Origin of the sequence: Streptosporangium sp. NPDC023963 (assembly GCF_040639135.1) — a bacterium.
Classification (GTDB): Bacteria; Actinomycetota; Actinomycetes; order Streptosporangiales; family Streptosporangiaceae; genus Streptosporangium.
On record NZ_JBEZZK010000003.1, the window covers coordinates 300227 to 357897 of the forward strand.

43 protein-coding genes, 1 other RNA gene and 1 pseudogene (2 of these 45 running past the window's edge) are annotated in these 57671 nt (G+C 70.0%); 25 read left to right on the forward strand and 20 right to left on the reverse strand.

Annotated elements, in window-relative coordinates; genetic code table 11:
• The 4 genes from AB0F88_RS12595 to AB0F88_RS12610 form a co-directional block, all read right to left on the reverse strand.
• Positions 1-309, reverse strand: the 5' portion of a protein-coding gene (locus AB0F88_RS12595; protein WP_362681415.1) for an FMN reductase. Its footprint begins 303 nt before the window's first position; the window shows 309 of its 612 coding nt (coding positions 1-309); it begins with the start codon at positions 307-309; its stop codon lies beyond the left edge, outside the window.
• Positions 306-1388 carry a CE1758 family FMN-dependent luciferase-like monooxygenase gene (locus AB0F88_RS12600; protein WP_362681418.1) on the reverse strand — a complete coding sequence of 361 codons (1083 nt, stop codon included), beginning with the start codon at positions 1386-1388 and terminating at the stop codon, positions 306-308. Before AB0F88_RS12600 ends, AB0F88_RS12595 begins: the two co-directional genes overlap by 4 nt.
• 110 nt (positions 1389-1498) lie before the next feature.
• Entirely contained in the window at positions 1499-2059 is a 561-nt protein-coding gene (locus tag AB0F88_RS12605) for an NAD(P)H-dependent oxidoreductase (protein WP_362681421.1), read from the reverse strand.
• Positions 2060-2219: 160 nt separating this feature from the next.
• Positions 2220-4322: a BTAD domain-containing putative transcriptional regulator gene (locus AB0F88_RS12610; protein WP_362681424.1), complete on the reverse strand. Its 2103-nt coding sequence runs from the start codon at positions 4320-4322 to the stop codon at positions 2220-2222.
• Between the two features lie 439 nt (positions 4323-4761).
• On the opposite strand from AB0F88_RS12610, the pseudogene rnc reads away from it, so the two are divergent.
• From rnc to AB0F88_RS12625, 3 genes and pseudogenes are all read left to right on the forward strand, one after another.
• Positions 4762-5415: pseudogene (gene rnc, locus AB0F88_RS12615) on the forward strand (ribonuclease III); the annotation flags it as partial.
• Between the two features lie 685 nt (positions 5416-6100).
• On the forward strand, positions 6101-6235 hold the full coding sequence (locus tag AB0F88_RS12620; protein WP_362681427.1) for a hypothetical protein: 135 nt from the start codon (positions 6101-6103) through the stop codon (positions 6233-6235).
• 380 nt (positions 6236-6615) lie between these two features.
• Complete coding sequence (locus AB0F88_RS12625) at positions 6616-7662, forward strand: NBR1-Ig-like domain-containing protein (RefSeq protein ID WP_362682481.1); 1047 nt, start codon at positions 6616-6618, stop codon at positions 7660-7662.
• Between the two features lie 164 nt (positions 7663-7826).
• On the opposite strand, the gene AB0F88_RS12630 is transcribed toward AB0F88_RS12625, so the two are convergent.
• Both AB0F88_RS12630 and AB0F88_RS12635 read right to left on the reverse strand, forming a co-directional pair.
• Positions 7827-8735: a peptidase inhibitor family I36 protein gene (locus tag AB0F88_RS12630; protein WP_362681430.1), complete on the reverse strand. Its 909-nt coding sequence runs from the start codon at positions 8733-8735 to the stop codon at positions 7827-7829.
• Positions 8736-9312: 577 nt separating this feature from the next.
• The gene (locus tag AB0F88_RS12635; RefSeq protein ID WP_362681433.1) at positions 9313-10227 is read right to left on the reverse strand and encodes a LysR family transcriptional regulator; all 915 of its coding nucleotides are present in this window, start codon (positions 10225-10227) and stop codon (positions 9313-9315) included.
• Between the two features lie 152 nt (positions 10228-10379).
• Here AB0F88_RS12635 and AB0F88_RS12640 point away from each other — a divergent pair, with 152 nt between their 5' ends.
• The 9 genes from AB0F88_RS12640 (at position 10380) to AB0F88_RS12680 (ending at position 24186) form a co-directional block, all read left to right on the forward strand.
• Positions 10380-11618, forward strand: a complete 1239-nt coding sequence (locus AB0F88_RS12640) for an MFS transporter (RefSeq protein ID WP_362681436.1) — start codon at positions 10380-10382, stop codon at positions 11616-11618.
• 309 nt (positions 11619-11927) lie between these two features.
• Entirely contained in the window at positions 11928-12362 is a 435-nt protein-coding gene (locus AB0F88_RS12645) for a lamin tail domain-containing protein (RefSeq protein WP_362681439.1), read from the forward strand.
• A gap of 319 nt (positions 12363-12681) precedes the next feature.
• Positions 12682-13278 (forward strand): TetR/AcrR family transcriptional regulator, encoded by a 597-nt coding sequence (locus tag AB0F88_RS12650; RefSeq protein WP_362681442.1) that lies wholly within the window; start codon positions 12682-12684, stop codon positions 13276-13278.
• Between the two features lie 81 nt (positions 13279-13359).
• Positions 13360-14346, forward strand: coding sequence for a zinc-dependent alcohol dehydrogenase family protein (locus tag AB0F88_RS12655; RefSeq protein WP_362681445.1), 987 nt, complete (start codon positions 13360-13362; stop codon positions 14344-14346).
• 489 nt (positions 14347-14835) lie between these two features.
• On the forward strand, positions 14836-15210 hold the full coding sequence (locus AB0F88_RS12660) for a VOC family protein (RefSeq protein ID WP_362681448.1): 375 nt from the start codon (positions 14836-14838) through the stop codon (positions 15208-15210).
• 485 nt (positions 15211-15695) lie between these two features.
• Positions 15696-16667 (forward strand): helix-turn-helix domain-containing protein, encoded by a 972-nt coding sequence (locus AB0F88_RS12665; protein WP_362681451.1) that lies wholly within the window; start codon positions 15696-15698, stop codon positions 16665-16667.
• Between the two features lie 669 nt (positions 16668-17336).
• Positions 17337-22871 carry a DNRLRE domain-containing protein gene (locus tag AB0F88_RS12670; RefSeq protein WP_362681454.1) on the forward strand — a complete coding sequence of 1845 codons (5535 nt, stop codon included), beginning with the start codon at positions 17337-17339 and terminating at the stop codon, positions 22869-22871.
• Between the two features lie 223 nt (positions 22872-23094).
• Positions 23095-23577 carry a hypothetical protein gene (locus tag AB0F88_RS12675; protein ID WP_362681457.1) on the forward strand — a complete coding sequence of 161 codons (483 nt, stop codon included), beginning with the start codon at positions 23095-23097 and terminating at the stop codon, positions 23575-23577.
• Positions 23578-23802: 225 nt separating this feature from the next.
• On the forward strand, positions 23803-24186 hold the full coding sequence (locus AB0F88_RS12680; protein ID WP_362681460.1) for a tyrosine-type recombinase/integrase: 384 nt from the start codon (positions 23803-23805) through the stop codon (positions 24184-24186).
• Between the two features lie 77 nt (positions 24187-24263).
• On the opposite strand, the gene rnpB is transcribed toward AB0F88_RS12680, so the two are convergent.
• The 4 genes from rnpB to AB0F88_RS12700 form a co-directional block, all read right to left on the reverse strand.
• Positions 24264-24659: RNase P RNA component class A (rnpB, locus tag AB0F88_RS12685), an RNA gene on the reverse strand.
• A 275-nt stretch (positions 24660-24934) separates the two neighbouring features.
• Positions 24935-26410, reverse strand: a complete 1476-nt coding sequence (locus AB0F88_RS12690; protein ID WP_362681463.1) for a bifunctional RNase H/acid phosphatase — start codon at positions 26408-26410, stop codon at positions 24935-24937.
• Positions 26411-26424: 14 nt separating this feature from the next.
• Positions 26425-27165 (reverse strand): C4-type zinc ribbon domain-containing protein, encoded by a 741-nt coding sequence (locus tag AB0F88_RS12695; protein ID WP_362681466.1) that lies wholly within the window; start codon positions 27163-27165, stop codon positions 26425-26427.
• Positions 27162-27998, reverse strand: a complete 837-nt coding sequence (locus AB0F88_RS12700; RefSeq protein ID WP_362681469.1) for a Nif3-like dinuclear metal center hexameric protein — start codon at positions 27996-27998, stop codon at positions 27162-27164. The genes AB0F88_RS12695 and AB0F88_RS12700 overlap by 4 nt, the downstream gene beginning before the upstream one ends.
• Before the next feature lie 164 nt (positions 27999-28162).
• Between AB0F88_RS12700 and AB0F88_RS12705 the strand changes: the two genes are divergently transcribed.
• The 4 genes from AB0F88_RS12705 to AB0F88_RS12720 all read left to right on the forward strand — a co-directional run bounded on the left by AB0F88_RS12705 (position 28163) and on the right by AB0F88_RS12720 (position 32919).
• Positions 28163-29602 (forward strand): NAD(P)/FAD-dependent oxidoreductase, encoded by a 1440-nt coding sequence (locus tag AB0F88_RS12705; protein ID WP_362681472.1) that lies wholly within the window; start codon positions 28163-28165, stop codon positions 29600-29602.
• 218 nt (positions 29603-29820) lie between these two features.
• Positions 29821-30852 (forward strand): membrane dipeptidase, encoded by a 1032-nt coding sequence (locus AB0F88_RS12710; RefSeq protein ID WP_362681475.1) that lies wholly within the window; start codon positions 29821-29823, stop codon positions 30850-30852.
• Between the two features lie 255 nt (positions 30853-31107).
• Positions 31108-32208: an o-succinylbenzoate synthase gene (menC, locus tag AB0F88_RS12715; RefSeq protein WP_362681478.1), complete on the forward strand. Its 1101-nt coding sequence runs from the start codon at positions 31108-31110 to the stop codon at positions 32206-32208.
• A 108-nt stretch (positions 32209-32316) separates the two neighbouring features.
• A complete protein-coding gene (locus tag AB0F88_RS12720) occupies positions 32317-32919 on the forward strand; it encodes a TetR family transcriptional regulator C-terminal domain-containing protein (RefSeq protein WP_362681481.1) in 603 nt (200 codons plus the stop codon).
• Here AB0F88_RS12720 and AB0F88_RS12725 read toward each other — a convergent pair.
• The 3 genes from AB0F88_RS12725 to AB0F88_RS12735 all read right to left on the reverse strand — a co-directional run bounded on the left by AB0F88_RS12725 (position 32864) and on the right by AB0F88_RS12735 (position 36973).
• The gene (locus AB0F88_RS12725; RefSeq protein ID WP_362681483.1) at positions 32864-33793 is read right to left on the reverse strand and encodes a DMT family transporter; all 930 of its coding nucleotides are present in this window, start codon (positions 33791-33793) and stop codon (positions 32864-32866) included. The genes AB0F88_RS12720 and AB0F88_RS12725 overlap by 56 nt on opposite strands.
• Positions 33794-33960: 167 nt before the next feature.
• Entirely contained in the window at positions 33961-35232 is a 1272-nt protein-coding gene (locus tag AB0F88_RS12730; protein ID WP_362681485.1) for an MFS transporter, read from the reverse strand.
• 259 nt (positions 35233-35491) lie between these two features.
• Positions 35492-36973, reverse strand: a complete 1482-nt coding sequence (locus AB0F88_RS12735) for a condensation domain-containing protein (RefSeq protein ID WP_362681488.1) — start codon at positions 36971-36973, stop codon at positions 35492-35494.
• Positions 36974-37638: 665 nt separating this feature from the next.
• Between AB0F88_RS12735 and AB0F88_RS12740 the strand changes: the two genes are divergently transcribed.
• Positions 37639-38247 carry a copper resistance CopC family protein gene (locus AB0F88_RS12740; RefSeq protein WP_362681491.1) on the forward strand — a complete coding sequence of 203 codons (609 nt, stop codon included), beginning with the start codon at positions 37639-37641 and terminating at the stop codon, positions 38245-38247.
• Positions 38244-39275 carry a CopD family protein gene (locus tag AB0F88_RS12745; protein WP_362681494.1) on the forward strand — a complete coding sequence of 344 codons (1032 nt, stop codon included), beginning with the start codon at positions 38244-38246 and terminating at the stop codon, positions 39273-39275. The genes AB0F88_RS12740 and AB0F88_RS12745 overlap by 4 nt, the downstream gene beginning before the upstream one ends.
• Here the strand turns inward: AB0F88_RS12745 and AB0F88_RS12750 are convergent.
• A complete protein-coding gene (locus AB0F88_RS12750; protein ID WP_362681497.1) occupies positions 39233-40261 on the reverse strand; it encodes a hypothetical protein in 1029 nt (342 codons plus the stop codon). The genes AB0F88_RS12745 and AB0F88_RS12750 overlap by 43 nt on opposite strands.
• 349 nt (positions 40262-40610) lie before the next feature.
• Here AB0F88_RS12750 and AB0F88_RS12755 point away from each other — a divergent pair, with 349 nt between their 5' ends.
• The gene (locus AB0F88_RS12755) at positions 40611-43322 is read left to right on the forward strand and encodes an alpha/beta fold hydrolase (protein ID WP_362681500.1); all 2712 of its coding nucleotides are present in this window, start codon (positions 40611-40613) and stop codon (positions 43320-43322) included.
• The gene (locus AB0F88_RS12760; protein WP_362681503.1) at positions 43319-44284 is read left to right on the forward strand and encodes an ABC transporter permease subunit; all 966 of its coding nucleotides are present in this window, start codon (positions 43319-43321) and stop codon (positions 44282-44284) included. The genes AB0F88_RS12755 and AB0F88_RS12760 overlap by 4 nt, the downstream gene beginning before the upstream one ends.
• A 61-nt stretch (positions 44285-44345) precedes the next feature.
• Here AB0F88_RS12760 and AB0F88_RS12765 read toward each other — a convergent pair whose 3' ends face one another.
• Positions 44346-44513 (reverse strand): hypothetical protein, encoded by a 168-nt coding sequence (locus tag AB0F88_RS12765; protein WP_362682527.1) that lies wholly within the window; start codon positions 44511-44513, stop codon positions 44346-44348.
• A gap of 212 nt (positions 44514-44725) precedes the next feature.
• Between AB0F88_RS12765 and AB0F88_RS12770 the strand changes: the two genes are divergently transcribed.
• Entirely contained in the window at positions 44726-46840 is a 2115-nt protein-coding gene (locus AB0F88_RS12770) for an ATPase (RefSeq protein WP_362681506.1), read from the forward strand.
• A gap of 2 nt (positions 46841-46842) precedes the next feature.
• Here AB0F88_RS12770 and AB0F88_RS12775 read toward each other — a convergent pair whose 3' ends face one another.
• Positions 46843-47838 carry a 4-epi-cubebol synthase gene (locus AB0F88_RS12775; RefSeq protein ID WP_362681509.1) on the reverse strand — a complete coding sequence of 332 codons (996 nt, stop codon included), beginning with the start codon at positions 47836-47838 and terminating at the stop codon, positions 46843-46845.
• 71 nt (positions 47839-47909) lie between these two features.
• Positions 47910-48302 (reverse strand): ankyrin repeat domain-containing protein, encoded by a 393-nt coding sequence (locus AB0F88_RS12780; protein WP_362681512.1) that lies wholly within the window; start codon positions 48300-48302, stop codon positions 47910-47912.
• 102 nt (positions 48303-48404) lie between these two features.
• Here AB0F88_RS12780 and AB0F88_RS12785 point away from each other — a divergent pair, with 102 nt between their 5' ends.
• A complete protein-coding gene (locus AB0F88_RS12785) occupies positions 48405-49313 on the forward strand; it encodes a PAC2 family protein (RefSeq protein WP_362681515.1) in 909 nt (302 codons plus the stop codon).
• Between the two features lie 66 nt (positions 49314-49379).
• Positions 49380-50435, forward strand: a complete 1056-nt coding sequence (locus AB0F88_RS12790; RefSeq protein WP_362681518.1) for a Gfo/Idh/MocA family oxidoreductase — start codon at positions 49380-49382, stop codon at positions 50433-50435.
• 138 nt (positions 50436-50573) lie between these two features.
• Here AB0F88_RS12790 and AB0F88_RS12795 read toward each other — a convergent pair whose 3' ends face one another.
• Entirely contained in the window at positions 50574-51371 is a 798-nt protein-coding gene (locus tag AB0F88_RS12795) for a tyrosine-protein phosphatase (protein ID WP_362681521.1), read from the reverse strand.
• Positions 51372-51531: 160 nt separating this feature from the next.
• Between AB0F88_RS12795 and AB0F88_RS12800 the strand changes: the two genes are divergently transcribed.
• Positions 51532-52404, forward strand: a complete 873-nt coding sequence (locus AB0F88_RS12800; protein WP_362681524.1) for a hypothetical protein — start codon at positions 51532-51534, stop codon at positions 52402-52404.
• A 38-nt stretch (positions 52405-52442) separates the two neighbouring features.
• Here the strand turns inward: AB0F88_RS12800 and AB0F88_RS12805 are convergent, their stop codons facing one another.
• Together AB0F88_RS12805 and AB0F88_RS12810 are read right to left on the reverse strand one after the other, a co-directional pair.
• Positions 52443-54920, reverse strand: a complete 2478-nt coding sequence (locus tag AB0F88_RS12805) for an NB-ARC domain-containing protein (protein ID WP_362681527.1) — start codon at positions 54918-54920, stop codon at positions 52443-52445.
• A gap of 260 nt (positions 54921-55180) precedes the next feature.
• Entirely contained in the window at positions 55181-57280 is a 2100-nt protein-coding gene (locus AB0F88_RS12810) for a M6 family metalloprotease domain-containing protein (RefSeq protein WP_362681530.1), read from the reverse strand.
• Positions 57281-57422: 142 nt separating this feature from the next.
• On the opposite strand from AB0F88_RS12810, the gene AB0F88_RS12815 reads away from it, so the two are divergent.
• Positions 57423-57671, forward strand: partial view of a hypothetical protein gene (locus AB0F88_RS12815; RefSeq protein WP_362681533.1) — the 5' portion only. It continues 870 nt past the right edge of the window; 249 of the gene's 1119 nt are visible here — the first part of the coding sequence; its start codon is at positions 57423-57425; its stop codon lies beyond the right edge, outside the window.

Consider the following 57671-nt stretch of genomic DNA (forward strand, 5'->3'; position numbering starts at 1 on the left):
GTCGAGCACGTCGACGAACATCTTGAACAGCCCGTTGTACGACGTGGTGAAGGTCGGCGTCACCGCGATCAGCCCGTCGGCGCGGGCGACCTTCTCGAGCACCCGCTCCAGCTCTTCCGACGGGTATCCGACGATCAGGTTGTTGACCAGGTCGTGGCCGTGGTCGCGTACCTCGATCGTCTCGACGTCCACCTCCGCGCCGAGCCGTTCCAGCTCGCGTCGCGTCGCCTCGGCCAGCCGGTCGGCGAGCAACCGCGTGGACGAGGGTTGCCGCAGGCCGGCGGCCACCACCGCGATGGTGCGCCTCAACGTCCGGCCTCCTTCGCCGCCTTCAGGGAGGCGTGCGTGGGCGCGTCCGGCACGTGCGCGGGCCGGACGGCGGCGAACTCCTTCCGGAGCACCTGAGCGATCTCCCCGAGCTGTTCGATCTGCTCCAGCACGACCGCGCGCGGCACCCCCAGCGCGTCGACGTTGAAGAGTTGCCGCTGGTAGTCGCCGCCGGCGAACTCCCGGAACTCCATCGTCCGCTCGATCACCTGCTGCGGGCTGCCGACCAGCAGGGCGGTGTCCCGCGCCGTCTCCTCCAGCGACGGCCCGCCGCCGTAGACCGGCGAGGCGTCGTAGTACGGGCGGAACTCGCGGATCGCGTCCTGCGAGTTCTTCCGGACGTACAGCTGGGCGGCGAGACCGACGATCGCCTGGTCCGCCGGGCCGTGGCCGTAGTGCTCGAACCGCCGGCGGTACAGGCCTACCATCTGCCGGACGTGCCGCTTCGGCCAGAGCACGTTGTTGTGGAAGAACCCGTCACCGTAGTACGCGGCCTGCTCGGCGATCTCGGGGCTGCGGATCGAGCCGTGCCAGACGAACGGCGGTACGCCGTCCAGTGGCCGCGGCGTCGAGGTGAATCCCTGCAGCGGCGTACGGAACCGGCCCTCCCAGTCGACGACCTCCTCCTGCCAGAGCCTGCGCAGCAGCGCGTAGTTCTCGACGGCGAGGGCGATCCCGTCCCGGATGTCCTTGCCGAACCAGGGATAGACCGGCCCGGTGTTGCCCCTGCCCATCATCAGGTCGACCCGGCCGTCGGCCAGGTGCTGCAGCATCGCGTAGTCCTCGGCGATCTTCACCGGGTCGTTGGTGGTGATCAGCGTGGTCGAGGTCGACAGGATGATCCGGTTCGTCCGGGCGGCGACGTGGCCCAGGATCGTGGTCGGCGACGAGGGCATGAACGGCGGGTTGTGGTGCTCGCCGATCGCGAAGACGTCGAGCCCGACCTGCTCGGCCAGCTCGGCGTACTCCAGTACCGCCTTGATCCGCTCACGCTCCGTGACGGGGTGGCCGGTGACCGGGTCACCGACCACGTCCCCCACCCCGAAGATCCCGATTTGCATTTCATCCCCGTTTTTCAGCATTTGTTATTGATCGATCCCCGGTGCGGCCCCGCTCCCCAGGCGGTACCGGCCGGCCGGGAACACCGCGACTCCCGTCGAGGTGCCTCGGATCACGCCGCCCTGACCGTCGCGAGGGCGTTGCTCCAGGAGACGACCTGGTCGAGCATCGCGTCGACCGACGCGACGTGGTACTCGGCGGGGGCGAACTCGGTGTAGTTCCTGAAGTCCGTCATCAGCGACAGCGCGACCTGGGCGCGCACGGTGGCGACCTTCAGCTCGGCCATCACCAGGCGCAGGTGCTCGACGGCGCGGGCGCCGCCGACGGAGCCGTAGCTGACGAAGCCGGCCGCCTTGTCGTTCCACTCCGCGAACAGGAAGTCGATGGCGTTCTTCAGCGCGCCGGAGGTGGAGTGGTTGTACTCGGGCGTGACGAAGACGAAACCGTCGAACGACGCGATCTTCTCCGCCCAGGCCAGCGTGTGCGGCCTGCTGTAGCGACCGATCGACGGCGGGAGCTCCTCGTCCAGGTGCGGGAGCTTGAAGTCGGCGATGTCGACCAGCTCGAACTCGGCGTCACCGCGCCGTCCGGCGATGTCGAGCACCCACCTGGCCACGGACTCGCCGACACGGCCGGGACGGGTGCTTCCGATGATGATCGCGATCTTGGGCATGAGGTCCCCTCAGAGGTTTCGCGCGGACATCCCGCGCCGACGGCGGAGATTCCGCGCCGGCTCTGAGCCTGGTACCTCGGCGTGCATTTTTTGTTCACGTTTTGTGCAGGGGCGGCCGCTTGTGCAGGGGCGGCCGCCCCTCCCCGCAGGCGGAACGCGCCTACCCGGCTTGACGGCGGACGGGCTCTCCCCGGCCCGCCCGACCGATCATGTCGGCCAGCCACCGTGCCGGCGCCTCGCCGATCCCGGCGGCCTGCGCGGCGGTCTCCCGCAGGTTCTCCCACTCGTCCCGCATCCAGGCCCGGGCCGTCCCGGCACCGTCGAACTCCACCCCGGCCTCTCCCCCGGCCTCTCCGGGGACGAGACCGGGAACGAGGCCGGGAACGAGGCCGGGGTCGGTGGCCAGCAGGGCGTTGCGCAGCGTGGCCGCGTAGAACCGCGTCAGCCTGGCCAGCGCGGCGTGGCAGGCGGCCTCGCCCTCCTCGAGCAACGCCCGGGAGCGGGCGTACTTGCGAATCGGGTTGTGGAAACGGTAGCGCTCGCCGGCGGTCTCCACGAGGTGAACATCGGCGAGCGACTCCAGCAGGCTCTCGGTCTTGTGCTGCGCCAGATCGAGCACGGCCGCCGCCGCGCTCAGCGAGAAGTCGGCCGCCTGTGACACGGCCAGGAGCCGGAGCGCCCGGACCTGGTTCCTGGGCAGGGCGCGCACCGCGGACTCGTACCTGCCCTCGATCACCCCGCACTCCTCGAACCCCCACTCCGGGTGGTGACCGCGGGCACCCAGCCTTCTCACCGCGGTCGCCAGGCTCCAGTCCGGCCGCGACGCCAGGCGGGCCCCGACCATGTGGACCACCTGCGGCAGTCCCGCGGTGAACTCGTACAGGCGACGGGCCTCGCCGGGTTCCGCCCGGATCCGTGCCGCGCCCAGCATCCGCTCCAGCAACGCGCGTGCCTCCGGCTCCGAGAACGGGTCGAGCTTGGTCCAGCGCGCGTGGGACAGCCCGAACAGCCGCCGCTGGGCGGTGACGACGACCGCCGCCCCGCCGGCGCCGGGCAGGAGCGGCCGCACCTGGTCCGCGTCGCGCGCGTCGTCCAGCACCACCAGCGACCGGCGGCCGATGGTCAGCGACCGCCAGAGCGCGGCACGCTCACCGGAGGACTCCGGGGGTGCCTCGACCCCGGCCGCGCACAGCAGGACCGCGAGAGGGTCCCCCGGCGCGCCCAGGTCGACGAAGAACTGGCCGTCCGGGAACTCGCCGGCCAGCCTGTGCCCGAGGTGGACCGCCAAAGTGGTCTTGCCGATGCCGGGGAGCCCGGCGATACCGATCACCGGCACCTGCGTGTCGGAGGCCTCCAGCATCCCGGCCAGCCGGCGCACCTCGCCGGACCTTCCGGTGAACTCCGGCAGGTCCGGCGGCAGTGATCTGAGTGATCTGGGAGTCTCGATCGCCCCGGCCCCGGCGTGCCGTGGCCCCGCCACCGCCGGGCCGTCCCGCCCCGGTGTGTCCAGCGAGGGATCCGAGGCCAGGATCCGCCGCTGCATCTCCCGCAACTCCGGCCCCGGATCGAGGCCCAGCTCGTCGGCCAGCAACCGCTGCGTCTCCTGGAACAGCGCGAGCGCGTCCGCCTTCCGTCCCGACCGGTACAACGCCAGCATGAGCAGCTCGCGGGGCCGTTCCCGCAGAGGCTGTTCGATCACCATCGACGCCAGCGAGGGACCGGCCTCCGCGTGCCGGCCCAGCCGGAGGTCGGCGGCGGCCAGATCCTCGATCGCCGAGAACCGGAGCTCGATCAGCCGGGTGCGCTCGTTCTCGGGGTACCCGCCCGGCACGCCCGCCAGCGGGGTGCCCTTCCAGAGCCCGAGGGCGGCGCGCAGCTCGGCCGCCTCGGTCTCGTGGTCACCGATCCGCCGGGCGTCGTGAGCGGCCCTGATCCTCCGCTGGAAGTCGGCGAGATCGAGGGCCCCGGCCGTCACCGGCAACGCGTAGCCACCGGCCACGGACTCGATCACCACGGCCGCCGAACCGTCCTCCAGGACCCTGCGGAGCCGCGAGACGTAGGACCGGATCATCCCCGCCGCGGCGGACGGCGGCTCCTCACCCCAGATCGCCGAGATCAGCTGGTCCTGCGACGTCACCGCGCCCTCGCGCAGCAGCAGGACCCCGAGGATCGCACGCTGCTGGGGGGCGCCGAGGTCGATCTCGACCTCCCCGCGCCACGCCCGGACCGGTCCGAGCAGTTCCCACCGCAGACCCGCGGTCACCGCGCGCTCATCTCGCAGACCACCTGAGTGATGAACTCGGTACGTGGACACGCCGCCTCCCGTGAGTCCGCATGCGAATAGTGATGACACCGCCGCGCCCCGGCGGCACACGGCCCCCATAGAACGTCCTGGCCAGCGCTTATCATCCGCCCGTACGCCGGTGGACGTGAAACGCCGGAGCGGTCCGTGTTCGTCGTGGGTGGCAAACGACGCGCTCGCAAAAACGTATCGGGTGCGGACGATGGAACGCTCTCGCCGAAGCAGTCGCCCGACCGGGGACCGATACGGAGTTGTCCCCATCACCCCGTTCTACGATGTGATGCACAACACAGGTGGCTTCTTCCCCGTCCTAGGAGATCGCAACGTGGCAGACAGCGAGACGCGCCCCGCCCTCGGCGAAGACACTCCACCACCGGCCGTTGAATCGACCAGGAACGAGCTGGAGCGCCTCCTTCTGGTGCGCCTTGACGTCGCCATCCTGGAGCGGGCGCTGACGCACCGCTCCTACGCGTACGAGAACGGCGGACTGCCGACCAACGAGCGCCTGGAGTTCCTCGGCGACTCGGTGCTCGGCCTGGTCGTCACCGACACCCTCTACCGCAACCACCCGGACCTGCCCGAGGGGCAGCTGGCCAAGCTCAGGGCCGCGGTGGTCAACATGCGCGCCCTCGCCGACGTGGCCCGCTCGCTGGGCCTGGGCCGCTTCCTGCGGCTGGGCCGGGGTGAGGAGGGTACGGGGGGCCGCGACAAGTCCTCGATCCTCGCCGACACCCTCGAGGCGCTCATCGGCGCGGTCTACGTGAACAGGGGCCTGGACGAGGCTTTCCGCGTCGTTCACCTGCTCTTCGACCCGCTCATCACCCGATCCGCCTCGCTCGGCGCCGGGCTCGACTGGAAGACCTCCCTGCAGGAGCTCACCGCGTCCGAGTCGCTCGGCGTGCCCGAATACCATGTCGAGGAGAGCGGTCCCGACCACGCCAAGTCCTTCACCGCGGTCGTCCGCGTCGGCGGCGAGGCGTACGGCTCGGGGTCCGGATGGTCGAAGAAGGAAGCCGAGCAGCGGGCCGCCGAAGCCGCGTGGGCTTCCCTGCGAGAGCGCCGGACCGAGGACGACCACGTTTTGCGGCACTCGCCGCCGCTGCCGGCCGCGGAGCGGCAACGACCGGCGATGGAGGTCGCGCTGCGCGATGCGACCGGAAACCACGCGAAGTACGGCTTGGCGAGGAATCCGGAGCTCATGCCCGTAACGATCTATCTCGCGGATGAGTCCGGCAGCCTCGCGGTGGAGGATGCCGCAAGGGAACTCTTTCGCGCGTTCGGCCTTGACGAGGTCGGGCGCGAGCCGGCCGTCCGCGGTTCGTGGCTCCAGTCGATCTTCACTCGAGGTCGGGAGCTGGCCACTTCCGAGACCGGGAAAGAGATCGGCAGCGAACTGCGGCGAGCTGCGGAACTGCATGGGATACATGCGGTTCAGGCCGAGGTCGACGAGAAGAAGTGCGCCGCGGCCGCCGGGCTGATCACGGCTCTCGAGGGCCAGCCGCGAGCCGCCGTCATGATCGGATCGATCCTGATGCTCAAGGACGGTGAGATGCTCACCGTCCGAGAGCTCACCCAGCGGGAACTGATCCACCTAGAGCGCAATCCGTTGTTGCTTCGGGACCCGGGCGCCCTCCTCCTCGCCCTCCAAGGCATTCCCCATGAGGAGCCGCCCGGTATCGAGGGAGTGTCTTGACCAGGCGACAGGCGCCCACGGGGGCAAGGTCCGTGATGTTCCTCTCATGAGGAAGGTCGTCAAGGACGTGCGGGCGGCTCCCGGCAGTGCGGTGCGCCGTGTCATCCGGCGCCTTCGCGTCAACGGCGTAAACCTGGTCGAAAGTCTTCTCGTCGGCGTCGACCGTGCTGTCACCGGGTAGATCCCGGCGTTGTCGACCAGGATGTCGATGCCCCCGCCGAGAACCGGCATCGCCTCCCGCGCCAGGGCGTGCGAGGCCTCGGCGCTTCCGTCCAGATCCGCCTTCACGAAGTCGGCCCGGCCACCGCGCGCGGATACCGTCGACGACCTGTCCGCCCCGCTCGGCGCTGCGGCCGAACATGATCACGTGCGCACCCTCGGCGGAGAACGCCTCCGCGACCGCCCGGCCGATGTTGCTGGTCGATCACCGGGCCGGAAAAAGTGTCTGCACGAAGCCGTCGGCGCCCCGACCTTTCGGTGAACGTGTCAGACGAGTTGTGAGCCGACGTTTCAAGCTTGAGTAAACACCGCGGGCGCTGTTAGCTTCACCCGGTGGACGACATGGCTGCACAAACGAAGACGATCGAGGACTTCGCGGCGGCTCTGCGAGAACTTCGCAAATCAGTCGGTAACCCGCCTTTTAGGGAGATGTCTGGCCGGTCGGGGGCGATCTCGCACACGACGTTGCACGAAGCCACGAAGGGCAACCGGCTCCCGAGCTGGGAGACCACCGTCGAGTTCGTCAAGGCTTGCGGCGCGGACCCGTCGGCGTACCGGGAACGCTGGGAGAGCGCGAACCTGGCGGTCAGATCGGCCGGCGCCGGAGATCCATCGCTCCGCGCGGGTACCTCGGTGGCCCGTCCGCCCGGCGAACCGGCGGCCTCCGCCCCAGGCGCCGCGGAAGGCCGTACCATGCACGTCGCCATCGGGTCGCAGGCGCCACGGTCGGCTGGTGAGACCTCGGCATCTGTGGCCACGTCGCCGCCGCCCGACGAGATCGCGGGCGACGCCCGGCCGGTCCTCCCCGGGCCGGGGGGCCAGGGGCGATTCCGGCTGACCCACCTGGCGGCTGCCGCGCTCGTGGCGGCGGCCGTCGGCGTGGGGACGGCGGTCCTGATCACGGCCACCGTCAATCGCGGCTCCGGGACCGACGGGCGCGGCCCGAGCCCGTCCGGCAGCCCGTCGGAGGACTCGCTGTCGGCGGCCGACTGCCCGGTGAGCGCGACCAACCCGCCGTGGGGCCCTCCCGCGCACAAGGGTGATTCGGCGGTGTTCGTCGGGGACATCACGCTCCCCGACTGCACGCGCGTCGGCCCCGGCGAGACCGCGACCAAGGTGTGGCGGCTCAAGAACGCCGGGACCGTGCCGTGGAAGGGATATTCGCTGCATCGCCTCGACCCCCAGGGCCCCGATCAATGCCGGACCGTCTCCGACGTACCGATCAAGGACACGCGCCCCGGGAGGATGGTCGACATCCGGACCGACGTCACCACGCCGAAAAACGAGGGCTTCTGCTACGTGCGGTTCAAGATGATGGACGGTTCGGGACGGGTCGCGTTCCCCGGAGGCCGGCCGCTCAACTTCCAGGTCATCGTCGGCCGGCAGTGACACTGCCCGTGGTGACACTGCCCGTGGTGACGCTGCCCGTGGTGACGCTGCCCGTGGTGACGCCGCGGCGGGTCCGACCCGCCGACGGGCTCCGGTTTCCCGCCGTGCGCCGCACGGCGGGGAACCGGAGCCGGGCGATCCTCCCCCTCAAAGGTCGCGGCGCGTCATCGGATGTTGTAGCCCTGGGAGTTCCAGAACGAGTGCGGGTTCGGGTTGCTCAGCGTCGGGTCGCCGACGCTCTTGGACGCGCGCGTCTGCCGTCCGGGGCGCATCTCGACGTGGGTGTGCGCGGCCCCGCTGGACGACACCCCGCGCCACGCCTCGTCGGCGATGAGCTGGCCGCGCGAGATCTGCTGGCCCGCGCGCAGGGATGACTTCGGGGCGGAGTGCAGGTAGATGATCGTCTTGTTCAGCGAGGCGTTGTAGACGGCGATCGTGGAGAGCCCCGAGCGGCCGTTGCTCCCGCGCGCGAGGTTGATGATCTGACCGCTCACCAGGGCGTGGACATCCGAGCCCACCCCGCGGGCGAAGTCGATGCCCTCATGCCGGCCGGGCGTGTTCTTGTAGCCGTCGAAGCCGCTGCTGATGTGGCCGCCACCGGTCTTGTACAGCGCGTACGTCATGTTGACGCGCGTGGACGACGGCGGCGGTGTGGAGCCGCCCAGGAACCGGTGCGAGGCGTTCTGGTTCTTGAGGGTGGCCGTGAGGTTGCCCCTGGCGCCCGCCTTGAAGTCCTGGTAGGTGCCGGTGTGGCCGCTGTTGAAGTAGACGCGGACGGTCTTGCCGCTGCGGTTCCAGACGGAGGCGGCGGAGTTCTTGATGCACTTGCCCTTGCCGGCGCCGGGCCCCTTGAAGTCGTAGCAGGAGGGCTGCGTGGTGGCGTAGTCGCCGACGGATGCGGTGAAGTCGGAGACCGACCCCTGGTTGTTGCTGTTGAAGTAGTAGCAGAACTCGCCGCTCTCGCACACGCCGTCGCGACCGGCCGCCGAGGCGGGCGCCGCGGTGGCGAGTGTCGTCCCGCCGAGCGCCACCGCGGCGGCCGCCGCGGCGAGGATCTTGCCAAGCGTTCTCATGGGGTTCTCCTTGTGTCTGTGCGGCCCGGGTTTCGGATGGCCGGCGACGCCGGTACTCCGCCGGGTGCGGGACGCCGCCGACGGGCACCCGGGTGCCCGGGTCGATATGTGGGTGACCTCGAACCGGCCGGCTCCGGGCCCGGTGGGCGACGTCCTGCCCGGCAGGCCGTTACGCCCCGGTCAGGGAGGCGAGCAGGGCGGCACATGAGGGCGACGTCATCGTTACTCCTGGTTTCGGACACTGGGGGGTGATTCCTGCGGCGGAGCCCACGATTTCGGATCGCGCACGCCGCGCACAAGAAGATCGTGTTGTCAGCCTGTCCGAGAGGTTCCCCGTACGGGCGTACGCGCCGCCTGACAGGTGGTCCGACGGCGGGTGGGACGCATGGCCCGCAACCGCGCAAGGCGGTGTTCGGGCAGGTCGAGGCGGCCGTCCGGCAGCCGGTCGAGCCGAGCGGGTGAGCGGCCCGCGGCCACGATGTGTACCGGCGTGTCCAGCCGGGTCAGGGATGACGTCTCCAGCCGGGTCAGGGATCAGGGGCGGGCCGGCGTCACACGCGGGGGCTCGGCGGGTGAGTCAGACCGCGCGGCCGGTGACCTTCGACTGCGTGTAGGCGGCGAAGCGGCGGGCGGCCGGAGACGACGCCTGACCCGCGGGCAGGACGAGCGCGATCTCGCGCACCAGGGGTTCCGCCGCCAGGGGCAGGAGCGCCACGGGACCGCCGCCCGGCGAGTCCGTTCCCGCGACGCGCGCGCAACTGGGCGGGACCAGTGCCACGCCGAGGCCGGCACCCACGAGGTTCATGAGGAGAGTCCAGTCGGCCACCTCGCAGGTGATCCGCCGGCTCAGCCCGGCGGCGGCGAACGCCGAGTCGATCCGTGTCCGGGTGGTCCAGGACGGATCGGTCTCGATGAACGGTTCCCGGCTCAGGCGCTCCAGCGTGACGTCCCTCTCCGAGATGAGCGGATGGTCCGCGGGGCAGGCCACCATGAGTGTCTCGGTGGCCAGGGGGAGAACCCGCAGGCCCGGCACCTTTCCGGGCAGCGGATCGAGCAGGGAGCAGTCCAGCTCTCCCCCGGCCACCATGCGGGCCATGGTCAATCCTCCGGCCTGCTTGACCGTGATCTCCAGGCCCGGATGGGCGCGGGAGAAGTCGGCGAGCCAGACGGGAAGCGGCAGCAGTCGCATGTCGACCGGGTAGGTGCCGATCCGGAGCGATCCGGTCAGCAGCCCGCGCACGTCGTGTACCGCCTGCCGTGCCGCGGACGCCGCTTCGAGGGTGTGCCTGGCCGCGGGCAGCAGGGCCAGCCCTTCCGCCGTCAGGCGTACGGGGCGGATGCCGCGCACGAACAGTTGCGCGCCGACCTCACGCTCCAGCGCGCGCACGGAGGACGAGAGACCGGACTGGACGATCAGCTCCCGGGCGGCGGCCCTGGTGAAGTTCAGCTCCTCGGCGAGGGCGACGAAATGCCGCAGGTGACGCAGTTCCATGAGCGCTATTATCTCTTTTGGAGATGGTCACCATCTGATTCAGCTGTGCCGGAGTGGAAATGGCCGGAGCGGCTTCCGCGGTTGAGCCAAGGGCGCGGCCGTTCGCGAAGGCGGCCGCTTGGTTCAGTCCACCCGAGCGGAGATCCATGTCCATGACGCCCTCCACGGCCGTCCGAGAACGCCCGCGGGTCGTGGAACGTGCCACGCGAGCCGCGCACGCCCGGGGCTTCTGGTTCGTCGCGGTCGCGTTCACCGTGCTGATGGCCTTCGGCACCCTTCCGACCCCGCTGTGGCCGCTGTTCGCCGAGCGTGACGATTTCGGCTCCACCGTCGTCACCATCGCCTTCGCGGCGATGGTCGTGGGCGCGGCGGCGGGTTTCCTCCTCTTCGGGCATCTGTCGGACCGTCTGGGCCGCCGGCGCGTCGTCGTCCCGGCGTTGCTGACCCTGGTGACGGCATCGCTGGTCCTGGTGCTGTGGCCCTCGGTCTCGGGCCTGCTCGCCGGCCGGGTCCTGACCGGGCTGGCCGTGGGGCTCATGGCCTCGACCGCGACGGCCTACCTCGGTGATCTCCACCAGCAGGCCTATCCGGAACGGCCCGGGTCGGCGACGCCCGGACTCGTCGCGGCCGTGGCCAACCTGGGAGGACTGGCGCTCGGGCCGCTGGCCGCCGGCGTGCTCGCCCAATGGGCGCCGTCGCCGCTGGTCACCCCGTTCGCGCTGTTCGCCGCGGCGGCGCTGGTGCTCGTGATCCTGGTGCTCCGCAGCCCCGAGACCGTCGACCGCGGCGCCGCCTCCGAGGTCCCCGCCCGTTTCGCCCTGCGACCCGGCGGCGGCAGGCGATTCGCGGCGGCCGCGAGCACCGGCTTCTTCTCGTTCGCCGTGATGGGCTTCTTCTCCTCTCTGGGGGCCGTCGTCGTCCACGACGTCCTGGGCATCTCCTCGCCCCTGGTCGCCGGCCTCGCGCCGTTCTCGGTCTTCGCCGCCTCCGCCGTCGCGCAGATCGCCCTCAGGCACCTGTCGCCCGTGCGGATGCTGGTGAGTGGGGTGGTGCTCTTCCCCGCCGGGCTCACGCTGACGGCGGTGGCGCTCTTCCACCCCACTCTGTGGCTCTACCTCACCGCGGCCGCGATCGCGGGAGCGGGCGCGGGTCTGCTGTTCAAGGCGTCGGTCGGCCAGAGTGCCGGTGCCGCCCGGCCCACGTCCCGCGCGGGCGTGCTGGCCGTGTTCTTCGTCATCGCCTACCTGGGCATGGGCCTGCCCTCGATCGCCTTCAGCGTCGTCTCGAAGCACCTCGGGCTGCATCCCACGATGATCGGCTTCGCCGTCGCGCTCTCCGTGGGCGCCATCGCCGCGGTCGCCGCCTCCACGAGGTCGCCACGTTCGCAGTAATCGTCTTCAGATGTTCCAGACGGAGCACCTGTCCGAGAACGAACACCCGCGCCATTCGCCTGTCCCGTCCGGGGCACCTCGCGTCCCACCAAGGTGAAACCGGCACCCGCGTGAGGCCGTGAACATGACGGCGCCTCCGGCGGAGGACCGGCCCCCTACCCTCGTGGGGCGCCAAATACCCCCAACAAAACGGTGTTTACCGGCCAACCGCGCACCTGGGCCGGCCGTCTCATCACTGCCCGCTTCTTCCAGCTTGAGGATTCAATGGTGCGTTCCATTCCCTTGGCCCTGTCCGCTGCCGTTTTGGCCGTGGCGCTCGTCCCCGTCGCGCCGGCGCAGGCCGCCGCGCTGCCGACGATCCAGATCGTGAAGATCTACTACAACTCTCCGGGGTCGCCGGACTTCGGAGCGAACAGCAGCCTGAACGGCGAATGGGCGCAGATCAAGAACACCACCAGGAAAGCCGTCAACCTCAGCGGGTGGACGCTTCGCGACAAAACCAACCGAACGGATCACATCTACCGGTTCGGCGCGTTCACCCTCGGCGCCGGAAAGACCGTCACCGTGCGGACGGGCAAGGGGAAGGACGACGCCAGGAACCGTTACTGGGGGCGCGCCGGAGGGACGTTCGCGTACATCTGGAACCAGACCTCGGACACGGGATACGTCCACAACCCGTCCGGCAAGCTCGTCGACTCCTGCTCGTACAACAGCTCCCGGGTCGAATGGGTCAACTGCCTGTAGCCGTACAGCCTGTAGCCGTACAGCGCGACGACGCCCTCGTTCTTCGGAGCGGGGGCGTCGTCGTGTCCGCCCACGGACGATCAGCCCGGTCCGCGGGCACGACCGCCCTGGCCGGCCTCGACGCCGACGCCGCCCGGGAAGCCGTTCCCCTTTCACCTGGCTCTTCCCGGTGACGGGCCCCCGCTGCGGCGCGTCGCGGCGTGAGCGGGCCCGGACGGCGTCAGCGGCGAGGGACCGGACGCGGGAGCGCCGCAAGAAGGCCCCCCGGATTTGCCTCCTTAATCGAACGTACTAGTCTGTTTGATTAAGGAGGCAGGTCATGGTGACGAAGACGAGAAAGACGAACACGGCAGAGAAGATCCTCGCCACGGCGGCCGAGCTGTTCTACGCCCACGGGCTGCGAGGAGTCGGCATCGATCAGGTCATCGCCGAATCGGGTGTCGCGAAGTCCACGCTGTACGTGCACTTCCGCACGAAGGACGACCTCGTCGCGGCCTATCTGCGCAGGACCGACGACTCCTGGATGGCGCAGCTGCAAGCCGCCGCGGAGCGGGCCGGTGACGCGGCCGGCGACCAGCTCGCGGGACTCTTCGACGCGCTCCAGGACGCCTTCGACAGACACGGCTTCTTCGGCTGCCCGTTCGTCAGCGCCGGTGTCGAAGCCCCGCTGGACTCGGAAGCACGAGCGATCACCGTCCAGCACGTGCGACGCCGCCAGGACTGGCTGACCGAGCTCAGCTCGAAGGCCGGAGCCGACGACCCGCGGGCGCTCGCCCGCCACATCGGACTCCTCGTCGACGGCGCTCTCGCGTCCGGCCGGCTCCTCCAGGACCGCGCGGTCGTGGACGACGCGAAGGACATGGCCGTCCGGCTCGTCGCCGCCCACACCGGCCGCCACGCGGGCGCGGACCAATGACCTGCCTTCGGGCCTGAACGGCACCCACGGCCCGATCACACTCCATCAGCTCATCGAGAACACATGAAACGAGGCGGCACCATGCGCGCGGTGGTACTTGAGCAGTTCGACACCCCCCTGGTCCTGAGCGAGATCGACAAACCTGTCGCCGGCCCGGGCCAGGTGCTGGTGAAGGTCAAGGCGAGCGGGGTCAACCCGCTGGACACCAAGATCCGGGCCGGGAAGGCCGGCCACGCCAGGAGCCGCCTGCCGGCCGTGCTCGGCATGGACCTGGCCGGCGTGGTGGAGGAGGCCGGCGCGGAGGTCGTCGGCTTCACCCCCGGCGACGAGGTGTACGGGTTGACCGGCGGGGTGGGCGACCTCCAGGGCTCGCTCGCGGAGTATGTCGCCGTGGACGCCAGGCTGCTCGCGCACAAGCCGCGGTCCCTGAGCATGCGGCAGGCCGCGGCGCTGCCGCTCGTCGTCATCACCGCGTGGGAAGGCCTGGTGGACCGGGCGCGGGTGCGCGCGGGCCAGAAGGTACTGATCCACGGCGGTGCCGGCGGCGTCGGACACGTGGCCGTCCAGATCGCCCGCGCTCGCGGCGCCGAGGTCTACGCGACCGGATCGCCTCGAAGCCTGAAGAGCATCGAGGGCCTCGGCGCCACCGCGATCGACTACACCACCACCTCGGTGGACGAGTACGTCGCCCGGCACACCGACGGCGAGGGCTTCGACATCGTCTACGACACCGTCGGCGGAGCGACCCTCGACGCCTCGTTCGCCGCGGTACGCACCTACACCGGCCATGTTCTCAGCGCTCTGGGCTGGGGGAGCCACAGCCTCGCACCCCTGTCGTTCCGGGGCGCCACCTACTCCGGCGTCTTCACCCTGCTGCCGATGCTGACCGGCCGAGGACGAGAGCACCACGGGGAGATCCTTCGCGAAGCGGCTTCCCTGGCCGACTCGGGGGCGTTGAAGCCCCTGCTCGACCCCCGGCACTTCACCCTCGCCACCGTCCCCGACGCGCACGCCGCGGTGGAGAGCGGCACCGCCAGGGGCAAGGTGGTCGTCGACATCGAGGAGTGAGCCCGGCGCCGGTTTCCTTGAAAGTGGAGTTGCCCCAGTTCGGTAGACACATCAGGGAAATCCTTGCCCGCCGCCCCGAGCTCGTAATCCCTCATCATCGAGGACCGTCCGGGCGACGGCACGCGCGATAGCCTTACCGGACTCGGACAAGGCCCGATGATCCACATGTGGAGTCCGGCTTCACATGCGAAGCCACCCAGCGGTCCAGCCTGATCACGACAGAGAAGACATTCGGCGATTTGTCGGCGAACCGGCACGTGAAGTGGCAGTCGTCCCGGCCGGCGCCGGCGCGAGCGGCTCCTTACGTTCGTGACCAGGCGAGGCGATCTCAGCGGGCAGCGGCTCGGCGATGAGTTTTTCGGTCCGGCCGGCCTTCGGGGAGGACCAGACCGGGTTTTGGCGGTAGGGCTCAGCGGGCAACGACCTACAGCGTGCGGATCTGCTGATGAGCGGGAATGTTCGTCACCGGCGTGCTGGCATTCTCTATACATGATCGGACGTCTCGAAAAGACAGTGATCGACTGCCCGGACCCGCGCACGCTCGCGGAGTTCTACTGCCGGGTGCTCGGCATGAGGATCAACGAGGACATCGACGGCTGGGTGGTCATCGGCCTGGAACCTGGTCTTCGACAGCTGGCCTTTCAAAGGGCGACCCCATGGGTTCCGCCGCGCTGGCCCGACCCGGTGCATCCCCAGCAGATGCACCTCGATGTTCGCGTGAGTGATCCCGACCAGGCCGAGCGGGAACTCCTCGCTCTGGGTGCCACCCGTGTCCCAGGAGAACGGGAGACAGGCTTTCGCGTCTTCACCGATCCCGTCGGTCACCCGTTCTGCATCGTCTTCGGTGGTCACAGTACAAGCTGAGCCGGCCACGGCTTGTCTACCGCCGGGATCCGGCCCGATTCTCCTCGAAAGCCGAGCAGCCATGCAGCAGATGCGATGTGCCCCCGATGTGCCCTCGGCCGGGCCTCTCGAAGGGCGAGCGGCAGTCCCGAACAAGACAGTCTCAGACCGACGGCGACGAGGCCGACGCCCCCAACAGCACGCGTGCGACCGTGGTCACCCCACATCTCCGCAAGGCCGTCCCTGTCGTCCACAACCGTCCAGTCGTTCAGCTCGGGCTATCGAGGCGCCGGGCCTGGGCGTGCGAGGACCGGAGCATAACGATGGCAGCCATGGCGTGACTTCCGACGGCCCGGCGCCGATGAATGCTCATATCCATACCCATTAGGGATCAGCAGTATTGAGCCTTTATCTACGAATATTCTGCCCTTGCTGGACAAATGTCGCGATTGTGTCTGAGCATTCTTGCTGACGATGGTGGTTCCGGGCCGCGGGGGCGTACATACATGGCAGTCGTGGAATTTCGGACCGACAACCTGGCTCCGGAAGATCGTTTTTCCTCCTGGTTCGAGGTGGCCTCGCAGGCTCACATGCCGTCCTGGATTCACACCGACAGCGAAGCCGATTTCGAGGCCTCGGTACGGGTGCTGAACCTCGGCGAGGTGCAGGTGTCGGTGCTGACCCATCCAGAGGTACGGGCGGAGCGAACCACCAGGCTCGTCCGGCAGTTCGATCCGGAGGTCTACCAGTTCCATCTCATCGTCAGCGGCGGTGGCCAGCTGGCACAGAACGGACGAGAAGCCACCTTCGGCACCGAGCAATTCATTCTCATCAATTCCTCCCAGCCCTACCGGGCACGGCGATCGGCAAGGGACGGCAGGAGTGAGGCCGTGGTCGTCCAGGTCCACCGCGCCTCGCTGGGCCTGCGCTCCAGCACCCTCGACCGGCTCGCCGCGGTACCGTTCTCCGCCCGCAGCGGGATCGGTGCCGTACTGGCCGGTCACCTGCTCCAGCTGACGAAAAACGCCGGAGACTACACCGAGGCCGACACCATCGCCCTGGGCGGCGTCACACTGGATCTGGTCGCGGCCGGCTGCGCTCACCAGCTCGAAGCCACCGCCGGCCTGTCGCCTGAGGCACGACAGCGGGCCCTGCTGGCCCAGATCCATCGCTTTATCCGCGACCATCTCGGCGACCCGGCTCTGACCCCGGACCACATCGCGGCCGCTCACCAGATTTCCGTCCGCCACCTGTACAAACTGTTCCAGGCGCAGGGCGTGACCATCGCGGCCTGGATACGCCGATGCCGTCTGGAGCGGTGCCGCCACGATCTGACCAACCCCATCCTGGGCTCCCGGCCGATTCACGCCATCGCCGCTCGCTGGGGCTTCACCAACAACGCGCACTTCAGCCGTGTTTTCCGCGCCGCTTACGGCCTCTCACCGGCCGATTATCGCCACCAGTCCACCGCGAGGTGAGGCGGAAACAGGCAATACCTGTGCAGAAACAGGCAACGACTTCCGGCTCCCACCCCGGAAAGAATGATCACAAGCGGGAGATTCCGATACACGCCCGTCCATGAGGCCGACGGAGGGCCACCGGAATGCGTCCCGGCACGAAACACTCACGCATCAGCCACCGCGGGTCGTGAAACGACCGGCGCCGCCCCCGCGCTCGCAGGGCTCCCCACGCACGATCAGAGCGACCACAACATTCGATCCCGTGGTCACCTCGCTCCACGGGATGCCGTTTGCGGCGGCTTCACCGCTCGCCTCCGCGAGAGCTCCGGGAACCGCTGTCGCACCGCTGCCGCCTGCGACGAAATTCCCAGCAGTCCTCTCTTCTCCCGTATTCGAAGTGCCGAACCCGTTTCCTCACGGAGGGCGCCTTACCCATTACCAAGAATGATCTTTGCTTTTACGTCCGCGCCATGTGATGATCACCCTGAATCCAAACACAAGTTCGAAAGGTTGTGAGTGAACAGACGCCGATCAGCGTCCGGCTTATCCGTCCGGACGCGCCGTTGTGCTGCCCTGATCACGGCCCTGACGCTGCCGCTTTCGCTCCTGAGCGCACCCGCGGCCGCCCAGGGCCCCACACCATCCCCCACTTCGACATCGTCATCGACGACACCGCCCGGCGCCGCCTTGGACCCAGCGCTCAAGACCGCCTGGGACAAGGCGGCCACATCCGGCAAACCCGTTGAGGTGCCCTCCCGGTTCACCGAGACCATGAAGGTCTGGGCGACCCCGAACGGCAAGAACCTGCGAGCCGAGCTGTACACCCGCCCCGTCCAGCTGAAGAACTCAGCCAGCGGCGCATGGGAGCCCATCGACACCCGCATCGTCACCCGCGACGGCAAGCTCCAGGCCACGCGCGTCAAAAGCCCGCTGACCCTCGGCGGACGCGGTAGCAACCACCTGGTGTCGGCGGACGGTGAACAGAGCACGACCGGCCTGAAAACCACCCGGGCACTGCCCGAGCCGAAGATCTCCGGCAGCACGGTCACCTACCCCGACGCCGTCGCGCCGGGAGCGGACCTGGTCGTGCAAGCCCAAGCGGACGGATTCATCTCCCAGGTGGTCTTCCGAAAGCGCCCGACCGGCCCGGTGACCGTGCGGCTCCCCCTCACCCTGCCCAAGGGCACCACGTTCGGCACGACCCCCGACGGCCTGCCACAACTCAAGGACGCCAAGGGCAAGGCGGCGGCGGCGCCGATCGTGCTGACCGCGATGGACGCCAAGGTGGAGTCCTCCCCTGAGGAGGGCAAGTCCTCGCCGGTCGACGCACGCGTGCAGACCTCCGGCACGGCGTCGGAGCTGGTGTTCACCCCGGACGAGAAATTCCTGGCCGACACCGCGGTGACCTACCCGGTGACGATCGCCGCCGCCTCCGAATGGTTCGGCGGCGGAGAACCCGACGACGCCTGGGTCAGCAAGAACAGCCCCAGCACCAACAACGCCGCGGCCGGCTGGCTGCGCGTCGGCACCACCTCCACCAGCGCCGACATCGCCCGGGTGTACCTGAAGTTCGACACCGACGACCCCGCGCTCGAAGGCGCCACCGTGGTGGACGCGGACCTGTGGGTGTGGAACTACAAGTCCGGCGGCCCCGGCAGCCAGCTGTGCGGCAACAACCTCGGGTCGATCGCGGCCGCCCAGGTCACCTCCGCCTGGACCCTCAACGGCGCCACGAACAACCTGAGCTGGTCTCGGCAGCCCTCCTTCTCCGGCAGCCTGCAAGGCGTGAACACGGCCGGCTACAACTACGAGGCCGACCCTGCCAGCTGGTGCGCCAAGGAGGAGCAGCTGGTGCACCGGGTCACCGGCATGGCCCGCGGCTGGATCGAGCAAGGCGTGGCCAACCACGGGATGGTGTTACGAGCCGTCAGCGAGAGCGCCACGATCAACTGGCGCCAGTACTACTCCAGCGAACACAGCGGCGACCCCTACCCGGGCTACCGCCACCCGCCCACCCTCATGGTCGAGTACGTGCCGGCCGAAACGAAGATCGTAGCGTACGAGTACAGGCACGATGGGATTCCCGATGACGCAGAGGATGATCTGCACCCTGAAGACCCCCGAATCGAACCTGGCACGACCGTTTTCACGCCTGAGCAAGCGAAAGCGATCACCGAGCAGAGCGGACGATCGGCTGAGGTTCCGTCTAACGCAATAGAGCAAGGGCCGCCGGAGGGTCTTACACAGGCTGAAATCGATGAAGTGGCGCAACCCGAGGAGTGGGAGCAACCACCGGTTACCACCCCAAGTCCCGCTGCACACTGGAAGTTCGACGAAGGCAGCGGCCGCGTTGCTGCCGATGCCAGCGGTCATGGACATGGCGCAACGCTTGAAAGCGGGACGTCCTGGGTTCCGGGGAAGATCGGGAACGCGATCTCTGGCGCGACCTCCGAGCCGTCCCAAGGCTCAGCGTCTGACGAAGCAAGTTCGGTATCCCCGGCACGCTTCGCCGCCACTGTTGAGGCCGCCAAACAGGGCACGCCGGTAGAGGTCGCTGATGAGACGACTGCGACCAGCGTCACCTATGCGCAACCGGACGGGAAGACGTTCAAGACGGAGATTGCCGCGGGTCCGGTGCGCACCGAGCAGAACGGCACATGGGTGCCGATCGACACCACCCTGGCCGAGCGGGACGGGGTGTTGAAAGCCAAGGCGATCGACGCCAAGGCTGATGTGGAGATCTCCACCGGCGGTACCGGCGCGTTCGTGAGGATGGCCACCGACGGGCGACGGTACGCGTTGATCTGGCCAACCGCACTGCCCAGGCCGACTGTCAAGGACAGCGTGGCCACCTACACCGACGCGGCAGGGAAGGGTGCCGACCTGGTGGTCACCGTACTGCCCACCGGGTTCCGGCATGATGTGGTGCTGCGCGAGCGGCCCGCCAAACCGCTGGAGATCCGCATCGGCGTGCAGACCGAGGGCCTGACCTTGTCCAAGGGTGAGGGCGGACGCCTGCTGCTCACCGACATCAAGGCCGGTATGACCGGCACGGACAAGCGTAAGGGCGACAAGCTCGTCGCCTCGGCGCCGCAACCGGTGATGTGGGACGCCTCCGCAGGAGCCCGCCCGGCCCAGGGCCGTCTTCCGCGGGCCAGGCACGCGAAGATCGCCACTGACGTGGTCGCTACGGATGGCCGGACCGAGCTGGTGCTCAAGCCCGACCACGCATTTTTATCCGACCCGGCCACGAAGTATCCGGTGCGGGTGGATCCGACGACCACGTTGCCGTTCAACCACGACGTGGAGGTCTCCTCCATCAACGACGCCGACGGGCCGGCCGACCCGACCAGTGCGTTCATGGTGGCCGGTACCCAGGCCGGCAACCTGAAGTACCGGGTACACCTGCGTTTCGACACCGCCGGCCTGACCGGCGCCCCGGTGAGCGATGCCAAGCTGTCACTGCTGAACATCGGCGCCCAGGCCTGCGGGAGCACGGCCGGCGCAGGCATCCAAGTGCGTCGCCTGACCAGTGCCTGGGATGAGAACAACCTGCACTGGGCCAACAAACCGACCGCCACCACCGAGGACGCCCAGACCAACAGGGCGGCTTACGACTCGGCCTGTGCCGATCCCACCGCGCTGGAGTGGCCGGTCACCGCCATCGCCCAGGACTGGGCCGGCGGCGCGGCCAACCACGGCCTGGTGCTGCAGTCACCGACCGAGACCAACGTCAACAACTACCGGGTGTTTCCCTCCTCGGAGGACACCTTCGAGTTCAACAGCCCGCCGACGCTGACCGTCACCACCACCGGCCCGGCCTCGGCCCCGGCCATCGGCGCCCTGACCGTCACCCCTGCCCAGAACTCAGGTGGTGTCACGACGGTCACCTCACTCACCCCGCAACTCGCAGGCACCGTCTCCGACACCATCGGCGGCACTCTGACCGGCCAGTTCGAGATCGAGCACGACCCCACCGCCACCGGACAGGGCACCGGCCAGATCTGGACCGGCACCTCGCCCGCGGTGGCCTCCGGCAGCACGACCACCATCACCGTCCCAGCCGCCAAACTGACCGACGGCTGGAAGGTACGCTGGCGGGCCCGCGCGATCTCGACCACCACCACCTCTGCCTGGTCGGCTTGGCAGGAAGTCACCGTCGACGTGCTCGACCCAGACTCCAACCCGACAGTCACCGCGCCGCATGTCAATCCCTCCCAGGAGATCGACGGAAAGATCTTCACCACCTCGCTCACTCCACAGCTGACCGCCACCGTCACTGACTCGATCGGCGGTAACCTCACCGGCGAGTTCGAGATCGAGCACGACACGGCCTCCCCTGACCAGGGCATCGGTCAGATTTGGGCAGGAGCCTCATCCGCGACTGCCTCCGGCAGCCAAGCAGTCGTCAATGTCCCGGCAGGGAATCTGACCAACGGATGGAAGATCCGCTGGCGGGCCCGCGCGGTCTCGGCCACCACTGCCTCGGCTTGGTCGCCTTGGCAGGAAACCACTATCGATTTGGACCAGTCGGGTGAGGGACCCCTCGCGCAGACAGCCGGCCCCGTTGTTCGCACTGATCAGAGCTTCACAATCACCGCATGGGTGCGATGGAACGACAAGGACGGGAACTACACCCTCATCGACCAAAAGGGCACCAACGTATCCCCCTTCAGCCTCGGCAATAGTCCGGATCATGGCTTGGTATTCACCGCCACCAATGCCGACAGTCCAAATTCGAGCACAGAGGGCGTACTGTCCGGCATAGAGTCGCCCGCCAACGAGTGGTTCCATGTAGCGGCGGCCTATGATTCAGTGGCTCGAACCCTTGCACTCTATGTGAATGGCACGCTGGCCCAAGAGAAGGTGATCAGCTTTGCGCCATGGAACTCAGCGGGTCCACTCTCGCTAGGATCTTCATTGGTCGGCCAGCTTGACGAAGTTCAGCTTTATCAAGAAGCCCTCTGGCCTGACTACATCGCTACGATCGCAGGAGAAGTCGGCCAGACAGCCACAGCTCGCGACCGGCCCGGCAAGGCCGAAACGAACATGACAAAATCGGCTGCGCCGCCCTCCAACAAATCATTTCCGGCCCGATACGACTGGACGTTGTGCGAGGATTATTGGGAAGATAATCCCGAAAAACGTTACCACGTAATGCCGGCGAGCGGGTTCTCTCATTGCGGTGAGGCTAGGTACATCAGCAAGGAGAAAAAGAAGGTTCGCGGCTTATGGAAGACGGTGGGATATCAAAGCTACGCCGTAGGCATAGTCGTAAACACCTATCAAAATACCCGGGACATGGATGTTGAGATTCGTATCTACGATTTCCTCAACTGGGGCACCACGGCCAACAACCCGATCGCTGTGCAGATCAAACCGGGAGGAAGCCCAACTCCCGATCACTGTAAACTCGACCCGACATCCCAGACCAAGAATCTCTATCACAGCAAGAGCGCCGCGGAATGGCCGTCGACGTTGTTGAGGTACAAGTTCAATTCACCCTCAACCGGGACCACTGGCCCCAATTTCTTCTCTACTTGCACTACAGATATAGTAGGAATTTTCATCACCCGCGCAGGGAACGGTCACGTGAGCCTGCACGATCCGACTAAACCCCATGGAGGTGAGATCTCATTCCTCTCGATGCGCTGCGATTCAACCTCCTATATCAAGTGGTACAAGAGTGGCGGATGCATCATTCCGAGGTTGATCCGCAGACTCTTCCTCAGTAGCAAGGACACTGATCCGAAGACCGGGAAACCGTGGCCAGAACAGGTCGCTCACATTAAGAAAGCACTCACAAAGCCAAACACCACCTACCCGAAGCTTGGTGGGCCAAGCTTCCCAGAATCCGCTGGCGGGTCAAAGGACATCCCGGGAACCTGGGGAGATCCAGCGGAGAACAAATTCCTCCATCGCCTCGTCAACACGGATAAGCGAAGGGAAAACTATGAGAACTCTGTTAAAACATGTCGAAAGGAGATCAAATCGAGTTGGGTCACAGACGTAAAGAAGTTCCCCGATACCGCAGAGAATTGTGACGAATTCCCGATGGCGTCAACCTACGAAGGATCCAAGCTCGCCAAGCCTGCATGGAACTATTCGGTGGACCTCATCAATGGAGCACAAAACCAGGCGTGGGGCAGGCAGCTGAAATACTGGTATGAGAACAACAGGGTCCTTGACAACGACCCGTTCGGCATCGTGATTCTCGATTAGTTAACCTCATAGTCGCTACAGAGTGGGCGGAGCACCCTGCGCTCCGCCCACCTACGCGTACTTCTGGACCACTTCTCCCTCGGCCAACCGGCTGCCAGGACCGGTTAATTGCAGCCCGGCTACCCATGTGATAAAGTCGCGATCAGCCCTATCGTCTTCCTAAGTGTTGCATGCTTTTAAATTTTACTTCAGGTAATTCCAAATGCTCCGAAGTAGGCAGGCAGTGACGACTCTCATTTCCGCTCTCGAAGACGCCGTCCTTGTGGAATACGGCGAATTTTCCATCATTGACCCCGAAGGGGCAGAGGATACGGATGCCGAGGCTTTCTCGTCCTCATGGAACAAGGAGACGGATCCGGGAGCATGGCTGACGACATCTGACAATATGTTGATGGTTCAGAGTATGCATAACATGCATACCACAGTCTGCACGCTGCAGTTGTGGAGTGCGGCGCCCCCCAGCCTTGAACTTCTGGAATCAGAAGTTGCTGAATATTCCTTCTACTCAAGCTCAGGGCAGGTCCAGCTTGAGGAAATGATGGGTTCCGAGGAAGAGCATCCAAGTTTCGATCTTGGCAGCAGGAATTCAAAGTGGATCGTAAGAGCGTATCGAATCCAATCTTCGGCCTCCGATCAAACGTCAGACATCGACGAACACTTTGAATCCTACTTTTTTCAGTTCTGGCTGAATCCGGATCAGCGCTGAAGGAGAAACCAAGTCACTGGACTACAATAATTGCAGTAGCTGGAGTTGACATTCAGCGGATACCGCTGTTGGAGGCCGTCCCAGCGGTGCGTAGGAGCGTGGCCGACTCCGCCGACGGCGGCTACGACTATCGCAGGCTGGTTCGCGCCCTGGGCGTCAGCCCACTGATCGCCTGACACGGTACTAAATACGGCTCCAGTCCGAGCAGGACAGCGCGGAATTGAATTGCTTCGGTATTGTTGGGGCTTCGATGTATCTGGGCACAATTCAGTTCCCGCCCCGTCAACACCATGCGCAATCGCTCATTCGCCATCCCAGCCGCTCATAAGAAGGGATTTCCAAAGACGTGGCAGTCATGGACCGGACATCCTGAAGCCCGCGATCTTCTCAGCGGGGGTACCGGCGGACATGACGTTCCACGATCTTCGGCACACCTTCGCCAGTACGGCGCTCGCCGAGGGCGTACCCATCTCCGAGGTGTCCCGGTGGCTCGGGCACGAGTCCATCACCACGACCGTGGATCTCTACGGGCATCTGGTCCCAGAGGCGTCCGAGCGAGCTCGCATGGCCCTGGATCACGCCTTCGCCGCGGCGGGCTGGCTCACATGAATGTGCCCCCAATGTGCCCTCCGGCCGCTTTGATCTTGCCCAGCGAAGGCTCCACCGCAGGTCAGAGCAGAAAAGGGCGGACGAGTCGGCCTGTAGGCCGGGTTTTGTCCTTCACTCGCGTGAAGGGGCGACCATCCATCTAGGGCCGACGTTGCCGTCGGCCTCAAGCGGTCTACCCGCGCGGCATCGGGCGGGCAGCCCTCAAGCGTCGCGCGCGGGACGCTCCGGAGAGCGCCCCTTCTTGACCTTGCTCCGGGTGGGGTTTACCGAGCCGCCCACGTCACCGTGGGCGCTGGTGGTCTCTTACACCACCGTTTCACCCTTACCTCGTCTCACGACGAGGCGGTCTGTTCTCTGTGGCACTTTCCCGCGGGTCACCCCGGGTCGGCGTTACCGACCACCCTGCCCTGTGGAGCCCGGACCTTCCTCGGCGGGTCTCAGAAGAGACCCGACGCGGCCGCCCGGCCGGCTCGTCCGCCGTGTTCCAAGCCTAACGGCTCCCAAGCGGACTCCAACCGAGCGGCAAGTCGTCCGCGCTGGAATATGGATCAAGCGAGACGGAACGGACGAGCACCGGAGGGACCGATGAGAGCACCGACGACCGGCGGGACGACCGCTTCCGCACGCCACGAGGACCCAGGCCACGGCGAAGGACTCCATGAAGGACACGGTGGAGAACGCGGTGGAGGACGGGTGGTGCTCCACCGCCTCCGTGGCCGGGGTCTGTCGTGGACGTGAGACCGCGGGTTCAGCGCAGGTGCGAGGTGTCGTTGAACGCCTTCACCACCGCCGGACCGTCGGCGTAATACTCGATCAGGGACAGGGCCGACAGGTCGAGATGCATGCGGTACAGCGCGCCGAGGGGAGCGAGCAGCGCGAACCGCAGCAGCATCTTGATCGGCGTGACGTGGGAGACGGCGAGGACCGCCTTGCCCTCGTACCGCTCGATCAGCATGTCCCCGGTCGCCTGGACCCGCCGCGCCGCCTCCCCGAAACTCTCCCCACCCGGCGGCGCGGCGGACGGGTCCGCCAGCCACGCGGCGAGTTCGTCGGGCCAGCGGCGCTGGATCTCCGTGAACGTGTGGCCTTCCCAGTCTCCGAAGTCGGTCTCCCGCAGACCCTCCTCGACGACGACCTCAAGCCCGGCCCGGGCCGCGATGATCTCCGCGGTGGCGCGGGCGCGCCTGAGCGGCGAGCTGACGATCACCTGGATGTCGTACGGCTTCCCGGCGAGTTTCACCGCGGCGGCCTCGGCCTGGGCGACGCCGTTGGGCGTGAGCTCGGGGTCGCCGAGCCCGGAGAACCTGCGCTCGACGGAGAGGGGCGTCTCACCGTGCCGGAGCAGGTACAGCGAGGTCGCGACGGAGGTGGGCGAACGCCAGCCGGTGCCCGTACCCGTGGGGGTGGCCAGGCCCGCTCGTTCGCGCGTGGCGGTCCCGCCACCGGCCCCGTCACCGCCGGAGTCACCGGCCCCGAGGTCGCCGGCGCCGGGAGCGCCGTCGCCGAGGTCACCGGTGTCGAGATCACCGGTGTCGAAGAGAAGGAGGTCCTCGGCAGGACCGGCGGGAGCGGTGCGGCCGGCGGGGGAACCGCTTTGGGAAGCGCCTCTTCCTGAGGCGCCGCTCTCGAGAGCACCGCTGTCAAGGGCCCGGCCACCGGAGACGCCGCCTCCAGAGGCTCGGCCACCGGAGGCGCCGCTTTCCGAGGCTCGACTTCCGGAGGCGCCGCCATCGGGGGCGCCGCCTCCGGAGACCCGGCCACCGGGCGCTTTCGTGACGGCGGCGGAGGAACCCGAGAGGGTCCAGGCACGGCCCTTGGCGGCGGCGTCCATGGCCTCGTTGGCCAGGCGGTCGGCGTCCTTGTTCTTCTCGCGGGGGATCCAGCGCCAGGTCACCTTGAGGCGCCTGGCGAGGGCCGCGGCCTCCAGGGCGAGCGGGCGCAGGCCCTCGTTCTTGATCTTCCAGCGGCCGGCCATCTGCTCGACGACCAGCTTGGAGTCCATCCTGACCTCGACCTTCGCGCCGTCGCCGGCGAGATCGAGGAGGGAGGTCAGGCCCGCGATGAGCCCGCGGTACTCGGCGACGTTGTTGGTCTGGGTGCCGATCGACGCGGCGGTCTCGACCAGCACCTGGCCGTCGGCGGCGTCCTTGACGACGGCGCCGTAACCCGCCGGGCCCGGGTTGCCCCGCGAGCCGCCGTCGGCCTCGATGACGTACGAGGTCACGGAGCTCACAGGGCTCACAGACCGGACTCGGCGGTACGGACGAGGATCCGGCGGCACTCCTCGCAGCGGATGACCTCGTCGTGGGAGGCGGCCTTGATCCGGTTGATCTCGGCGATGGACAGGCTCGTGCGGCAGCCGAGGCAGCGGGCTCCCTGGAGCATCGCGGCGCCCACCCCGAACTGCTCCTTGAGCTTCCCGTAGAGGGTGAGCAGGTCGGCGGGGATGTCCTCGGCGACCCCGGCGCGCTTGCCCTGGAACTCGTCCCTCTCCTTGTCGATCTCGGCGAAGGCCGCGTCCCTGCGGTCCTCGGCGGTGCCGCGGGTGCCCGCGAGCTCGTCGCGCTCGGCGACGAGCCTGGCGACCTGCCCGTCGGCCGCCTCGCGGCGCTCCATGATCTCCAGCACGACCTCTTCCAGATCGCCCTGCCTGCGCTTCAGGGAGACGATCTCGGACTGGAGGCTGGCCAGGTCCTTGGGAGAGGACACCTGGCCGGAGTCGAGGCGCTTCTGGTCGCGCTCGGCACGGGTGCGGACCGAGTCGACGTCGGCCTCGGCCTTGCTCTGCTCGCGGGCGAGGTCGCCGGACTCGGTCTCGGCGGCGATCACCTGGGTGGCGATGCGGGCGATGCGCCCGGAGAGCTCGTCGATCTGCGCCAGCTCGGGCAGGGTACGGCGGCGATGGGCCAGCCGGTCGATGGCGGAGTCGATTTCGGCCAGGTCAAGCAGACGCTTCTGGGCCGCAGGGGCTGCTTTCACGTGAAATCCTCGCACTTTGCTGTTGTGTTCCAGGCGTCCGTGACCGTCTCGGATACGCGCGTCTCAACAGTAATCCCCCTGGCGGCCGACGCGGACGCGAGATGGTGTGCCGCGTCGGCGAGCCAGGGCCATTCGGTGGCCCAGTGGGCCGCGTCGATCAGCGCGGGGCCGCCGGAGGCCTCCATGAACTCGCTGGCCGGGTGGTGGCGCAGATCGGCGGTGAGGAAGACGTCCACCCCGGCGGCGCGGGCCGTGCCGAGGAGGGAGTCCCCCGATCCCCCGCTGACCGCGATCCGCTGGACGGGGCGGTCGAGATCTCCGGCGACCCGCAGGCCGCCCGCCGTGGCGGGGAGCCCGCGCGCGGCCAGCCGGGCGAACTCGGCGAGGGAGACGGGGGCCGGCAACGAGCCGACGCGGCCCAGGCCGCGCCGGGGGTCGTCGGCGGCGGGACTGAGGGGGACGAGCGGGCCGGTCAGGCCGACGGCGCGGGCGAGCGCGTCGGAGACGCCGGGGTCGGCGACGTCGGCGTTGGTGTGGGCGGTGAAGAGCCCGATGTCGTTCTTGATCAGCGTGTGGACCAGCCGGCCCTTGAAGGTGGTGGCCGCGACGCTCGTGGTGCCGCGCAGGTAGAGCGGGTGGTGGGTGACGACGAGGTCGGCACCCCAGTCGAGGGCCTCCTCGGCGACGACGGCCACCGGGTCGACCGCGAACAGGATCCTGCGCACCTCGGCGGAGGGATCCCCGCAGACGAGCCCGACCGCGTCCCACGACTCCGCCCATCTCGGGTCGTAACGGGACTCCAGCTCTGTGACGATGTCGGCAAGCGTAGGCACGTGCGCAGACTATCGGCCTCCCCCGGAGAGCTCGTCACGGTGGCTTCCGCACCGGCGTTCGCGGCGACCTCCACAGAGACCTCCACGGTGGCTTCCCCGGCGGCTTTCCCTGCGCCGGTAGATCGCCTAGCGTAAGTGGACACTGACACCCGGAGGGCGTGCGCATGAGGCCTAACGTCGCGATCATCGGTGCCGGATTCGGCGGGCTGTGCATGGCCATCCGGTTGGAGAAGGCCGGCATCCGCTCGTACACGGTCTTCGAGAAGGGGCCCGACGTCGGGGGAACCTGGCGTGACAACACCTATCCGGGGGCGGGCTGCGACATCCCCTCGCACCTCTACTCATTCTCCTTCGAGAGATACTCCAGCTGGACGCGCCGCTATCCCGAGCAGCCGGAGATCCTGCGCTACCTGGAGGAATGCGCCGACAAGTACGGCCTGCGCCCCCGCATCCGGCTGAACACCGCGGTCACCGCCGCCGCCTTCGACGAGTCGCTGGGCAAATGGCGGGTCCGTACGACGGCCGGGGAGGAGCTGTTCGACGTGGTGGTGTCGGCCGTGGGACAGCTGAACCGGCCCCAATTACCCGACATTCCGGGAATGTCGTCATTCAGCGGAGCGGCCTTCCACTCCGCGCGCTGGGACCACTCCGTCGACCTGGCGGGCAGGCGGGTGGCCGTGATCGGGAACGGGTCGTCGGCGGCGCAGCTCATCCCGAGGGTGGCCGAGGTGGCCGGGCACCTGGACGTCTTCCAGCGGACCCCCAACTGGGTGATCCCCAAGCCGGACGCCGTCTTCGGCCCTCGTGCGCGGATGGCCTTCCGCCTCGCGCCGTTCCTGCAGCGCGCATACCGCGAGTGGCTCTACCGGTACACGGAGAACACCCTCTACCCGGCCCTGGCCGGAGGCTGGAGCACGGACCTGCTGCGCAAGCGGGCCCTGGGGCATCTGCGCGAGCAGGTCCCCGACCCGCTGCTGCGGGCCAAGCTGACCCCCGGCTACCCGGTCGGCTGCAAGCGGGTCGTCATCGACAGCGGTTTCTATCCCGCGCTGACCCGCCCCGACGTGGACGTCGTCACCGACGGGATCACCCGGATCGTCCCCGGCGGCGTGGAGACCGCCGCCGGACTCCGCGAGGCCGACGTCATCGTCTACGCGACCGGCTTCGAGACCTCCGGCTTCCTGGCCCCCATCCAGGTCACCGGGCGCGGGGGACGGCAGCTGGCCGAGGAGTGGAAGGACGGCGCGGAGGCGTACCTGGGCATCGCCGTGCCGCACTTCCCCAACCTGTTCCTGCTGTACGGCCCCAACACCAACCTCGGCCACAACTCGATCGTCTTCATGATCGAATGCCAGGTCCGGTACGTCATGGGCTGCCTGCCGCACCTGGCCTCGCGCGGGCCGATGGAGGTCCGGCCGGAGGCGATGGCCACCTGGCGGCGGAGCCTCGGCCGGGCCATGGAGGGCATGGTCTGGCAGGCGGGCTGCACGAGCTGGTACAAGAACGCGTCCGGCCGGGTGACCAACAACTGGCCGGGAACCGCGACCACCTACCGCCGCATCACCAGGGCCCCGCGTCCGGAGGCCTTCCGCTTCGCGCGCTGACCCCGTCCCCGCCGGAAAGGCGCGCGCGCCGGTCCACATCCTCGTACGGAAGCCGGGAAACCCTCGCACGGAAGCCGAGGGTCCCCGTACGGAAGCCAGGAAGACCCAGAAAGACCCGGGGAGACCCAGGGAGACGAGGCGGCGCGGAAGCACGGGATGGGCCGGGGTGCCGGTACCGTCGTGGCGAACGAGAGCCGTCCGCGCAGAAGGGCCCGCCCGTGTCCGCCGACCTCCACAGCGACTCCGTGGTCGCCGATACCCACAACGACCTGCTGATGGCCGTCACCGCCAGGCCCCCGCACCGGTGGGCGTCCTTCTTCCGTGACCGCTGGCTGCCCCAGCTGCGCGAGGGAGGGGTGAACCTCCAGGTGCTGCCGGTCTTCATCGACGGCCAGTACCGTCCCGAGGGCGCGCTCCGGCAGACCCTTCGCATGATCGAGTGCGCGCACGTGCTGGCCGAGGGCAACGCCGACGCCGTACGCCTCTGCCTGGACGGGACGCAGATCGACGAGGCGCTCGCCGAGGGCCGGATCGCCCTGGTCCTGGCGCTGGAGAGCATGCCGGGCCTGGACGCCGCCGTCGAGCTGGTGCCGACGCTGCACCGGCTCGGCGTCCGGGTCGCCTCGATCGCGCACTGGGGCCGTACGGCGCTGGCCGACGGCAGCGGCGAGGACGCCACCGGCAGCAGGCTCACCGCGGCGGGGGTGGAGACGGTACGGGAGATGGAACGCCTCGGCATGATCTTCGACGTCTCTCACCTGGGTGCCTCCGGGGTGGAGCACGTGCTGGAGCTGGCGACCCGGCCGGTGATGGCCACCCACTCCTCGGCCCGCGCGCTGCGCGACCACCACCGCAACCTCACCGACGACCAGATCCGCGCGGTCACCGCGACCGGGGGCGTGGTGTGCGTCAACTTCCTGGCGGCCTTCCTCTCGGAGGACCCGGCCGAGTACACCGTGGACCGGCTGGTGGACCACATCGCGCACATCGCGAGCGTCGGCGGCATCGACCACGTGGGGCTCGGGCCCGACTTCGTCCGCGAGGTCATGCACGACGTGACTCCCCCGTGCTGCGAGATGGACTACGGCGTCGATCCCTTCGCGGCCCTGCCGGGACTGTCGGGTCCGAGCGGGCTGCCCCTGGTCACCGACGCCCTGCTCAAGCACGGCTTCGCCGACGAGGAGATCGTGAAGATCATCGGAGGGAACGTGCACCGGCTGTTCCGCGCCCAGCTGGGCAGGCCCGCTTGAACGAGCCCGGCGAGGGGCACCACCGGAGGGGGACCGGATGACGACCCCGGCCGGTACGGACGGTCCGGGCGCCGGGCGGCGCCTCCCGGAGGGGAACGGAACGGTGAACGACAGGTGGCCCGGGCACCGAGCGGCGCACCCCGGAGGCGAAACCCCCTACGACCACCGCGACCGGCGTGACGGGTCCCGCCGCGGCGGGACATCGCACGGCGGAGGAAGCGGCGGGACATCGCACGGCGAAGGAAAGAGAGACGCGTGAGGATCACCGGTATCGAGTTGCGGCGGGTGGCGATGCCGCTGGTCGCCCCGTTTCGCACCTCCTTCGGCACCCAGACCGAACGCGACGTGCTGCTGGTGCGCGTCGTCACCCCCGACGCCGAGGGCTGGGGCGAGTGCGTGGCCATGTCCGACCCCCTCTACTCCCCCGAGTACGTCGACGCCGCCGCCGACGTGCTGCGCCGCTTCCTCATCCCCGCCCTGCCCACCCGCACCGACGCCCACGGCGTGAACCGCGCCCTGCACCCCTTCAAGGGCCACCGCATGGCCAAAGCCGCCCTGGAAGCCGCCGTCCTGGACGCCCAGCTGCGCACCGGCGGCCAATCCCTGGCCACCTACCTCGGCGCCGCCACCGACCGCGTCCCCGCCGGCGTCTCGATCGGCATCATGCCCACCATCGACCACCTCCTCGAGACCATCACCGCGTACCTGCACGAGGGCTACCGGCGCGTCAAACTCAAAATCGCCCCCGGCTGGGACCTGGCCCCCACCCGCGCCGTCCGCGAGCACTTCGGCCCCGACCTGGCCCTGCAGGTCGACGCCAACGCCGCCTACACCCTCACCGACGCCCCCCACCTGGCCAAACTCGACCCCCTGGACCTGCTGCTCATCGAACAGCCCCTCGCCCACGACGACCTCCTGCAGCACGCCCACCTCGCCAAGAAGATCACCACCCCCATCTGCCTGGACGAATCCATCGAATCGGCCGCCCACGCCGCCGCCGCCATCACCCTGGGCGCCTGCTCCATCATCAACATCAAACCCGGCCGCGTCGGCGGCTACCTCGAAGCACGCCGCATCCACGACCTCGCCCGCGCCCACGGCCTGGCCGTCTGGTGCGGCGGCATGCTCGAGACCGGCATCGGCCGCGCCGCCAACCTCGCCCTCGCCGCCCTGCCCGGCTTCACCCTGCCCGGCGACACCTCCGCCTCCCGCCGCTACTACACCACCGACCTCACCCCGCCCTTCGAACTCGACGACGGCCACCTCACCGTTCCCACCGCCCCCGGCATCGGCGTCGACCCCCTCCCCTCCGTCCTCGACGAGGTCACCACCTCCACCGAATGGATCACCCTCTAGGACCCGGTGGCGGAGACGGGCCGGGGGCGGCGGGCGCGGGGCCTACAGCGGGTCGCCGGCCCCGCCCCCTGCCCCGGACGGCGAATCGTGAACCGCTAGTGTTCCCTTGTGGCAAGGGGATTTGGGCGATTACGTCGTGAAGATCTGCTCCGGACCGCCTGCGATGTCATCGCGGCTCAAGGGTTCGGTCACACGCGGACCGCTGACATCGCCCAGGCGGCCGGTGTCAGCCAGGCGCTGCTCTTCTACCACTTCGAGACCAAGGAGAAGCTGTTCGCCCAGGCCTTCTCCTACGCCGCCCAGCTCGACCTGGACGCGCTCGTCAAGGTGGAGGAGTCGGGCGGCTCCCCGCTCGAACGGCTGCGAGCTCTGCTCAGGTTCTATCCGCCCAGCGGGAAGTCCAAGTCATGGGCCCTGTGGATCGACGCCTGGGCGGAGTCGATGCGCAACGCCGAGCTCGAGGAGATGTCCCGCAGGATCGACCTGCGATGGAAGGACGCCCTCCGCGCGATCATCGACGACGGCGTGGCGGCGGGGATCTTCACCTGCGCGGATTCCGAGGGCGCGACCTGGCGGGTCATGTCCCTCATCGACGGCCTGTCCACGCAGGTGACGGTGCATCGGCGGGTGCTCTCGCGGGCGCGGATGACCGCGTTCATCCGGACGGCCGCGGCGGCGGAACTGGGTCTCTCCCCCGCCGAACTGAGCTGAACAGCCCCTTGGGCAGTACGACCAGGAGCATGGCGAGGGCGATCAGCCCACCGCCGAGGTAGACGCCCATGGTGAGCGGCTCCCCGTACAGCGCCACGGCGAGTGCGGTCACCCAGAGCGGCTGGGCCGACAGGATCACCGCGGCGGACACCGGCGAGACGTGGACCTGACCCCAGGAGCGGGCCAGGAAACCCAGGGCGCAGGCCACGATCGACAGGTGGCCGAGAATCGCCCAGTCACCCGGCGTCGAGGGCGGGGTCAGGCCGTCCGGCGCGGCGAGGACCCCCGTCATGACGGCGATGGTGCCCAGCTGGATCACCGTGACCGCGTAGGCGTTCTGCCGCGCCTCGGCGGAGTTGCCGAGCACCAGCGTGTGGACCGCGTACAGGACCGCCGACAGCAGGGTGGCGGCCAGCGCGGGCAGGGCGATGTCACCCTCGGCCCCCCTCATCAGGGTGAACGCGGTCATCGCGGCCATGGCCAGCGCCACCGCCGCCCAGACGCGGACCGAGGTCCTGGCCCCGAGCAGGAGCAGCCCGAGAACCGGGGTGATGACCACGTACGAGCCGACCGTGAACCCCGAGACCGACGAGGGCAGATCGTGCAGCGAGACCGCCTGGGCCGTCTGGCCCACGCCGAACAGCAGACCGAGCAGGATGCCGGTCAGCCAGGTGCTCTCCGACAGCCCCCGCAGGCTTTTCGGGCGGAGAACGAGCAGTACGAGGGTGGCGATGCCGTACCGCTCGGTAAGAAGGTCCGCCACGGGCATACGGACGATGAGGTCCTTCATCAGCGGGAAAGCCGATCCCCATGCGGCGCTGACGAAGATCAGGAGCACGATTCCCAGGACGGGCCGGGGAGCTACCACTGCCATACCCGAAGGGTTCCATCACCCGCAGCGACCGGGAGGTCACCGATCGGATCGGGAGTGGCATGGATACAACGCTGAGTAAAGGACGCCACACCGGCACGAGGGACCTCATACCTTCACCGGCTCTTCCGGCCGGCCCCTCCGCGGGGTGAGCGCCGGGAGCCGGACGCTCAGGGGACCGAGCGGATCTTCCAGACGAGACCGGCGCCCAGGAGGGCGAGGGCCGCCGAGGTCATGTAGAGGACGGGGTAGCCACCGAGACCGGCCACGATGGGACCGGCGATGACAGGGCCGAGCACCTGAGGGCCGGAGTTGGCGATGTTGATGACGCCGAGGTCCTTGGCACGCCCCTCGGCGGCGGGCAGGACCTGGGTGACCAGGGCGTTGTCGACCGAGAGGTAGATGCCGAAGCCGACCCCCATGATCGCGGCGCCGGCCGTCGCCACCGGCCACTGGGGCCAGAACGCGAGCATCACCGCGGGGATCACGCTGATCAGGCCGGAGACCGTGACGAGCGCCTTGCGACGGCCGAGCCTGTCGGAGACCACACCCGCGACGACGGTGGTGAGCACGACGGCCGCGGTGTAGATCAGGATCAGCACGAGCAGGCCGTCCTCGGCCTTCTCGCCGGGGAAGAGCCGCTCGTAGCCGACCGCGTCGGTGAGGAAGTACAGCAGGTAGAGCGTGGCGACGGCGTTGCCCAGCTGCATCAGGAAGCGTGTCAGCCAGGCCCAGAAGAAGTCGGGGTGGCTGCGAGGGCTGATCCAGAACCCCCTCAGGAAGGCCCGGAGCTCGAAGGGCGGCCTGACCGCCAGGCGGGGGTCGTGGGTGGTGAGGACGAAGGGGAGCACGCAGAGCGGGATCAGCACCGCTATCAGGAAATATCCGGATTCGGTGGTGGTGGCGACCATGGTGACCAGGACCACGGCGAGCACCACCCCGAGCGACTGGGGAATCCCGATCCAGCCCGAGACCTCACCCCGCTGGCCGACCGGAACGTGGTCGGGCACCCCCGCGCCGAGCGCGGCCTGCATCGCGTTGAGCCCGGCCTGCGCGAGACACCATCCGGCCGCCACGCCGAGGATCGAGCCCTGGCCCGCCAGCAGGACCAGTGCCCCGGCACCGACCAGCGCCCCGCCCAGCGACCACGGATGCCTGCGCCCGAACCGTCCGGCCGTACGGTCGGACAACGCTCCGGCGACCGGGTTGAGGAGCATCGCGACGGCGGCCCCCACCCCGGTCACCAGTGCCAGCGACCCCTCCTTGCCCACCGGGTCGATCGACGCCACCTGCGAGGGCAGCAGCACCTGGAGCGGCCCGAAATAGGCCATCCAGAGCGCCAGGTTGGCCAGCGAGATGCCGGCCACCCACCAGGGCCCCACCCTGCGTGTCGGCTCGGCGAGCGCCGCCCGCGGGTCGGGAACGGGCTGGGCGACGCTCATGGGACCTCGCATCTCCACGGTTCGGAATCCTCACGACTCGACGTCTCCGCGGCTCGGCGCCTTCGCGACTCCGCGACTCCGCGACTCCGCGCCTTCGCGCCTTCGCGCCTTCGCGACTCCGCGTCCTCGCGACTCCGCATCCTCGCGACTCGGCGACTCCGCGCCCACGGTTCCGAACAAGCGCCCGACCGTGTGAGACGTGCCCGGATGTTACGCCGTTCCCCTCCCCCGCCGACAGCCCCCGGACGTCACCGGATCATCACAGTCGGGGGGCCGCCGGACGCACGCCGGAAGCGCCGGCGGAGGACCCGTCCCCGCCGCCGGGCCGGGTGACGGGGCGCTCGACCGGGACGATGCCGCACAGCCCGGCGACCTCGTCGAGCGGGACGTCCCCGGCCACGGAGGCGACCAGCAGGGTCTCCAGCCCGCGCAGCAGCGCGTAGGCCGTGGGACGCGGCAGGTAGGCGGTGTCGGCCATCAGGTACAGCTCGCAGGTGTCGGTGGCGGTGCCGGTGGCGAACAGGGCCGTGGCGTCCACCTCCGGCCAGGATCCGACGTGGAAGGTCCTGGTCCGCCCGGTGAGGGCGGCGATCGCGGCGGGGTCGCCCGGTGGCTCGACCGCGGGCAGGTGGGGCCAGTGGCCGACGGCCCTCGTGTCGTTGAAGTAGGCCGACAGGTCCACGGGCCGCCCGCGCTCGCGGCCGATCTCCTCGCGCAGCGCCATCATCCGGTACGGGTCGTAGTGCGCGTTCCGGTAGGCGGTCAGCGCCTGCCGGTGCCCGGCGCGGGCGGCGTCCGCGAACGTTCCGTCCGGCAGGCCGAGAAGGAAGATCCCGTCCTGTACGGCGCTGCCCGCCATGGCGGCGACCCGGGGGTCGTGCCGGTTGGCCACGATGAGCTGCATGACCACCTCGCGGTGGCCGGTGAGCGCGCTCAGCAGCACCGCGCTCGCCGCGGTCAGCACGCTGGCCGTGCTGACCGACCAGCGCGCCGCCAGCGCCTCGGCCGCCGCCGCGGTGGCGGCCGACTCCATGCCGACCTTGACGAACCGCGGCTCCTCCGGCGTCGTCCGGGGGAAGTCGAACATGCTCAGGGGCGCCCGCTCCAGGACCGCGCGCCAGTGACGCAGCGCCCGCTCGCCGCGGGCGGCGCCGGCCCCCTCGCGCTCGAAGGCGGCCTGGTCCATCGGCTGCCAGCCGGGAGCGGCCATCTCGCCACCGGCGAGCAGGTCCCGCCAGTCGCGCGCCAGCACCTCCAGGGCCCCGCCGTCCACGGCCAGGTGGGACAGGGTGAGGGCCACCGTCCTGGGACGGCCGTCGGCGGTCACGACGGCACAGCGGAACGGCAGGTCGGCCGCGTAGTCGAACGCGGTGGCGGCCAGCCGGACGGAGAGCTCCCTGGCGGCGGCGAGCGGCCTGGCCTCCCCGGCGTCGTACGTCTCGACGGTGAACCGGCCCTGGCGCGCCACGCGCTGGACCAGCCCGCCGGGCGTCTCCTCGTACGTCGTCCGCAGCGTCTCGTGCCGCTCGACGAGCGCGCGCAGCGCCCGCAGGACGGCGTCGAGGTCGCGCCTGCCGTAGACGGGCAGCACCCAGGGCATGTTGAAGTACGGGTCGTCGTCGTCCAGCCACCGGGTGAGCCGCCAGATGGCCAGCTGACCCCAGCTGAGCGGCGACTCGCCGCCCCGCGACCCGGTGAACTCCACGGACGTCGCGCCGAGCCGCGCGGGGCCGGCCGTCATCGGGTCCGGCCGATCTCTTCGACGGCGCCCGCGCGGGACGCCCTTTCCCGGCCGTGTACCGGTTCCCGGCCGTGTACCAGCGACATCGACATTTCAGGTGCCTTCCGTCCGGCCTGTCGCGGCGGCCTCGAAATGGCCCCACGGCTCCCTTGTGCTGACTTTTCCCGACCGGTTCCCGAGCAGGGCGTCGATGACGAGCATCCGTCCAGGGATCTCGTGCCCGGCGCGGCGTTTCCATCGGGAAGGCCCGCGACCCGACACCGGCGCGGGCGAATGGCGCCTTCTCTGCCGCCCCTGCCGTGCGCGAGCGCGGCGAATCGGTAACGCTGCTTTAAGCGAGGCTAAGGATCACGTGCCGAATTCGTCAAGGTTTCAGGGTTGTTTTCCAGCCCGATAAATCTAAACAAACTATCCCTCAAGGGCTTTTACCAGATAACTCACCATATTCTTCATTTTTTGAATGCTTGTCATCCTCTTAGTCATTGACTCCGTTCACCGGGCCCCCGCCCCCCGCGGAAAAGTCCCCGGGCCCCTGCCCGGGACGTGACCCCGGGCGGGGACGCGGGCGAGGACGCGGGTGACCCGCGCGAGCGCGATTCCCGGGCGGGAGGCCGGGGTGGGAGCATGTCCTTCGTCATGACGATCCCAAAGGAAGGCCACGACCGGTGAGGCGGCTACTCACGGTCCTGCTGCTCGCGTCCGCCGCGCTGCTCGGCGCGGTCGCCCCGGCACAGGCCCACAACGTGCTGACGCAGGCCCACAACGTGCTGATCAGCAGCGACCCCAAGGACGGTACCGAGCTGGCCACCGGGCCCGAGAAGATCACACTCACCTTCGACCAGCCCGTCCGGCAGGGCTTCGCGCAGATCAGCGTGATCGGCCCGGACGGCACGCGGTGGGAGGACGGGAAGACCGTCGTCGACAGGGCGAAGGTCAGCGTCGCGGTGAGGCCCCTCGGCCCCGCCGGGGTGTACGCGGTCGGCTACCGGATCCTCTCCTCCGACGGCCACCCGGTCTCCAGCAAGATCACTTTCACCCTGACCGCCCCCGGCCGGGGCGGCTCCGGCGGCTCCGCTCAGGCGCCCACCACCTCCGCCCCGGTGGTCTCCGCCGCCGCGCCGCAGGAGCCCGATCTGGGTGCCCAGGCCGCCGAGGCCGCGCAGAACGGCGGGGCCGGGATGGCCGTGCTGTGGATCGCGGGCTCCATCGTCCTGCTGGGCGGGGCCACCGTCGTGGCGATGCGCCGTACGAGGGAGCAGGGGGGCACGGGATGACCGTGACCGTCGAGCGGGCCGCCGAGGCCGGCACCGCCAGGAGGCTGGTGGTCGGCGGGCTCGTGTCCGCGGCCGTGCTGGCCGTGCTGGTCGCGACGGCGCTCGCCCCCCAGGAGGCGGTGCCGGGGATCGCCATCCCCGGACCGCTGGTGGAGTACGGGCTGCCGGTGCTGCGGGTGCTGCTGGACCTGGCGGCGGTGGCGGTGGTCGGGCTCAGCCTGCTGCCGAAGCTGCTCGGGTTCGACGACCCCGACCGCACCGAGCCGGTGATGCGCCGGGCCCGGCCGATGGCCGTGACCTTCGCCTGGGCGTGGGCGCTGCTGGCGCTGGTCGTCATCGTGTTCCAGACGGCCGAGCTGAACCCCGGGCGGCTCCCCACCCCGGGCATGATCGCCGAGTACGTCGACAGCGTCGGCGCCGGGCAGGGCATGCTCTTCAGCGCCGCCTGCGCGCTGTCCTACGCCGGGATCGGGCTGCTGGCCGTGCGCTACGGCGAGAAGGTGCCGGCCGAGCTGCGGATCGTGATCGCCCTCTTCGGGCTGCTGCCGATCCCGGTCACCGGCCACGCGGTCGACTCGGTCTGGCACGACCCCATCATGATCTCGATGGAGCTGCACGTGATGGGCGCGGCGGCGTGGACCGGCGGCCTGCTCACGGTCGTCCTGCTGGTCGCCGCGGACCGGGAGCTGCTGGCCCGGGTGCTTCCGGCGTTCTCCAGGCTGGCGACCCTGGCGCTGGTCGTGGTCGGCCTCTCCGGCCTGGTGAACGGCCTGGCCACGATGGCCCTCACCCCGGGCGTGGAACTGCCCGGGGCCCTGCTGACGAACGAGTACGGCCTGCTGGTCGTGGCCAAGGTCGCGTGCGTGGCGCTGCTGATCCCGTTCGCCGCCCACATCCGCTTCCGCCTGCTGCCGCACATCGCGGAGCGGCGGGCGACGGCGGTCGTCGCGTGGGCGGCGGCCGAGATCACCGTGATGGGACTGGCCTACGGGGTCGCGGTCGCGCTGACCAGCGCCTCCCTGTCCTGAGCCCGCAGCGTGTGACGGCTGAACGACCATTCGGCGGCCAGCCACAGGACGGCGAGCCCGGCCCCCCCGACCAGCATGGTCGTGGGGGGCACCAGCGGCGGCGCCATGAACATCGAGTGCTGGAAGCGCAGTGCCTGGTCGACGAGGAGGGTGGCGCCGGCTGAGCCGACCAGCGCCCTCACCACGGGCATCCTGATCAGGAACGCCAGGTCGACGGCGAGCGCCCCGGCGATCAGGAAGACCGGGATCGCCGAGCGCGGGAAGTCGGCCACGGCCAGGAGAGGCCAGATCAGGGTGCGGAAGACGATGTAGGCGCCGATCACGGCGGTGGCGGAGAACATCCGGCCGATCATCGCGCGGGCGTAGACGGCCACCATGAGGGCGGCCATCGCCGCGTAGAGCGGGTAGAGCTGGTCGGGGACGGGCAGCGCGAAGTGGAGCGCCACGGCCCTGTCGCTCACCGGCAGCCCGATCTGCTCGGCGGCGAACTGGATCAGGATCGGCTCGGCCTCCGGCGCCCCCCGGTCCCAGGCGGCGATGGCGTACACGCCGTACTCCTGGTGCTGGGCCGGGAACCAGACGTTCTCGAAGAGGAACACGAAGAGCCCGCCGAGGACCAGCGTTCGCGTCCGCCCCGGGAGCGCCCGGACGAACCAGCCCCGGATCACGCCGCAGACCATGAAGAGCGTGCCGATGTAGAGCATCAGGTGGGAGGGGCTCCACGAGGTGATGTCGAGCCCGTTGATCCGGTGGTTGATCAGGTCCAGCGGGACCGCGACCAGGAAGATGCCCGTGCCCCAGGTGATGAGGCGCTGCGCGAGTTTGTCCACGCCGTAGCCGGTGTAGACGTGGATGATCGTGAGGGCGAGGACGAGGGCGGTGCCGACGCTGTTGAGCAGGTGCGGCGGGGCCAGGTCGTCGCGGAGCCACTTGAAGTGCCAGGAGACGTCCCAGGACGCCCCGAGCACCTTGAACGAGAAAGCCACCAGCCACCCGAGGTAGAGGAGCCTGAATAGATCCTCCGGGGTCTCCCTGCCGGCCTTCCCACGCGTCCAATACGGCAGAGCCCACTCAAGGACGGGAGTGGCTCTTCTTCGAAGGCTCTCTACTGGCTTCACGCGTCGAAATGATGCCGCTCCTTTACCTCGCTCCGCAATCGGGGACAACCCTGAGCATCGGGGCCGCTCCCTCCCTCCCGCCCCGGGGGTGATCACCCGCGCCCGGTTCCGCCGCCGGCCGCGGCGGCCGGCCGGCGGTTGACCCGCGCCTGACCGGCGCTAACGCTCCTGAGAACGGTCTCAGGAGGCTCTCAGCTCCGATCAGTAGGCTCTCGTCATGCAACGTGGGGGAAAACGGACCGTCTGGGTCGCGCTGGTCGCCGTGCTGGCCGTCGGTGTCGCGGCCTGGCTGGTGTGGCCGTCCGAGGCGGACGTGCGGGCCCAGAACCAGATGATCACGGTGGTCGACGGGCCGGGTGACGACCAGCGGGTCACTCTGGACACGAGCTTCTTCCCTCCGGCCGGAGGAGGCAGGGCTCCCGCCGTGCTGCTCGCGCACGGCTTCGGCGGCAGCAAGCAGAGCGTCAGGGACGCCGCCGTACGGCTGGCGCAGGACGGCTACGCCGTGCTGACCTGGTCGGCGCGGGGCTTCGGCCGCTCCTCGGGGCAGATCGCGCTGAACTCCCCCGACTACGAGGTCAAGGACGTGCGCCAGCTGGTCGACTGGGTCGCCAGGCGGCCCGAGGTCCGGCTCGACGCGGCGGGCGACCCGCGGGTGGGCGTCGCGGGCGGCTCCTACGGCGGGGCCATCGCGCTGATGGCCGCCGCCCACGACCCCAGGATCGACGCGATCGTCCCGCAGATCACCTGGCACGACCTGGCCGACGCGCTGTTCCCGAACGCCACCGGGCAGGGCCCGGAGAGCGGGGTGTTCAAGCGCATGTGGGCCGGGCTGTTCTTCAGCCGCGGCGGCCCCGCGCCGGGCGCGGCCGGCCTGGCCGCCCTCGGCGGCGGAAGCGGTGCGGGCCGCGGGGAGGACGCAGAGGACGGGGAGAGCGGGGCCGGGGCGCCGTCCGCGCCGCCCCGGCCGCTCACCGCGGAGGAGGTCCGGTGCGGCCGGTTCCTGCCGGAGATCTGTGACATGTACCAGAAGGTGGCCGAGAGCGGCCGGGCGACGGCGGACGCGGTGGCGACGCTGCGCAGGTCCAGCCCGATCTCGGTGCCCGGCAGGATCAAGGTTCCGACGCTGCTGCTCCAGGGACAGCGCGACTCGCTGTTCACCCTGGGCCAGGCGGACGCCAACGCCAGGGCGATCGCCGCGACCGGCGCCCCGGTGGAGGTCGCCTGGTTCGACGGCGGCCACGACGGCGGCAACGGCGAGGTCGACTGGCTGCACGACAGGACGCTCGGCTGGTTCGACCGCCACCTGAAGGGGGACGGAGGGGCCGGCCGGGAGGGCGGCGCCTTCACCGTCACCCGCGACGGCGGACGCGACCCCGGCACCCGGCGCCCGGTCCAGCTGCACGCCGTCGCCGGCGGCTATCCGGGGCTGTCCGGCACCGGCCAGACCTCCGTGCCGCTCGGCGGGCCCGAGCAGCGGGTGGCCAACCCGCCCGGCGGATCCCCCGCCTCGATCTCCGCGGTCCCCGGCTTCGGCGGTCTCGGCGGAGGTGCCACCGCGAACCTGTCGATCGACATGGCGGGCCAGAGCGCCGCCTTCGACTCCGTCCCGCTGGCCGCCCCGCTCCAGGTCACCGGCAGCTCGACCGTACGGGTGCGGGTGACACCCGAACCGTCCGCCCCCGCGGGAGGCGACACCGCGGGGAGCGGCCCGGACGCCGGCGAGGCGGAAGCGGGGGCCGCCGAGACGCCGGCCGGGAGCGGCGGGACGCGTGCGGCGGGCGAGGTGACGCTGTTCGCCAAGCTCTACGACGTCGCGGGCGCGGCGCAGGCACCGATCCTGCCCGAGGGGCTCGTCGCCCCGGTCAGGATCGCGATCCCCGAGGGCGGCTCCGGCGAGGCCACCGTGACCCTGCCGGCCATCGACCACAGGTTCGAGGTCGGGCACCGGCTGCGCGTCGCGTTCACCACCACCGACCTCGGCTACAGCACCCCCGCGCCCCCGGCCGTCTACCGGGTCGCCCTGGCCTCACCGGCCGTGACCGTCCCCACCCACGCCGCCCTGCGCACCCCCTCGACCGGCCCCGCCTGGTGGATCTGGGCGCTGCCGCTGCTCTCCCTCGCCGTCGCGGCGGCCCTGCTGCTCGCCGGACGCCGCCGGGCCGCCGACGAGCACGACCCGGAGCTGGACTCCGTACCGCTGCGGATCCACGGCCTGACCAAGGCGTACCGCAACGGCGAGCTCGCGGTGGACGACCTGTCGTTCACCGTCGAGCACGGCCAGGTGCTCGGCCTGCTCGGCCCCAACGGGGCCGGCAAGACCACCACCCTGCGCATGCTGATGGGCCTGATCAAACCCGACGGCGGCGAGGTGCGGATCTTCGGGCACCGGGTGGTACCCGGCGCCCCGGTCCTGTCCAGGCTCGGCTCGTTCGTCGAGGGCCCGGGTTTCCTGCCGCACCTCAATGGCCGCGACAACCTGGAGCTGTACTGGAAGGCGACCGGCCGGCCCGCCGAGGACGCCCGGTTCGCCGAGGCCCTGGAGATCGCCGATCTCGGCAAGGCCCTGGACCGCGCCGTCCGCACCTACTCGCAGGGCATGCGCCAGCGCCTGGCCATCGCGCAGGCCATGCTCGGCCTGCCCGACCTGCTCGTCCTGGACGAACCCACCAACGGTCTCGACCCGCCCCAGATCCGCGAGATGCGCGAGGTCCTGATCCGCTACGCCAGGGGGGGCCGTACGGTCATCGTCTCCAGCCACCTGCTCGCCGAGGTGGAACAGACCTGCAGTCACGTGGTGGTCATGCACCGCGGGCGCCTCGTCACGGCCGGGACCGTGGCCGAGCTGCTGAGCAGCCGCACCCCGGTCAACGGCTCCGGCACCCGCCTGGAAGACGTCTTCCTGGACCTGATCGGAGAGAAGGCGTGAGCGACACCGACGGTACCCGCGGCACCATGACCGGCGCGACGGGCGACGGCCCCAGGCCGGACCGGGGCACGAAGCACACGGGGAGCACGAGGGCCCCGGGGAGCGGGGCCGCGGAGAACGGTTCGGCGCGCGGATACGCGCCGGGGCGCACGCTGCCGCTCGCCGTGGAGATCGTCCGGCAGTTCAAGCGGCGCCGCACGCTGGTGATGTTCGGCCTGCTGCTCGCGCTGCCGTGGATCCTGGTGATCGCCTTCAAGGTCGGCGCCGGATCCGGGCAGCCCACCACCACGTTGCGCATCTCCGACCTGGCCACCGAGGGCGGGCTGAACTTCGCGGCGTTCGCCCTGTCGGTGTCGGCGAGCTTCCTGCTGGTCGTCGCGGTGGCCCTGTTCTGCGGCGACACCGTGGCCAGCGAGGCCAGCTGGTCGTCGCTGCGTTACCTGCTGGCCGCCCCGATCCCGCGCGACCGCCTGCTGCGGCAGAAGCTGGTCGTCGCGATGGGCTACTCGGCGGCGGCGGTGATCTGCCTGCCGGTGATGGCCCTGCTGGCCGGGACCCTCGCCTTCGGGTGGAACGACGTCCGGGTGCCGGGGACCGGTGAGACGATCGCCGCCCTGGACGTGCTGCCCCGGTTCGGGGTGGTGATCGGCTACGCCCTGGTCAGCCAGTTCGTGGTCGCGGCCCTGGCCTTCCTGCTCTCCGTCAGCACCGACTCCCCGCTGGGGGCGGTCGGCGGGGCGGTCGGCCTGGTGATCGTCAGCAACATCCTGCAGGCGGTCGAGGCGCTCGGCGGGCTCAGGGAGTTTCTGCCGACGTTCTGGAACACCGCGTGGCTGGACGCCCTGGCCCCGCAGCCGGAGTACGACGGCATGCTCAAGGGGGTGGCCGTCTCCGTCACCTACTCGGCGATCCTGATCGCGTTCGCCTTCCGCCGCTTCCGCGTCAAGGACGTTGTCTCCTAGCCCGGCTCACGGCGGGGTTCCCACGCTGGGGCCCCGCCCCCGGGGCCGTCCCCGGCCGGGGTCACCCCCAGTGGGGAGGGCGGTCCTCGATCAGGCGGGCGTCGTCGTCGGCCTCGCGCCACTCGCTCCAGCCGAGATCGGTGTCGTCGGCGGTCTGGTCGGGCAGGATCGGCAGCCCGTCGTCGGCGAGATCGACGGGACGCAGGTCATCGGGTTCGCGCACTGTCACGCGCTCCATGCTAGCCACCCGCGCGGCCCGCGCCCTCCCTCCCGCGGAAAGGCCGCCCTTCGCCCTCGGAGAAAGCCCGGCCCCGGGAGAAGGCCCGTTCCCTCCCCGACCGCCCTGAAAGCCCTGCCCCGTACCCCGTGACGCCGGGGACAGGCGGGAGCCCAGACGGTACGATGCGGGGGCAGGTTCCGGCTATCCCCCCGTGAGGCGCCATGACAACGCCAGCAGGATGGCGGCGAGACGGCAATCTGCCCAACGAGCTGACCAGCTTCGTGGGGCGCACCAGGTTGCTCACCACACTCCGGCAGCGGCTGGGCGAGCACCGCCTGGTCACGGTGACCGGCATCGGGGGCGTCGGCAAGTCCCGCACCGCCCTGCGGATCGCGCACCAGATGCGGGGCGACTTCAAGGACGGCGTCTGGTTCGCCGACCTGGCCCGCCTCCAGGACTCGGGGATGGTCCGTCACACGATCACCTCGGCCCTCGGGATCGCCGACCAGTCCGCCCGCTCGGCGGACGAGACGCTGGTCGAGTGGCTGGGCGACCGCGAGATCCTCCTGATCATCGACACCTGCGAGCACCTGGTCGACGCGTGCGCCGCCCTCTTCGAGGACCTGCTCGGCAACGCCGCGGGCCTGACCATCCTGGCGACCAGCCGCCAGTCGCTGAACGCCAGGGGCGAGCACACGGTCACCATCCCGCCGCTGATCGTTCCCGGCGACTCCCCGGGCGAGGACGTCTTCACCAACGAGGCGGTGCAGCTCTTCGTCGCGCGGGCCAGCGCGGTGGTGCCCAACTTCATGCTGGACGAGCACAACGTCGGCCCGGTGGCCGAGCTCTGCCGCCGCCTCGACGGCATCCCGCTCGCCATCGAGCTGGCCGCGGTCCGGATGCGCGCCCTGTCGGTGGAGCAGATCCTCGGCCTGCTGGCCGACCGGTTCAGCCTGCTCGCGGGGGCCAGCCGCACGGCGCTGCCCAGGCACCAGACGCTGCGGGCCGCGATCGGCTGGAGCCACGAGCTGTGCGAGCCGGCCGAGCGGCTGCTGTGGGCGCGGCTGTCGGTCTTCGCCGGAGACTTCGAGCTCGACGCCGCCCGCTACGTCTGCTCGGGCGACAGCCTCCCGTCCGAGGACATCATGGAGCTCATCTCCAGCCTGGTGGAGAAGTCGATCCTGCTGAGCGACGGCACTCCCTCGGGGCACCGCTACCGGTTGATCGACACCCTGCGGCAGTACGGCGAGGAGTGGCTGGACAAGCTCGGCGAGACGGCCGCGATCAGGGAGAAGCACCGCGACTACTACCTGCAGCTGGCCAAGCGGAGCGAGGACGCCTGGTCGGGCGCCCGCCAGGTCTACTGGTACGTCAGGATGCGCCACGAGCACGACAACATCCGCGTCGCGCTCGACCACTGCCTGAGCACCCCCGGCGAGGTGCAGGCGGGGCTGAAGCTCCTGTCCTCCCTGTGGTTCATGTGGGTGGCCTGCGGGCTGGCCCGCGAGGGCAGGCTCTATCTGGAGAAGACCCTGGAGCTGGCGCGCCAGCCGAGCCCCGACCGGTGCAAGGCGCTGTGGGTGCTGTCCTACATCAACAGCGCGCAGGGAAACATCACCGGCGCCATCGAGGCGGCGGAGCAGTGCAGTTCCGACGCCGTCAGGGTCGGCGACTCGGGCGCGGTCATCCTGGCCACCAAGATGCTCGGCACGGCCGCGTTCCTGCAGAACGACCTGCAGAAGGCGAGCGCGCTGCTGGGCGTGGCGATCGAGTTCCACAAGAGCGGGCGCGAGCTCAACCCGGGCCTGCTGCCCTCGATCGTCGAGCTGTCCATGGTGCTGCTCATCCAGAACGAGCCGGCCGAGGCCGAGGTGCTGCTGCGCGACTGCATCGCGGTCTGCACCCAGCGTGGCGAGCTGTGGCTGCGCTCGTACGCCATCTACGCGCTCGCCAGCGTCTACCAGGCGATGGGCCGCTCCCCCGAGGCCATGTCGAACGCGCGCGAGGCGCTGCGGCTCAAGCGCTACTTCCACGACGTGCTCGGGATCGGCCTGGCGATCGAGGTGGTGGCCAAGCAGGCGCTGGAGGACGGCCAGGCGGAGCTCGCCGCCCGGCTGATGGGCGGCGGCCAGGCCAACTGGCGGACCTTCGGGATGCCGCAGCTGGGCTCCCCGTTCTTCAACTCCGAGCACGACCGCTGCGTCAAGGAGTGCAGGCGCGTCCTCGGCGAGGAGGCTCATGAGAAGGCATTCGCCCAGGGCAGGAAGCTGAACCTGGAGGAGCTGATCGTCCTCGCGCTCGGAGACCACGAGGACGGCCAGGTCCTCCAGGGGTGAGTTCATCCCGCGGGGGGCTTCGGCGCCTCCTGCTGCCAGGCGCCCGTGTAGCGGGAGCTGGTCAGTGAGTAGTCGACGCTGCCGCTGATCCAGAACTCCAGGCCGCGCACGTAGGCGAGCACCGCCTCGGAGCCGAGCGCCTCCAGCGAGGGGCGCAGCGCCACCATGTCGGCGATGGCCCGGTTGCGCATGGCGCCGATCGCCTCCATGGCCTGCTGCCGCGAGTAGCCCCGGTGCCTGGCGAGCACGCTCACCAGGTTGTTGCGGGAGTTGGCGCTGTCGCTCTCCTTGGCGTACGAGATGAGGTCGTTGTCCCAGACGACGACGTCGTTGGCGCTCTCGGTGATCGCCTTGACGTCGGGGTGGCGCCATTCCTCGGGGGTGAGGCTGCATCCGCTGGCGAGGTCGATGAGGGCGAAGACGGTGAGCATGGCGCCGGTGCGCCGCCGCATGAAGATGTAGTCGTCCACCTTCGGCACGACGTCGGCCTCGCGGTTGGCGGCCTCCCACACCTGGGCGAAGAGGTAGTCCTTGGTGACGGCGCGCCAGCGGTCGAGCTGGTCGTCGTCGCCGTACGTGGAGATCCTGGTCTTGATCTCCAGGAGGGCCCCGGCGAAGACGTCGTCGACCTCCTGGCCGGCCTCCAGGTCGTCGAGGACGGTGAAGAGCCGGGGCAGGGCGCGGGTTATCTCACCGGCGCCGCGGCCCGACTCGCAGAAGGCGTCGTCGAAGGCGAACAGCCACACGCACCAGTCGGTCGCCAGGCGGAGCGTGTGGTGTTCGGCATAGGGGTACGTGCGGGCTCCCAGCCAGCCGTACTTGGCTTGACGGTAGCGCTCGACGGTCTCGGCGTCCTCCAGGATGCCCCTGCCGACGAGCCAGTCGAGGGTCTCGGTGTTGACCCTCTCGACATGGGGGTTGACCTCGCTGGGGAAGGGACAGGGTAACGGAGGGATGCGGAGAGATAGTCCTGACCTACGCTTAGTAGTAGTTCCCACTACCCCAGGATGGCTGAAGGCAGCCCGTTTTCCTATACGTCAGGAAACACCTGGATATCGTGGTTTCTGAGTTATCGCGCGAACCATTCCAGGTATTCGTGCTGGCCGAACATCCGGGCCGCGTCCGCCGCGGAGGGGGTCCCGGCGTGCGGATCGGCCCCCGCCTCCAGAAGTGCCCTGATCACAGCGGGTTCCTTCTTGAACACCGCGCCCGCCAGCGGCGTCTGCCCGCGGTCGTTGGCCCTGCCGGGGTCGGCGCCCAGCTCGGCCAGTGCCCGGACCGTGCCGGCGTGGCCGTGGTAGGCGGCGAGCATCAGCAGGGTGTCGCCCCTGTCGTTGGTGAGATCGACCGGGACCCCCGCTCCGACATAGGCTCGGAGTCGCTCCGTCTCGCCGGTCCTCGCCAGGTCGAACAGACGGGTCGCGAACTCCTCGAGCTCAGGGTCAGACTGCATGTGACCCATTGTGCCCCGGTAGGGTGCCGTGTGATCGCCGAGGGTAGGCGGAATTCAGCGGACCCCCCGCGGGTTGAGCTGAAGAGACGACCGACGAAAGGCTGGAAAACGGTGTTCGACCCGACGGATCTCTACCGGCTCAGCGGAGACGTCCCTGAGCTGACCGATCCGGTGCTGCTCTACCACTTCGACGGGTTCGTGGACGCGGGCGGTGCCGGGCGGCTCGCCATCACCCACCTGCTCGACGAGCTGGAGCACCGGGTCGTGGCGACCTTTGACGTGGACCGTCTGCTGGACTACCGCTCCCGGCGGCCCACCATGACCTTCGACACCGACCACTGGGTGGACCTGGAGAGCCCCGAGCTGTCGCTGCACCTCCTGCACGACACCACCGGAACCCCGTTCCTGCTGCTCAGCGGCCCCGAGCCGGACCGGGAGTGGGAGCTGTTCACCGCCGCCGTCGACACGCTGGTCACCCGGCTGAACGTCGGCAGGCTGGTGACCATCCACGGCATCCCGATGGCCGTCCCGCACACCCGCCCGCTGGGCGTCACCGGCCACGCCAGCCGCCCCGAGCTGGTCACCGGCCAGACCAGCGCCTTCGGCAAGGTCCAGGTGCCCGGCAGCGTGGCCTCGCTGATCGAGTTCCGGCTCGGCGCCAAGGGGCACGACGCCCTCGGCTACGCCGTGCACGTGCCGCACTACCTGGCCCAGGCCGAATACCCGTCGGCCGCGGTGACCGCGCTGGAGGCGGTCACCAGGAGCAGCGGGCTGGTGTTCCCGCTGGAGGGCCTGCGCGAGGCCGCGGAGAAGACCGACGCCGAGATCGCCGAGCAGATCCAGGCCTCCCAGGAGCTGTCCACCGCCATCACCGGCCTGGAGCAGCAGTACGACGCGTTCGCGGCGGGCTCCGAGCGCGAGAGCCTGATGGCCGAGTCCTCGGAGATGCCGACCGGCGACGAGCTCGCCGCCCAGTTCGAGGCGTTCCTGGCCGAGCGTGACGAGCAGCGCGGTGACTGACCTCCGCACCGGGGACGGGACCGGGCACCCGTACGAGACCGTGTCCGCCGGCGCCCTGTCCGCGCGATGACCGACCTGCGCGTGGGCCTCGTCGGGTACGGGGTCGCGGGGGCGTTCTTCCACGCCCCGCTGATCTCCGCGACGCCCGGCCTGAGACTGTCCGCGGTGGTCACCGGTGACCCGGAGCGGGCCGCCGAGGTGTCGGGGAAGTACGGCGCGCGAGCGGTCCGGGACGCGGCCGAGCTGTGGGACTCCGTCGACCTGGTCGTGATCGCCTCCCCCAACCGCACGCACGTCCCGCTGGCGCAGGCCGCGCTGAAGGCGGGCCTGCCGGTGGTGGTGGACAAGCCGCTGGCCGCGACCGCCGCGGAGGCGCGCGCCCTGGCGGAGCTGGCGCGCGATCTGGGCCTGATGCTGACCGTGTTCCAGAACCGGCGCTGGGACGGCGACTTCCTCACGCTCGGGCGCCTGGTCGCGGCGGGCGAGCTGGGCGAGGTCACCCGGTTCGAGTCGCGTTTCGAGCGCTGGCGGCCGGTGCCGAAGGGCGGCTGGCGCGAGACGGGCGGGACCGAGGAGGTCGCCGGGCTGCTGTACGACCTCGGCAGCCACCTGGTCGACCAGGCCCTGCGGTTGCTCGGCCCGGCCGTCGACGTCTACGCCGAGTCGGACGTGCGCCGTTCCGGGGTGAACGCCGACGACGACACCTTCATCGCCCTCTCCCACGCGGGCGGGGCCCGCTCGCACCTGTGGGTCAGCGCGGTCACCCCCCGGCTGGGACCCCGCTTCCGGGTGCTCGGCTCGCGGGCGGGCTACCTGAAGTACGGCCTGGACGTGCAGGAGGAGCAGCTGCGCGCCGGTCTGACCCCCGCCTCCTCCGGCTTCGGCGAGGAGCCGCCCGAGCGCTGGGGCACCCTCGGCGCGGAGGACGGTTCCGGCGACACCCGCACCGTCCCCACGGAGCCCGGCGCCTACGCCGGCTTCTACCGGGCCGTGCTGGCGTCCCTGCGCGAGGGCGCCCCGCCGCCGGTCGCCCCCGAAGAGGTCGTCGAGGCCCTCACCGTGCTGGAGGCCGCCCGCCGCTCGGCCGCCGAACGCCGGGTCGTCGTCCTGGAGAACCGCTGACCGGACAGGCGGGCTCGTCCTGAAGAACCGTCGGCCCGAGCGGGCGGGCCCGTCCCGGAGAACCCCCGGTTCGCGCGGGCGGGCCCGTCCCGCCGGTGAACCGCCACGCGCGGGCGGGCCCGTCCCGCGGGAGAACCGCTAGTCGCGCAGGCGGGCGCGGAGGGTCCGCGAGTCGGCCTCGGTCCAGCCGTGCGAGGCGAGCCACTCCAGCGGGCCGCCGAAACGGTCGTCGAGGACGTTCAGGAACTGCTCCATGTACTCCGGCCTCGGGCGGTGGTCGTCGGCCGGGCGGGTGTCGAGGTCGTCGCGGTAGGTGTCGCTGGAGCGCAGCCGCACCAGGATGCCCTCGATGCGGTCGGCCGTGGCGACGTAGTCGGCGACGATCGCCTCGCGGGTGGCGCCGGCGACCTCGAGCGCGAGGGCGCAGAGGACACCGGTGCGGTCCTTGCCCGCGGCGCAGTGGACGAGGGCGGCCCCCTCGTCGCGGGTCATGGCGCGCAGCGCGGCCAGCACCGAGTCGGGGCGGTCGCGGAGGTAGCCGTAGTAGAACCCGGTCACCCGGAGCTCGGCGAGATCCTCCTCGCCCCGCTCGGTCCAGGGCAGCACCTTGTCGCCCTCGATGGTGTCGGCCTCGACGTCGGTGTACACGCCGCCCTCGGCGAACAGGGTGTGGTGGTGGATGCTCACCTCCGGCACCTCGGTGAGCGGCCCCGGTCCCTCCAGGCGCACCTCGGCGCCCGAGCGCAGGTCGACGACGTTGCGGAGTTTCAGGTCGGTGACGAGTTGCCGGACGTCCCGCCCGGTCAGCCCCTGCAGGTTGTCGGACCGGTAGATCCGGCCGAAGCGTGTGGTCCCGCCGTCCACCGTATCGAGCCCGCCCAGGTCGCGGACGTTGGCGGCACCTTCAAGATCGATCCAACGCGTGAAGTCGTTCATCGCCTTCGAGTTTATACGTCGCTTTACGCCCGGACAGTTAACACCCGGCGCCGGTTTCCGTAATTACCGAAGTCCTCATATGCCATCCGTAAATGCGTCGTACCTCTATCTATGGGGGACAGTGGAAGGACCCGCCGGTACCCCGTCACGAGGAGGTCGCGTGGATCCGAGGAGACGCCCCCCGCACCTGCTGATCGATCCGGCCCTGCCCGACCCGATCTCCTCGGTCTTACGTGCCAGCCCGCAGGCGCTGCGCGCGGCCCGGCTGGGACAGGTCCCCCGCCGCCGCGGGCCCGACCCCGTCAAACTCATCGCGATCGCCGGGCTCCTGCTGCTCATGGCGAGCCTGAGCGTCACGGGAGGCTTCATCGCCGCCCTCGTCCTGATCTCCTTCTCCGCGCTGCGCGGCCTGAGCGACGACCCCGAGAACCGGCGGGAGCGGCGGCGCGTCCGGGTGGCCATGGAGCACAAGGACCGGTTCATCCTGCCGGAGGACCTCGACAACGACTGCGGTGACCTGCTGCGCCGCACGCAGGACGCCACCGAGTCGGTCCTCGCCTCCGAGATCAACCGGGCCCGCCTGCTCGACACGATCGACAACGCGGTGACCCTGCCCGACCAGACCTGGCAGATCGCCAGGAAACTGGTGCGGCTGTCGGACATGAAGGCCGAGCACGGCCGGCTCGTACCGGGCGCGCCCCCGCCCGAGGTGGCCGAGGCCTTCGCCCCCTACGTCAAGGCCCTGGAGACCGCCGAGACCTCGCTGACCAGGCGGGTCCGCGCGCTGGAGGAGTACGCCAGGCAGGTCCGCAAGGCCGACGGCGTCTACCGCGCCTACCAGCAGCTCCAGGTGCTCGCCGAGCGGACCCCGCAGTACGAGGCGCTGGTCGCCGAGACCGCGGAGGACGCGCTCACCCTCCCCGGGCTGGAACACCTGACCGAGCAGGCCCAGCAGGTCAGGAAGCTGTTCCACGAGAGCATCGACGAGGCGCGCGACGCCGCCCGGCACCTGCTGACGGCCGCCGAGTCCTGACGCCCCGGCCCACCCCCGGGCCCGGCAGGCGTACGCCCTCAGCCGTCCGCGCGGCGCAGGAGCTCCAGGGTGCTGTCCATCCCCGCCTGGTTGCCGAGGCTGCGGTAAATGCTCCGGGCCTGCCGCAGGACGGAGACCGATGCCTCCCGGTCCCCCGCCTCCAGGTGGGCCTCCCCCAGGTAGCGCAGGCTCCTCGCCATCCACCAGCGGTCGCCCAGCTCCCCGAAGTCGTGCACCGCCCGCAGGAGCGACTCCTGCGCCTCGCGCGTGCGGCCGAGCCGCCCGTGGGCGCGCCCGGCCGACAGCTCGGACCTGGCGACGCCCCAGGAGTCGCCGAGCGCGGTGAGCATCTCGGTGGCCCGGCGCACGTAGGTGAGCTCGCGCAGCGCGTTGGCCGGGTTGCCGACCTCCCCGGCCGCGCGCAGGCACCTGGCCTCCTCCCACAGCTCCCCGCGCAGCCGGAACATCTCGGCGGCCCGGTCCAGGCTGAACCCGGCCCTCGCGAAGTCCTCACCCGCGGCGCGGACGTCGCCGGCGGCGTGCAGCTCCCTGGCCGTCGCGCCGAGCACCTCGCCGTACGCGCGCAGCGTCTGCGCCTCGGAGTAGCGGTTGCGGTCGCGCTCGAACACCGCCAGGGCGTCCTCCAGCAGCTCCCGCGCCTCCTTCGGCCTTCGCTGGGCGAGCCGGAGCTCGGCGAGGTTGCGCTGGGTCCTGGCCACCCACCAGCGGTCGTCCTCACCCTTGAAGGCGGTGATGGCGCCGATCAGGTGGCCCTGCCCGCGGTCGAGGTGGCCGTCGTTGAACAGGGCCATGCCGACCGCGCGCATCGCCCGCGCCGCCCACCAGGTCTCGCCGAGATCGACGAAGATCTCCAGTGCCCGCTCCGCGTCCTTCATGGCGCTGCGGTGGCCGCCCTGCCCGCCCGCCACCGCCGACCGGTCCAGCAGCGCGATGCCCACCGCCCGCGGGTCGCCCATGTGGTCCGCGGCCTCGCACAGGATCTCGGCGACCGCCCGCCAGTCGGACCAGTAGGCCCGCAGGGAGTGGCAGAGCGAGCAGAAGGCCCGGCCGAGCCCCCAGGCCAGCTCCCACATCTCCATGCTCCTGGCCTGGCCGATCGCGGCGACCAGGGTGAGCCGCTCGGCGTTGAGCCAGTCGGCCGCCGAGGTCTGCTCACGCGTCGCCGCCGGGGCGGGCTCCGCGCCGGTGGGCCTGGCCCTGCGCCCCCAGTCCTGGGGCCAGCGGGCCACGGCCGCGGCCTCCGCTCGGCGGCGGTAGCCGGACAGGACCCGCTCGACGGCCGCCCTGCGGTGGCTCTCGTCGTCGTCGGAGAGCGCCAGCTCCCGGGCGAAGATCTTGACGAGGTCGTGCAGCCGGTAGCGCATCACCCCGGACAGGTCGATGCCCGAGCACTCGGCGAGCTGGGCGTCGATGAGCGCCTCCAGCTGGTCGGCGCCCTCGGGTTCGGAGGTGGCGAGCAGTTCCCCCGCCACCCAGCCGGGCACGTCGGGGGCGCTGACCATGCTGAGCAGCCGCAGCAGGCGGCGCTGGAGCCCGGTGCAGTCGTCGTAGCTCAGCTGCAGGGAGGCGCGCACGCTCTTGTCCAGCCTGCGGCCGATCTCCAGCTGGCCGAGGCGGCTGCGCTCGTCCCTCAGCCGGTCGGCGAGGCGGCGCAGGGTCCAGTTCTCCCGGGTGGCCAGGCGTCCCCCGCAGATGCTGATGGCCAGCGGCAGGTGGTCGCACATCCGTACGATCTCCTGGGCCGATTCCAGGTCGGCGGCGACCCTGTCGTCCCCGGCCAGCCGCGCCAGCAGCTCGACGCCCTGCGCCTCGCTGAACACCGACAGCCGCTTGTCGTAGGTGTTGAGCAGGAACAGCGGCTGCCTCGACGTGACCATCACCGCGCAGCCGGCCTCGGCCGGGATCAGGTCCTTGACCTGGTCGCCGTCGTGGGCGTTGTCCAGGCAGATCAGGATGCGCCTGCCCTTGGTCCAGGTCAGCCAGAGCGTGCGCAGCTCGGCCAGGCCGCCCGGGTCGGTGGTGAGCCGCACGCCGAGCGCGCGCAGGAAGCCGATCAGCACCTCCTCGGGAACGACCGGGGCCTCCACCTCGCCGCGCAGGTCGGCGTAGAGACGCCCGTCGGGGAAGCTGCCGGCGATCTCGTGCCCGAACCTCGCGATAAGCATGGACTTGCCCACCCCGCCCCTGCCGTACACAGAGACGACCAGCGGCGAGGCGCTCCCCGCCTGGTCCCGGGCGCGGCGGCGCTCGGCGAAGACCTCGCGCAGCTCGGCCAGCGACTCGGTACGGCCGGTGAAGTGCGCGGAGACCGGCGGCCACTGGTCGGGCGGGCGCCACGGTGTCCCGGCGGCACCGGCGTCCCGATCCCCGGAGCGCGAGCCGGCCGTCGCCCAGGTGAGCAGGCCGACCAGGAGACCGGCGACCGCGGTGACGCCGACCTTGGCCTCGGTGGGCAGGTCCCACACGTCCAGCGAGGTCGCCAGGACGCTGGCCACGGCCGCGGTGAGGCCGGCCGCGGCGGGCGCCGCCAGCGGGATCCTGCGTCTCGGCGGCTTCGGCGGTTTCGGCGGTTTCGGACCATGCTGGTCAGGTACGTTCGACGGCCCGGCCATCCACACCCCTCGGCGAAGACCACGGCACGCCGCGGTCCCCGTACCGGCCGGCGCGTTCTCTCATGATTGATTCAACCAGACGCAATGCCGGTGGCCGCGTGCCTCCACGGCCACCGGCGGGTGAACTCGTCTCTCCGGACGCCCTAGCGCCCCACGGCGAGACAGGTCGTCCTGGCGGTCTTGGACGGGTCGCTCTCGGAGGTGGCGGTCAGGGTCACCTTGGCGAGGTGAGCGCCTCCCGCCGCGCGCCGGGCGTTGACGGTGACCACGGTGTTCTCGCCGGAGTCGGCGGTCGCGAGCTCGTTGGGCAGCGAGGCCGTCCAGCCGCGGCCGTCGACGGTCGCCGAGAGCCGGTAGACGTCGCCCTTGAGGTAGGCGCTCACGTCCTCGGGGTGCTGCCCCTGTGCCGGGGCGGCCCTGCCGGTGTTGAACAGCGGGAAGCGGCAGGACGTCAGGTCCTTGCCCGACGGGACGCCGACGGACGGGAGCAGCTTCACGCCGCGCCTGTTGGGCCCGGCGCCGTCCAGGGAGCGGATCGCCACCGTGTACGACAGGACGCCCTTGCGGTCGCGCTTGAGGTCGAGGACGTAGAAGTGGAGCCGGTTGGCCTGGTCCACGTACTCGAACTCCGAGCCCGAGCCGGTGCCCGCGTGGAACAGCGCGTCCGACAGCTGGCGGTAGTCGCCGACCGTGATGGGCACGGCGGTGCCGTCCGGCAGCACGTAGTCGGTCATGCCGATGTCCTGCGGGTTGGCGTCGACGACCCACTCGAACGGCGCCCGGTCCTCGTTCTTGGTCTTGGCCAGCAGCACGCCGGAGTCGGGGGTGAAGGAGTCGGCGCCCATCCTGTCCACGACCTCGACGGTGTAGTTGTCGTAGCCGCCGCCGTCGCAGAACGGGTCGGTGTTCGCGTCACAGGCCGGGCTGCGGTCGCCGTTCCCGAAGGCTATGTTGACCCCTGACAGGCCGGTGGGTCCCGGCTGGGCCACCCGGGCCGTCACCTTGGCCACGACGAGCCCCGACTCGGCCAGCGCCTCCCTGGACAGGCGCAGCACGTTGGCCTCGTCCACCATCTCCAGCTTGATCTTGTTGCGGAGCATGTGCTGGGCGCCCATCGAGCCGCCCGAGGTGGGCGGGATCAGCCAGCGGCTGTGCGGGCCGCCGGGGCCGTTGAAGCTGCCCCGGCTGAGCATCTCCCAGATGCCGGTGTAGGCCCGGCGCGGTGGCACCCCGAACGGGTTGTTGTAGTTGTCGCCGATGCCGAGGATGTGGCTGAGCTCGTGGGCGTAGACGCCCTGCCCTGAGCTCTCGGCCTGGGTGGAGGAGCCGCCCCCGGCGTTGGGCCAGATGGACGAGGCCGAGGCCCAGGACGTCCACTCCACGTAGCGGGTCCTGGCCCAGTTGGGCAGGGCCGGGTCGGGCGGGCCGAAGTCGTCGGTCACCGCCTCCTTGGTCGGGAACTTGATCGGGCCGAACTCCTGCCAGGTGGCCGACTCGTCCTGGCCCGCGCTCAGGTAGAAGACGAAGTCGAAGCCGGCCGGGATCTCCTGGCCGACGGAGCCGACCCACGCCGCCCGCGCGTCGGTCCTGATGTTCCGGTTGCAGGTGTCGCCGGCCGGGCAGGCGGTGCCGCCCTGGAACTCCATGGCGTACTCGTGCGACTTGCCCGGCATCTGGTACGGGCCGAACGAGGTCAGCTCCACGCCGTAGCGGCCTCCCGAGTCCTCCATCCAGTACTCGTGGATGGTGTGCCCCCGGTTGAGCTCGTTGGGGGTGTTCAGGAAGTTCCGGTAGAAGGTGGCGACCTGGTCGCGGGGGATGTCGTGGGCCTCGGCGCTGGGGTTCCTGAAGACGGTCGAGCCCTGGGGCTGGGTGACCACGAACGGCTGGTTGGGATAGTCGGCCAGCACGAGCGCGCCGCGGAAGGTGCGCTTGGACCCCTTGACGGCGGGGTCGGCCCAGTTGGTGCCGGGGGGCTTGCGGTAGTCGGCCCACGTCATGTGGTCCGGGTTCTTCCAGTTCTGCGGGTCGATCGGCGCCGGGCCGGCGGGGTCGGCGCGCCGCGCGGTCCCGGCCTCGGGGGCGTCCTGCTGCCAGGGCTGGGTCCGGGGCCAGTGGTCCAGGCGCCAGGGGTGTTCGGGCTCGGGGGCGGGGTCGGCGGAGGCGGGAACGGAGGTGAGACCGATGGGGATCAGCACGATCGCGGCGAGCAGCACTTTCAGCAACCTGGGGGGTCGTATCACGTTAAAAGACGGTATAGACCGTTTTCAGATAGATCAACAATCTTCTGTCAGGAAGGTGGAGAGACGTTTACCGGAGATGCATTTGAGATCTACGGTCACTCCCCTTAACCTCTCCAAAGGGGACGAACTCACGGGAGTGCCTATGTCGACGCGTGCCGGGCGGATCATCGGCACGCGCCCCCGGGGAATCGTCTCCGTTCACTGCGCCCCCCTCATCCTGCCCGTCGCGAGCCCTCCCGTCAGGGACGGGGCGATCGTCGTCAGGGGCGACCGGATCGTCCGGGTCGGGCCACGCGCCGAGATCGAGGCCGCCCACCCCCTCCTGACCCCGGTCCGCTGGCCGGGCATGATCGTGCCAGGGCTGATCGACGCGCATCTCCGGCTCGACAGG

Bases quoted from the DNA above. Each gene is read 5' to 3' on its own strand.
- AB0F88_RS12600 (WP_362681418.1), bottom strand. From the start codon at position 1,388: ATGCAAATCGGGATCTTCGGGGTGGGGGACGTGGTCGGTGACCCGGTC.
- AB0F88_RS12605 (WP_362681421.1), bottom strand. From the start codon at position 2,059: ATGCCCAAGATCGCGATCATCATCGGAAGCACCCGTCCCGGCCGTGTC.
- AB0F88_RS12620 (WP_362681427.1), top strand. From the start codon at position 6,101: ATGAGGAAGGTCGTCAAGGACGTGCGGGCGGCTCCCGGCAGTGCGGTG.
- AB0F88_RS12625 (WP_362682481.1), top strand. From the start codon at position 6,616: ATGGCTGCACAAACGAAGACGATCGAGGACTTCGCGGCGGCTCTGCGA.
- AB0F88_RS12630 (WP_362681430.1), bottom strand. From the start codon at position 8,735: ATGAGAACGCTTGGCAAGATCCTCGCCGCGGCGGCCGCCGCGGTGGCG.
- AB0F88_RS12635 (WP_362681433.1), bottom strand. From the start codon at position 10,227: ATGGAACTGCGTCACCTGCGGCATTTCGTCGCCCTCGCCGAGGAGCTG.
- AB0F88_RS12640 (WP_362681436.1), top strand. From the start codon at position 10,380: ATGACGCCCTCCACGGCCGTCCGAGAACGCCCGCGGGTCGTGGAACGT.
- AB0F88_RS12650 (WP_362681442.1), top strand. From the start codon at position 12,682: ATGGTGACGAAGACGAGAAAGACGAACACGGCAGAGAAGATCCTCGCC.
- AB0F88_RS12655 (WP_362681445.1), top strand. From the start codon at position 13,360: ATGCGCGCGGTGGTACTTGAGCAGTTCGACACCCCCCTGGTCCTGAGC.
- AB0F88_RS12660 (WP_362681448.1), top strand. From the start codon at position 14,836: ATGATCGGACGTCTCGAAAAGACAGTGATCGACTGCCCGGACCCGCGC.
- AB0F88_RS12665 (WP_362681451.1), top strand. From the start codon at position 15,696: ATGGCAGTCGTGGAATTTCGGACCGACAACCTGGCTCCGGAAGATCGT.
- AB0F88_RS12705 (WP_362681472.1), top strand. From the start codon at position 28,163: ATGAGGCCTAACGTCGCGATCATCGGTGCCGGATTCGGCGGGCTGTGC.
- AB0F88_RS12725 (WP_362681483.1), bottom strand. From the start codon at position 33,793: ATGGCAGTGGTAGCTCCCCGGCCCGTCCTGGGAATCGTGCTCCTGATC.
- AB0F88_RS12730 (WP_362681485.1), bottom strand. From the start codon at position 35,232: ATGAGCGTCGCCCAGCCCGTTCCCGACCCGCGGGCGGCGCTCGCCGAG.
- AB0F88_RS12735 (WP_362681488.1), bottom strand. From the start codon at position 36,973: ATGACGGCCGGCCCCGCGCGGCTCGGCGCGACGTCCGTGGAGTTCACC.
- AB0F88_RS12745 (WP_362681494.1), top strand. From the start codon at position 38,244: ATGACCGTGACCGTCGAGCGGGCCGCCGAGGCCGGCACCGCCAGGAGG.
- AB0F88_RS12755 (WP_362681500.1), top strand. From the start codon at position 40,611: ATGCAACGTGGGGGAAAACGGACCGTCTGGGTCGCGCTGGTCGCCGTG.
- AB0F88_RS12770 (WP_362681506.1), top strand. From the start codon at position 44,726: ATGACAACGCCAGCAGGATGGCGGCGAGACGGCAATCTGCCCAACGAG.
- AB0F88_RS12780 (WP_362681512.1), bottom strand. From the start codon at position 48,302: ATGGGTCACATGCAGTCTGACCCTGAGCTCGAGGAGTTCGCGACCCGT.
- AB0F88_RS12790 (WP_362681518.1), top strand. From the start codon at position 49,380: ATGACCGACCTGCGCGTGGGCCTCGTCGGGTACGGGGTCGCGGGGGCG.
- AB0F88_RS12795 (WP_362681521.1), bottom strand. From the start codon at position 51,371: ATGAACGACTTCACGCGTTGGATCGATCTTGAAGGTGCCGCCAACGTC.